The sequence below is a fragment of the Micromonospora aridisoli genome, assembly GCF_056150025.1.
This window is the reverse complement of the sequence record NZ_JAXCFK010000001.1, coordinates 461,372-518,357: the sequence shown is the minus strand read 5'-3', so window position 1 is coordinate 518,357 and position 56,986 is coordinate 461,372. Positions and strand designations below refer to the sequence as shown.

Sequence of the window (56,986 nt, the reverse complement as noted above, 5' to 3'; positions counted from 1 at the left end):
CGCAGGCAGTCGGCGAGTCGCTCGGCCAGCTCGAGTTCCGGACCGTGCAGCCCGGCGCGCAGGATGGCGACGTGACTGTCGACCTTGCGGATCAGGACGTCGGTGCCGGATCCCGAACTCCGCTCCTCGACGGCCATCCGACCCCCTCCACCGCTCGACACGACGCGGGTGAAGTTACTTTATGTTGCACCTCAAGAGCAAGCAGTTAAGTGAGACTTAACGGATTCTACGGTCAAGGGCCCTTAAACGCCTTAACAAGACAAACCTCGCCTGACTCACGTCGGCGAATGTCGGTGTCCGGGGGCAGGATGGGGTCGTGGCGGAATCCAGCACGACCCCCGGAGAGCAGGTGCTCTCCCGGTTCGGCCCGGCGACCCGGGAGTGGTTCGGCGCAGCGTTCGCCGCGCCGACGGCCGCGCAGGCCGGCGCCTGGGACGCCGTCGCCGCCGGCCGGCACGCCCTGGTCGTGGCGCCCACCGGCTCCGGCAAGACCCTCGCCGCGTTCCTGTGGTCGCTGGACCGGCTGACCCGCGAGGCGGCACCGGCCGACCCCCGGCGGCGCTGCCGGGTGCTCTACGTCAGCCCGCTCAAGGCGCTCGCGGTCGACGTCGAGCGCAACCTCCGCGCCCCCCTCACCGGCATCCGCCAGGCCGCCACCCGGCTCGCCCTACCCCCGCCGGACATCACCGTCGGGATGCGTACCGGCGACACGCCCGCCGATGAGCGGCGAGCCTTCGCCCGCACCCCGCCCGACATCCTGATCACCACGCCGGAGTCGCTCTTCCTGCTGCTCACCTCGGCCGCCCGTGACTCGCTGCGCGGCGTCGAGACGGTGATCGTCGACGAGGTACACGCGGTCGCCGGCACCAAGCGCGGCGCCCACCTGGCGCTCTCCCTGGAGCGCCTCGACGAGTTGCTGCCCGCCCCAGCACAGCGGATCGGCCTCTCCGCCACCGTCCGGCCGTTGGACGAGTGCGCCCGCTTCCTCGGCGGTGCCCGCCCGGTCGACGTGGTGGCCCCGCGCACCGCCAAGACGATCGAGGTCAGCGTCCAGGTGCCGGTGGAGGACATGACCCGTCTCGACGAACAGGCGGCACCCGAGGACGATCTCGACGGTCCACGGTCGGCGTCGATCTGGCCCGCCGTGGAGGAGCGGGTCTTCGCCCTGATCCGGGCGCACCGCTCGACCATCGTCTTCACCAACTCCCGCCGCAGCGCCGAACGGCTCTGCGCCCGGCTCAACGAGCTCGCCGCCGACGAGACGGCCGAGGCGGCGACGCCCACCGCCGCCCGGGCGCCCCGGACGCCGGCCGAGATGATGGCCCAGGCCGGCGCGGTCGCCGGCGCCCCACCGGTGATCGCCCGGGCCCATCACGGCAGCGTCTCGCGGGAGGAGCGTCGGCAGATCGAGGAGGCGCTCAAGGCCGGCCGCTTACCGGCCGTGGTGGCCACGTCGAGCCTCGAACTCGGCATCGACATGGGCGCGGTCGACCTGGTCGTACAGATCGAGGCGCCGCCGAGCGTGGCCGCCGGCCTCCAGCGTGTCGGCCGCGCCGGGCACCAGGTCGGCGCGGTGTCGCGGGGAGTGGTCCTGCCCAAGCACCGCGGCGACCTGCTCTCCTGCGCGGTGGTCGCCGAGCGGATGGGCGAGGCCGCCATCGAGGAGCTGCACCACCCCCGCAACCCGTTGGACGTCCTGGCCCAGCAGGTCGTCGCGATGGTCGCGCTCGACGAGTGGCGGGTCGGTGACCTGGCGACCGTGGTCCGTCGGGCCGCGCCCTTCGCCGAGCTGCCCGACTCCGCGCTGCACGCCGTCCTGGACATGCTCTCCGGCCGCTACCCGTCGACCGCCTTCGCCGAGCTGCGCCCTCGGCTGGTGTGGGACCGCGCCACCGACGTGCTGACCGGCCGTCCGGGTGCTCAGCGGTTGGCGGTGACCAGCGGCGGCACCATTCCCGACCGGGGCCTGTTCGGCGTCTTCCTGGCCGGTGCGGAGCGGGCCGCCCGGGTCGGTGAGCTGGACGAGGAGATGGTCTACGAGTCCCGCGTCGGCGACGTCTTCCTGCTCGGCTCCTCGTCCTGGCGGATCGAGGAGATCACCCCGGACCGGGTGCTGGTCTCTCCCGCGCCCGGGCAGGCGGCCAAGATGCCGTTCTGGAAGGGCGATCAGCCGGGCCGGCCGGTCGAACTGGGCCGGGCCATCGGCGCCCGGGTCCGGGCCCTGCTCCGGCAGGACGCCGAGGCAGCCCGTACCACGCTGCGGGCCACCGGCCTGGACGACTGGGCCGCCGGCAACCTCCTGGCCTACCTGCACGAGCAGCGGGCGGCGACCCGTGCGCTGCCGGACGACCGGACGGTGGTGGTCGAACGCTTCCGCGACGAGCTGGGTGACTGGCGTCTCGCCGTGCACAGCGTCCTCGGCGCCCGGGTCAACGCACCCTGGGCGCTGGCCATCGGCCGACGGCTCACCGAACGCTACGGGGTCGACGCGCAGGTGCTGCCCGCCGACGACGGGATCGTGGTACGCCTGCCGGACACCGCCGACACCCCACCGGGTGCCGACGTGGTGGCCTTCGATCCGGAGGAGATCACCCAGCTGGTGGAGGAGTCGGTCGGCACCTCGGCGCTGTTCGCCGCCCGGTTCCGGGAGTGCGCCGCCCGGTCACTGCTGCTGCCCCGCCGTGACCCGCGCCGCCGCCAGCCGCTCTGGCAACAACGGCAACGCGCCGCCCAACTGCTCGACGTGGCCCGCGAGTACGCCGACTTCCCGGTCACCCTGGAGGCGGCGCGGGAGTGCCTCCAGGACGTCTTCGACCTGCCCGCCCTGACCGAGGTGATGCGTGACCTGGCCGGCCGCCGGGTGCGACTGGTCGAGGTGGAGAGCGCCCGTCCGTCGCCGTTCGCCCGCTCGCTGCTCTTCGGCTACGTCGGCGCCTTCCTCTACGAGGGCGACGCTCCGCTGGCGGAGCGCCGCGCCGCGGCCCTCACGTTGGACTCGGCCCTGCTCGGCGAGCTGCTCGGCCGCGTCGACCTGCGGGAGCTGCTCGACCCGGCGGTGCTCGCCGAGACCGAACGGCAGCTACGCTGGCTCACCGCGCAGCGGCGTCCCCGCGACGCCGAGGACGTGGTCGAGCTGCTTCGGCAGCTCGGCGACCTCAGCACCGACGAGCTGGCCGAGCGCGGGGCACCCGAGGCATGGCTGACCGAGCTGGCCGCCGCCCGACGGGTGCTGCGGGTCCGCATCGCCGGGCAGGAACGCTGGGTCGGCGTCGAGGACGCCGGCCGGTTGCGGGACGCCCTCGGCGTGGCCCTGCCGGTCGGGGTCGCCGAGGCGTACCTCGAACCGGTCGCCGACCCGCTGGGTGACCTGGTCGCCCGGTACGCCCGCACCCACGCCCCGTTCGCCGCCGCCAGCTGCGCGGCACGGTTCGGGCTCGGGGTCTTCGTGGTCGAGCAGGCGCTGCGCCGGCTGGCCGCCACCGGGCGGGTGGTCTCCGGCGAGTTCACCCCGGACACGGCCGGCACCCAGTGGTGCGACGCCGAGGTGCTGCGCCTGCTGCGCCGCCGGTCCCTCGCCGCGCTTCGCCGGGAGATCGAACCGGTGCCACCACGGGCGCTGGCCACCTTCCTGCCGCGCTGGCAGCAGGTGGGCTCGTCGGCTCGCGGGGTCGAGGCGGTGGCCGCGACGGTCGAGCAGTTGCAGGGCGCCTCGGTGCCCGCCTCGGCGCTGGAACGGCTGGTCCTGCCCGCCCGGGTCGCCGACTACTCCCCCGCCCAGCTCGACGAGCTGTGCGCCAGCGGCGAGGTGGTGTGGGCCGGCGCCGGAGCGATCTCCGGCGGAGACGGCTGGGTCAGCCTGGCGTACGCCGACTCGGCTCCGCTGCTGCTTCCGGTGCCGGACGACACGCTCGCCCGTACCCCCCTGCACGACGCGGTGCTGGACGCCCTCGACGCCGGGCAGGCGCTGTTCTTCCGGTCCCTCGCGGACCGGGTCGCGGCCACCGACGACGCCGAGCTGACCGCCGTCATCTGGGACCTGGTCTGGGCCGGTCACCTCACCAACGACACCCTTGCGCCGCTGCGGGCGGTCCTCGGTGCCGGCGGCGCGCACCGCGCGCGGCCGGCCGCCGCGCGGGGCCGCTACCGGCGTCCCGGACGGGTGGCGTTGCCCGGTCGGGGTGGCCCGCCGACGGTGGCCGGACGCTGGTCCCGGCTGCCGGAGCGCGACACCGACCCGACCCGCCGCGCCGCCGCGCTCGCCGACGTCCTGCTGGAACGACATGGTGTGCTGACCCGGGGCGCGGTCATGGCCGAGCAGGTCGCCGGTGGTTTCGCCGCCGTCTACCCGGTGCTGTCCGCGTTGGAGGAGCGCGGCGCGGCCCGGCGGGGGTACTTCGTCGACGGGTTGGGGGCGGCGCAGTTCGCGGTGCCCGGTGCGGTGGACCGGATCCGTGCCGGTGCGGAGTCGCTCGACGATGGACGCTCCCGGGGCGGGACCGCCGTGGTGCTGGCTGCCACCGATCCCGCCAACCCGTTCGGCGCGGCCCTGCCCTGGCCGGAGCGGGCGGTCGACTCCGGCGACGCGACGACGCCACCGGCCACCGGCCACCGGGCGGGGCGCAAGGCAGGCGCCCTGGTCGTGCTGGTCGAGGGCGAACTGGCCATCTACGTGGAGCGGGGCGGTCGGACGCTGCTCTCCTTCACCGACGACGTCGAGGCGTTGGCCGCGGCCGGCAAGGCGCTGGCCGACGCCGTGCACTCCGGGGCGCTGGGCCCGATCTCGGTGGAACGCGCCGACGGGGAGTCCGTACGCTCGTCGCCCCTGCGCGACGCCCTGACCGCCGCCGGCTTCCGCACCACTCCGCGCGGCCTGCGCCTGCGCCCCTGACGCTGGTCAACGGAGGGATCTGAGGGCCTTCTCGTAACGGGGACGGTCTGCCACGGGAGTCGGTGCCTCGAGGTAGTTGAGCACCACGGTGCCGCTGCGGTAGGCGGCTCCGCTCCACAGTTCGGCCAGATCACCGGCGCTGCTCTCGTCGGGGAAGACGTAGACGGCGACGTTGTCGGTCACGACCAGCTCGGAGCAGCCCAGCCCGAGCCCGTCCGGTCCACAGTCGACCGAACGATCCCGGGCGTTGGCCGCCTTGAGCCCGGCCGCCCGGAACGCCGCCACGACCTCCCGCCCGGTCGGTGCGCCGGCCTGACGCGGGGGCAGCTGCACCGGCGGCGGGCTCGGCGGTCGCCGCTCGGTGGTGCCGTCGGCGTTCGGCCCGGCCGCCGGTCGGGACGCGGGCGGAGCCGCGGCGCTGCCCGAGGCGGCCGGCGCGGGGGCGCTCGGTGCCGGCGCGGGGCTCGCCTCGCTGGTCGGTGTCGTCGCCGCGTCCGCGCCGTCCGACGGGGCCGGATCCGCCGACGGGACGCCGACGGTCGGTGTCGGTGCGGCGGCGGGTGACCCGTCCCGGTCCGCGCCGCAGCCGGCCAGGGCGACGGTGACGACGAGCAGTGCGACGGCTGGCAGGATCCGGTGGCTCACCACCGCAGTCTGCCCAACCGGGAGCGGCCGCAGGCACTGGCCGGTCGGTCAGCCACGCTGTCGGCTATCCGGCATCAGCGCCCCCGGACACATCGGACCCACGGCAGCGCCGGGAGCCGACCCACCGGCTTCGCGCGTCCCGGCCCGGGGACGTCGCCCGCATGGCGGGGACCGCGGGCGTACGATCCAGTGCCGTGACCAGCAGTGCCGCCCGTCAGAACCGGACACCGGTCGAGGTCGTCTCGCTGACCACCGACTACGGCCTCGCCGACGGCTTCGTCGCGGCCTGCCACGGGGTGATCGCCCGCATCGCGCCCGCGCTACGGGTCATCGACGTGACTCACCTCGTGCCGCCGGGCGACGTCCGCCGGGGCGGCACCGTGCTCGCCCAGACCGTGCCGCACCTGCCACCGGGGGTGCACGTGGCCGTCGTCGATCCGGGTGTGGGTACGGCCCGCCGAGGTGTCGGGCTGAGCACTCCCGGGGGCCTGCTGGTGGGCCCGGACAATGGCCTGCTCCTCGACGCCGCCGACGCGCTCGGCGGCGTTACCGGGGCGGTGGAGCTGACCGATCCGGGTTGGCTGGCCCCACGGGTGTCCGCCACGTTCCACGGGCGGGACGTCTTCGCACCGGTCGCGGCCCGCCTGGCCCTGGGTGCGCCGCTGGCCGGGGCCGGCCCGGCGGTCGACCCGGCGACGCTGGTACGACTGCCCGAACCAGTGGTGCGCCGGTTGTCGGACGGGTTCGTCGCCGAGGTGCTGACGGTGGACCACTTCGGCAACATCCAGTTGGCCGCCCCGGCCGAGCTGCTGGACCCGATGCCGGCGCGGGTCCGGGTGAGTTCGGCGACCGGCGACCCGACGACCTCCGACGCGGCCGCCGACCGCGTCCCGACGGAGGGCGGCTGGGAGCGGGAGGCGACGCACGGGCGCACCTTCGGCGATGTCCCGGTCGGTTCCCTGGTGGCGCACGTCGACTCCGCCGGCCGCGTCGCGCTCTCCGTCAACGGTGGACACGCCGGCGCACTGCTCGCGGTCGTCCCGGGTACGCTGCTGCGGGTCCGGGGTTCCGGCGTCGTGGGGGACGCTCCCGGGCGACACGCCTGAAACGTCTACTGCGGAAAGTTGACAAGGTGGATGATCGCTGGGTTCCCGCCGCTTGTCCCTGCTGCGCGTACCGGACCGGTGGCGGCACCTGCCCGGTCTGTTTCTGGACAGATGACGGTCAGGGTGACGCCGACGCGGACGCGGTACGCGGTGGGGCCAACGGGGACCTGAGCCTGTCGCACGCCCGACTCAACTTCGCCGTCTACGGCGCCTGCCATCCGCGCTACCAGGAGCTGGTGCGTACGCCGAGGCCGGACGAACTGCCCTGAGCCGGCCGCGACGACGACCGGTCGACGGGGACTGACGCGGCGGACCGGGCCGGCCGGGGAGGAAACCGGCCCGGCTCGTGGTGCCGCCTCAGCAGAGGGGCACCGACCCACCCCAGACCGCCGAGATGTACGCGTGGCTGACGAACTGCCCGCTGGCGAGGCGGTTCCACCGGTTGGTGGTGCGGTACGGCCCGGCCACGGTCTGCCCGGTCACGTAGCACTGGATCGGCACGTTCGCGTACTGGGCGGCCAGGCCCCGGGACGCGTAGCCGGTGCCGGGTCCGGCCCGCACGTTCAGCGGGCCGTCGCCGACCACCCCCCGGGGACCGGTGCCGGTCCACAGGTACGCCACGTCGACCCAGGCGTTCGTGGTCAACTGCAACCCGTCCCAGAACGTCCCGTCGGCGAGGTCGATGCCGGCCGGGTTGAGCACCACCCGACCGAACTGGTCCCGCCCGCCGTTGTAGCCGTTCTGGTAGGCGGCCTGCGCCTGCGGCCTGCCCTGCGGCAGGTCCTTCCAGTTCTCCCGGACCGCACTCAGGTTCCAGTAGTCGTCGCGGGTGTTCCACGGGCCGACGTCCCAGACCGGGGCGTACTCGCAGCGGCTACCGGTGGTGGTGCAGACCCGCACGGTGTAGTCGCCGGTGTTGCGCGGGGAAAGTCCGCGCCGTGAGGGCAGCGCCACGAAGTGGTCCCGGGTGCGGACGGTGTGCCCGTTGGCGGTCAGCTCGCCGACCAGTCCGATCCGGGTCGCGTACACCCGGTAGGTGAGGCCGGGGGTGGCGGCGGTGGTGACGGCGACGGTGTCGGCGGTGAGCCGGACGGCGCGGACCTCGGCGCGGGCACCCGAGACGCTGCCGGTGAGCACCACCCGGGCCTGTACCCGGCGGACCGGCTGGTCGAAGACGGCCGCCGGCACGGCGTCCCGCCACTCGGTCCAGCCGGCCGCCCGCCAGCCTCGGACCTGGACGGTCGCGGTCGCGCCGGGTCCGGTGGTGACGGTGGCCTGGGCGCGGACCCGGGTCGCCGGGCGGCTGAGGGTACGCGGTGCGGCCACCAGCATGCCCTCGGCGACCGCACTGCGCCGGGCGGGCGCACCGGGTGGGCGGGCGTCGGCCAGCCGGAGGCCCGAACGGGCGTGCCGCACGTTGACGTCGTCGGCGTCGACGACCGACAGGTCGACGTTCCACCGTTCGGCCCGGGCGGCTGACGAGGCGGAGCCGGGATGTAGGGAGATGGCGAGGACGGTGGCCAGGACGAGGGCCAGGACGGAACTGCGGGGATGATTCATCTACATTCTCCTCAGAACTCCCCGATAGTGCCTATATCCGGAGATCGAACAGAAGTGCCATACAAATAGCGATACATGTGAATTGCGCTCGGGTGAGGGAGAATGGTGCCGTGCCCGAAGGTGACACCGTCTGGAACACCGCCCGCGTCCTGGAACGCGCGCTGGCCGGCGCCCGGCTGACCGGCAGTGACTTCCGGGTGCCGTCATTGGCCACCACCGACCTCACCGGCTGGGCGGTACGCGAGAGCGCGAGCCGGGGAAAGCACCTGCTGCTCCGGCTGGACGCCCCCGCCGACACCGGCGAGGCTCGGTGGACCCTGCACTCGCACCTCAGAATGGACGGCACCTGGCGGGCGTACGCCCCGGGCGAACGCTGGACCGCGCGGCCGGCTCACCTGATCCGGGTGGTGCTCCGGGCCGCCGTCGCCACCGCCGTCGGCTACCACCTGCACGAGGTGGCGCTGGTGCCCACCGCCGACGAAGAGCGCCTCGTCGGGCATCTCGGCCCCGACCTGCTCGGCGCCGACTGGGACCCGGCCGAGGCCGTACGCCGGCTCGCCGCCCACCCGGACATCCCGGTCGGGGTGGGCCTGCTCGACCAGCGCAACCTGGCCGGCGTCGGCAACCTCTACAAGTGCGAGGTGCTGTTCCTGCACGGCGTCCACCCCCGCACACCGGTGCGGGACGTCTCCGACCTCGCCGGGCTGGTGACCCTGGCCCAGAAGTTGCTGGCCGCCAACCGGGGTCGCTGGACGCAGAGCACCACCGGCTCGCTCGGGCGCGGCCGGACCAGCTACGTGTACGGGCGACGGGCGCAGCCGTGCCGCCGCTGCGGCACCGCGATCCGCAAGGAGGAGCTGGGCGAGCGGGTCACCTACTGGTGCCCCACCTGCCAGCCCGGCGACCCGGGCTGAACCAGCCCGCCCGCGCGTGACCGCCATGCCGCCAACCTGCATCTTCCACGCGATGGTCCGGGCAGCTCGGAGCCGGTGGACGGCCGGTCACGCGGCCGACCCGGAGTGGCGGCGGGCGACACGCCGGCAGCTTCTCAGATTGGCACGAAAGGGGACTTCCTAACCGGCCACTGCGAGTCGCATGCTGCCGTTGAGGGCTCACGGAACGTCACGTACGCGCGCCCGCGCCGCCACGTCGGGGTGGTGGCCGTCGCGCCCCGATCACCGGGAGAGCCATGGCCGTGTTCCGCAGACTCCGGTCGACCTGGCTGGACCGCGCCGCCCGCACCGACCAGCCGGACACGCCGAGCGCCGTCCCCACCGCCCGAACCGACCCGGACGCGGAAGACGCCACCCGCCCCCAACCCGACCCCGGCGTCCTGACCGCACCGGACGACACCGACCCGGCCCGCCCGACCCGGTCATCGGCACCGGCACCGGCACCGGCACCGGCACCGGCACCGGCACCGGCACCGGCACCGGCACCGGCACCGGCCAGGCTGCCGGACCCGGCGGCCGCACCGCCGGGGCCGGCGCATCCGACACCGGCGAGTCTTGATCCGGCCGCGGTGCCCCGCTGCTTCGGCCCGGTGCCGAACCACGCCTTCAGTCCACTGCCCGTCATCGACGACGACGGGCAGGTGGCGACCGGGACCGGGCTGCGCAAGTTCGTCGACCCGCTGCCCGGGCTCGGCCCGCTGGGGCGTACCCCGCTGGGGGCCTACCTGCCGGTCGCCGTGCCCGACACGATCAGCCATCCCGGCTGCGACTACTACGAGATCGGGCTCTCCGAGTACACCCAGCGGCTGCACCGGGACCTGCCGGCGACCCGGCTGCGCGGCTACCGCCAGCTGAACCTGGGCACCGACCCCGACGGGCACAACACCGTCGCCCCGCCGCGACAGCCCTGGCATCTCGGACCGGTCGTGCTGGCCCGACGCGGCCGGCCGGTACGGATCAAGTTCATCAACCAGCTGCCCGCCGGCCCAGCCGGCGACCTCTTCCTGCCGGCCGATCCCACGGTGCCCGGTGCCGGCCCGGGGCCCCTCGACGGGCCGGCCCCCTACCCGCAGAACCGGGCGGTGCTGCATCTCTCCGGCGCGTTCACCGGCTGGATCAGCGCCGGCAACCCGTGGCAGTGGATCACCCCGGCGGGCGAGATCACCCCCTACCCCACCGGCCCCGGACTGACCCACGTGCCCGACATGGCCCACCCGGGGCAGGGCGCCACCACCCTCTACCACCCCAACGACCAGAGCGGACGCATGCTCTGGTTCCACGACAACACCATCGGCCTGTCCCGGCTGACCGTCTACTCCGGTCAGGTCGCGCTCTACCTGCTCACCGACGACGCGCAGGACCGGCTGATCGCCGACGGGACCCTGCCCGGCGAGCAGCTGCCCCTGGTCTTCGAGGACAAGACGTTCGTACCGGACGACGCCCAACTCGCCGCGCAGGACCCGACCTGGGACCGGGACCGGTGGGGCGCCCGGGGATCCCTCTGGCACCCGCACGTCTACCAGCCCCGCCAGAACCCGTACCGGCGCGACGGGATCAACCCGACCGGCCGGTGGGACTACGGCCCCTGGTCGCGTACCGCCACCGCCGCCGGCCCCGACGCGACCGCCGCCGCCGCCGTACCCAACCCGCACCACGACCCGGTCGGCGACCCGGACGAGCCGCCGGAGACACCGGGCGTGCCGCACCCGAGCGCGGTACCCGCCGCGTACGGGGACACGGTCCTGGTCAACGGGGCCGCGTACCCGTACCTGGAGGTGGAGCCGAAGGTCTACCGGTGGCGCATCCTCAACGCCTGCACCGACCGCTGGCTCAACCTCCAGCTGTACCGGGCCGCCTCCGACGCGTCGATGTGGACACCGGATGGCCGGCTGGCCGACGCCGCCGCCGGTGAGGTGCCGATGGTCGCCGCGGTCCGCGCCCCGGGCCGGCCGGCGGACTGGCCAACCGACGGGCGTTCCGGTGGCGTCCCGGACCCGACGGCCGCCGGTCCGGAGATGATCCGGATCGGCAACGAGGGCGGTCTGCTGCCGGCACCCGTGGTCGTCCCGAACCGGCCGATCGGCTTCCGCTACGACCGGCGCGACCCGACCGTGCTCAACGTCGACCACCACGCCCTGCTGCTCGCCCCCGGCGAACGGGCCGACGTGCTGGTGGACTTCGCCGCCGTCGCCCCGGGCAGCACCCTGATCCTCTACAACGACTGTCCGGCCCCGCTGCCCTGCTTCGACCCCCGCTACGACCACCACACCGGCGGCCCCGACCGCAGCGCCGAGGGTGGCGCGCCACCGACCGTGCCCGGGTACGGCCCGAACACCCGCACCCTGATGCAGCTACGGGTGGCCGGCACCCCGACGCAGCCGTACGACCTCGACCGGCTGCGGGACCGCCTGCCCGGCGCGTACGCGGCCAGCCAGCGTCCCCCGGTCGTGCCGCAACCGGCCTACGACGCCTGCTTCGGCACCACGAGCGCCCCCACCCGGATCCCGGTCCACGCCGACACCGTCGAGTTCACCCCGCCCGGCGGCGCGCCGGTCAGCCTGCCGCTGACCGTCAAGGCGGTGCGGCAGGTCTTCGAGCCCGACCACGGCCGCCTCACCGGCCGGCTCGGGGTGGCCCATCCGCACGGCGGACCACTCGGCGAGGCCATCCTGCCGCTCGGTCCCACCGAGCCGGCGACCGAGGTGCTGCACGCCAGCGACCCGGCCCTGGCCGTCGGCACGCCGGGCGACGGCAGCCAGCTCTGGCGGGTACGCGGATCGGGCCGGCAGAGCCATCCGGTGCGGTTCGACGGCCTGGACGTGCAGGTGGTCGGCCGGGTCGGCCGCGACGGCGCGATCCGGCCACCACACCCCGGCGAACTCGGCTGGAAGCAGGTGGTCCGGGTCGATCCCGGCGAGGACGTGCTGCTCGCCCTGCGACCCGAGGCGCCGGCCCTACCGTTCAAGATCGGCGACAGCGTACGGCTGCTCGATCCGACCCGGCCGGCCGGAACGCGACTCGGCTCCGCCCCGGTCAGCCCCGTCGACGGGCGACCCGCGTCGGTGGTCAACCAGCTGGTCAACCTGGGCTGGGAGTACCGCTGGGGCAGCGCGGCGGCCGGCCACCGGGACCAGGGCATGAGCCGGTCCCTGGTGGTCCGGGTCTCGCCCCGGGCACCGACCGGGCTCACCGCCGCACCGGCCCCCGGCTCGGCGACCGCCCTGCCGGCGATCACCCTCACCTGGACCGGCAACGGCAGTCGCCCCCCGGCCACCAGCCATCTGCTGCAACGGGCCACCGACGCGACCTTCGTCAACGGGCTGACCACCATCACCGTGGCGGCCACCGCGACCCGCTACACCGACGCCACCGTCACCCCCGGCGTCACCTACCACTACCGCATCCGCGCCGAAACCGCCGTCAGCTGCTCCACCTGGTCGAACAGCGTCCCCGCGTCGGTGCAGCTCACCGCGCCCGCCAAGCTGACCGCGACCCTCCCGCCCGCCGCGCCGCTGCGGGTCGCGCTGCGCTGGGCCAACCGCTCCTTCGCCACCGGCATCGACGTGCAACGCGCCACCAACCCGACCTTCACCAGCGGACCGGGCACCACCGCGATCAGCGTCGGCGACCACCACCTCGACCCGGCGGTCGCCCCCGACACCACCTACTACTACCGGGTACGCACCACCTACCTGGGTGCCGCCTCCCCCTGGTCCACCGTTGCCACGGTGACCACCCCGCCCGCCCCCGGCACCCCCACCTCGGTCAGCGTGGCCACCACCGCCCCCGGCCCCGACACCGCGACCGTCGTGCTGGGCTGGGCCGCGAGCACACCCGCCGGCCAGGGCGCCGGCTTCACCGTGGAACGGGCGTTGGATCCGGCTTTCACCCGGGAGCTGGCCACCTTCACCGTCACCGGCCGCGGCTTCACCAACACCGGCCTGGCCCGGGGCGTCACCTACCACTACCGGGTCCGCTCGTTCAACGTCGTCGGGGTCTCCCCCTTCACCGGCCCCATCCCGGTCACCACGCCGCCCTGACCGGCGGAGAGCTGGCGGCAGTACGCCCGTCGCGGCGTAGGTAATGAGATGCGGCAGGTCGGTTCTTCCTGTCCGCGTGAGAGCCCGAGTTGCCGCAAACTGTGGCGGCCCACGCCGCCGAAGGCCGGCCGCTGCAAGGGCCTTCACCGAACAGGCGCGCAGCACCCGCGTGGCCAGTGCCGCGGATCCGCTTTCCTGTCTGTGCGGCCCGCCGCCGGATGTCGACCAAGAGGTTTGGGTCGGGATCCAGTCACGATCCCGACCCAAACCTCTTGATCAACCGGGCCAGACAGGGCCAGGCGGGGTGTTCAGGGGGTGGGGGCGGGGCGGCCTACGGCGCGTAGCTCCGACAGTGCGGAGGCGAAGCCGTGGAGGAGGTCCGTGGCCTCGGTGAGGCGGGCGGCGGCGGGGTGCTCGGTTTCGGGGCGGTACTCCTCGGCGAGGTAGCCGGCGGCGGCGACCACCAGGCGCTCGTACGCCTCCACACCCGTTTCGAGCTGCCCGGTAAGCGCGCGGTGCGCCTCGGCCAGTGGTGGCTTCGCGTCGGCGGGGGCGAGGCGGACCGCGCGTTCCACGCTGGCGACCCGGTTGGCCAGCTCGCGCAGGGAGTGTTCGGCGGCGGAGGCTTCGGCGACGGCCGGTTCGGCGAGACCGGTCAGCCGGCCCGCCATCGAGTTCATGGTGGCGGCGGCCCGGTCGAGGCGCTCCCACGGTTGGGCGGCGGCGGTGCCGCGCAGCGCGGTGCGGGAGCGCACCCGGCGTACCTCGGCCAGCACGCCGGCACCGGCGGGGAGTCGTTCCACGGCGGCGACCAGGCGAGCCCGGTTGCGGGCGGCGACCTGGGCCGGGTCCAGCGGTGGCGGGGCGGGTTGGGCGGCGAGGGCACGCAGATCGATCCAGCGCCACGCGGCCAGCGCGGTGGAAGCGCCCGCGGCGGCGGCCCAGGCCGCGTCGGCCAGCCCGATCCCCGCGTACGGGGTCAGCACGGCGGTGGCGCCGCCGAGGCCGCCGGCCAGGACGCTCCACCGGCGGGCGGAGCCGCGCAGGCGGCTCAGCCGGCGGAAGTACCGGGTGCGCTCGTCCGCTGCCACCGTCGCCTCCTCTGGTCTCCGCTTCAGCCGGCGGCCGTGGTGTCGCCGGTGCCGCGCTCACGGCTCATGTTGGCGCGGATCTCGTCGAGCCGGGCCACCGCCGGGTCGGCCGTGGCCGGCTGTTCGGCGGCGGCGCCCCGGTCGGTGCCCGCGCCGAGCTGCTCACCGGCCATGCTGGCCCGGATCTGGTCCAGCCGGGCCGAGCCGGCGCTGTCCAGGGTCGCCTGCTGGATCTCCAGCATCCGGCCCTCGGCCGAGTTGCCGGCCAGCTCGGCGCGGCCCATGGCGTTGGCGTAGCGACGCTCGATGCGCTCGCGCACCTCGTCGAGGGTGGGGGTGCTGCCGGGGGCGGTGAGCGCCGACATCGACTCCAGCGAGGCGGCGACGCTCTCCTGCATCTTGGCCTGCTCAAGCTGGCTGAGCAGCTTGGCGCGCTCGGCGAGCTTCTGCTGGAGGATCATGGAGTTGTTCTCCACCGCCCGGCGGGCCTGGCCGGCGGCGGCGAGCGCCTGGTCGTGCAGGGTCTTCAGGTCTTCGGCGGACTGCTCGGCGGAGACGAGCTGGGTGGCCAGGGTCTGCGCGGACTGCTCGTACCGACCCGCCTCGGCCTCGTCGCCCTTGGCCCGGGCCTGGTCGGCGAGGACCAGCGCCTGGCGGGCGTTGGCCTGCAACCGCTCGACGTCGGACATCTGCCGGGACAGCTTCATCTCCAGCTGGCGCTGGTTGCCGATCACCGCGGCGGCCTGCTGGACGAGCGCCTGGTGCTGCCGGTGCGCCTCGTCGATGGCCTGCTGGAGCTGCACCTTCGGGTCGGCGTGCTCGTCGATACGGGCGCCGAAGAGCGCCATCAGGTACTTCCACCCCTTGACGAACGGGTTCGCCATCTCCGCGGTATCCCCTCAATCACGTCGCTGTGCCTGCCCCACCCCGGGTGACCGGCTCGGCTACCGGCGATGGTGGGTCCATCGTCCCAGCCGGGCGCCAACACGGCATCCGTACCAGCGAGAGGGGACGTCCGCGATCAAGCCTACGCGGCGGGAGCTACCGCGACCATCGGCCGCGAGGCTCAGGCGGCGCAGACCACGTCCCGGTCGCTGCGGTCGGCGGGGGGCCGGACCCGGGCACTGCGCAGCGTGGCCTTGAGCGGGGAGTCCTGCCGTACGGACACCGCGACGTTGCCATCCGAGGTGACCTGGCGTACGCCCCGACCGGTGCTCTTGTGCACCGCTGCGGCGACCGGCGTCGACTCGGTCGGCTCGTCCTGCACCGGCACCAGCACCCCGGGCATCTGCTCGGCGAGCGCGACCGTGTCGCTGACCTCGCGCAGCAGCTCGGAGAGGCGGGCACCCAGCGCGTCGCAGATCGCCGCGAGCAGCTCGCTGGAGGGTTCCTTCTGGCCGCGTTCGATCTCCGACAGGTAGCCCAGGCTGACGTTGGCTGCGGACGAAACCTCGCGCAGCGTGCGGTGCTGCCCCTGCCGGCGCGCCCGTAGTGCGTCACCGATCACCCGGCGTAGCAGGACCATCGCACCTCCCCTGAGGGACATAGTTCACCCGGTCAACCGGCCCGGCGGTGGCGCCGGCTGTCGGAGCTTTCCCGCAACCGTACCCGCTGTGCGCCGCCACGACATCCCGCCCCGCCCGGTCGTCCCACGGCCGCCACCCACGCACCCCCGATCCGTGGCAGCGCAGCTGTCAGACACGCCGGGACGACAGCACCTCGGATGCCACCGATCGGCCGACGCGCGGGCCCACGGATCGGCTGGCGAACGGGCCGGCGGCACGGGACCCCGGTGGCTCAGGTCGGGTCGGGGGCCTGGATGTGCTCGGCGACCAGGCGTAGTGCCTCGGTCACCGCGGCGCCCCGGATGCGGTCGCGGCCGCCGTCCAGGTCGAGCTGCCGCACCTCGGTGCCGTCCGGGCCGGCGACGGCGACGAAGACCAGCCCGACCGGCTTGCCGTCCTGCGGTTCCGGCCCGGCCACCCCGGTGGTGGCCAGCCCCCAGTCGGCCCCGCAGCGTCGCCGTCCGCCCTCGGCGAGGGCCGCCGCGACGTCGGCGTCGACCGGGCCGCGCTCGGCCAGCAGTTCCTTCGGTACGTCGGCCAGTTGCTCCTTCAACTCGGTGGCGTAGACCACCAGCCCGCCCCGATAGACGGCGCTCGCCCCGGCGATCTCCACGATCGTGGCGGCCAGCAGACCCCCGGTCAGCGACTCGACGGTGGCGAGCGTCTCCTGCCGCTCGGCGAGGCGGTGCACCACACCGGCCGCCGCGGCACCCATCGAACCCTCGGCCTCTCGTACACCCATGATCTGCATCCTTCCCGGGCCGGGCGCGGTCTACGCGTCGCAACGCCGCCGGTCGTCGGCCGGGCCTCGCCTCAGGGTGGCCAGGGAACGTCGACGCGGGTCCGGTGGCGCTCTCACCCCTGGGGACGGCGCAGCCGTGCCGCCTGGGCGATGTAGTCCAGTCCGGTGACGAGGGTGACCGCGACCGCCGCGCCCATGATCCAGGGCCCGACCGGGGCGAGCACCGCCGGCATCGGCCACAGGTACCAGGTGATCGCCAGCACCTGGAGCGCGGTCTTGACCTTTCCGCCCCGACTCGCGGCGATCACGCCGCGGCGGATCACCCAGAACCGCAGCGCGGTGATCCCCAGCTCCCGGGCCAGGATGACCGCCGTCACCCACCAGGGCAACCGGTCGTACCAGGACAGCAGCAGCAGGGCGGCGCCGGTGAGCGCCTTGTCGGCGATCGGGTCGGCCACCTTGCCGACGGCGGTGACGAGCGCGAACCGGCGGGCGATCCACCCGTCGACCAGGTCCGTGACCGAGGCCACCGCGAAGATCACACAGGCGATGACCTGCCATCCGGCGTGCGTCATCCCGGACATCACCACCGAGGCGGCGAAGACCGGCACCAGCAGCAGCCGCAGCGCGGTCAGGGCGTTGGCGGCGTTGACCACGGGCACCCGGGCCACCACCGGCACCGGCGTCGACTCCGTCGCCCCGGTCACGTGAGCGTTCCGCTCGGGTGACGCACCCGGCACCGCACCTCGATCCTCCCTCGCCTCACCCTGGCCCACCGTCACCGTGCCGCGGCGGGCGCGGCGGAGATCATCTCATCCGGCACGGCGAGCAGGTCCACGCCCTCGGTGCCGGTCACCGTGGCCCGGACCAGGTCTCCCGGACGCAACGCGGCGAGGTCGACACCGCCGCCGTCCGGGGCGACCAGCGTGGTCGAACCGTCCACCTCCGGTGCCTGGTGCGCAGCCCGCCCCTCGACGACGCCGCCGTCGACCGAGTCGACGAGCACCTCCACCGTCGAGCCGAGGCGGTCCTCGGCGCGCTGCGAACACAGCTCGTCGGCGAGCGCGCTGAGCTTGTCGTAGCGCCGCTTGATGGTGGCGGCGGAAACCTTGCCCGGCAGTCCGGCGGCCTCCGTGCCGTCCTCGTCGCTGTAGTCGAAGACACCGATCGCGTCGAGCCGTGCCTCGGTGAGGAAACGCACCAGCTCATCGACGTCGCCGCGGGTCTCGCCGGGGAACCCGACGATGAAGTTGCTGCGCGCCCCGGCCTCCGGTGCCAGCTGCCGCGCGGCGGCCAGCAGCTCCAGGAAACGGTCAGTGGAGCCGAAACGCCGCATCCGGCGCAGTACCGGCTCGCTGGAGTGCTGGAACGACAGGTCGAAGTAGGGCGCCACCCCGGGCGTGGTGGCGATCGCCTCGACCAGCCCGGGCCGGGTCTCGGCCGGCTGGAGGTAGCTGGCTCGCACCCGGACGATGCCGTCGATGGCGGCGAGTTGCGGCAGCAGCTTCTCCAGCGCGCGCGGGTCGCCCAGGTCCTTGCCGTAGGAGGTCGAGTTCTCGCTGACCAGCACCAGCTCCCGGACCCCACTCTTCGCCAGCCACTCGGCCTCGGCGAGCAGCTCGTCCGGGGTACGGGAGACGAAGGCGCCACGGAAGGCGGGGATGGCGCAGAACGCGCACCGCCGGTCGCAGCCGCTGGCCAGCTTGAGCGAGGCCACCGGTCCGCTGTCCAACCGGCGGCGCAGCACCGTACGCAGGTGCGCGGGCGTGTGCTCGTCGACGTCGGTGCCACGGCCGTGCCCCGGCAGGGACACCGCGCTGTCGCGGCGGGCGACCGGGGTCAGCGGCAGCAGTTCGCGCCGGTCACGCGGGGTGTGCGCGGCGAACTGCCGGCCGGCGACGACCGCGTCCAGTCGTTCCGAGATGTCCGGGTAGTCGTCGAAGCTGAGCACCGCCTGGGCCTCGGGAAGGCTGTCGGCCAGCTCCCGGCCGTACCGTTCGGCCATGCAGCCGGCGGCGACCACCTTCGCCCCGGTGTCGGCGGCGGCCAGCAGCGTCTGGATGGAGTCCTGCTTGGCCTTCTCCACGAACCCGCAGGTGTTGACGACCACCACGTCGGCGCCCTCGCCGTCGGTCGTCACCTGCCAGCCGTCGGCATGCAGACGGGCGGCCAGCTCCTCCGAGTCGACCTCGTTGCGGGCACAGCCCAGGGTCAGCAGCGCGACCCGGCGACCGTCGGGTGAAGGCGAGGAGGTGGCAGACACCATCCGAGGGTACCGGGCGGCGATGCCCCGTCCGGCGACGGCGGGTCAGCCGGGTCGACTCAGACGGCGGCGGCGAGGATGCGGACCACGCGGTCGAGCAGGAAGACCTCGGTGCCGGCCAGGCCGACCGAGCAGAAGACCGAGATCTGGTCCGCGTGGGTGCGGCCGGGTGCCGCGCCGGCCAGCACCGCGCCCAGGTCGCGCAGCCGGGAGGCGTACGGCGGCTGCGCGGCGAGCATCGGCGGGGCGTACGACATCGCCTGGGCCACCGAGTCGCTGGTCAGCACGGCGGCGGCGTCGAGCAGGTCGGTGCCGAACTCCGCGCGGTCCAACTGCTTGAAGCCGACCGCGTTGACGTGGGTCCCGGGGCTCAGGTCCGCGGCGGACAGCACCGGTGTCGGGCTGGTGGTGGCCAGCACCACCACGTCCCGGTCGCGTACCGCCTCCCGGGCGGTGTCCACGGCGCGGGCCGGGAGGCCGAGTTCGGACCGGACCCGGGCGGCGAAGGCCTCCCGGCGCGCGGCCGAACGACTGTGCACGGTCACCTCGCGTAGGCGTCGCACCGCCGCGGCGGCCCAGACCTGGGTCCATGCCTGGCCACCGCAGCCGATCACGCCGAGGGTGGCCACGTCCGGGCGGGCCAGCACGTCCACCGCCACCCCACCCAACGCGCCGGTACGTCGCGAACCCAGCTCCTCCCCCACGGCCACCGCCCGCACCGCGCCGGTGTGCCCGTCGTGCAGCACCACCACCTGCTCGGTCTCCGGGTGCCCGAACGTGTCGTAGGCCCGGTATCCGTACCACTGCCCGACCAGGTGCCCGGCGGTGAGCACCATCCGGCCGCCACCCAGCGACGCGGCGGCGCGGGGCGGGGCCACGAGTCGTCCGTTGTACGCGGCGAGCAGAGCCTGACGCATCGTGTCCACCGAGGTCGGTGCGTCCAGCGCGGCGGCGACCTCCGGGTCGGAAATGAGCACGGTCACCGGTCCATGGTGCAGCTTGAAGCAAACTTGAGGTCTATCCGGGGTGATCCGTCTCACTCGCGGCCGCGCCACCGTCCGGGTGCTACGGTCGGTTCCGGCGGCCCGCGCGGCCGCCCCGGACGAGTCGTGGGCGTACCCGGTCAGGCCAAGACGCCCCGCGTGATGGACCCGACTCGTCCCGGCCCCGGTGGCCGGGCCCACGTCAAGAGGTGACCCGATGGCCTGGATCGTGCTGGTGCTCTCCGGACTGCTCGAGACCGCGTGGGCGATCGCCCTGGACCGCTCCGTCGGCTTCACCCGACTCGTCCCCTCAGTGATCTTCGTGATCACGCTGGTGCTGAGCATGGCGGGCCTGGCGTACGCACTACGGGAGATTCCCGTGGGCACCGGGTACGCGGTGTGGGTCGGCATCGGCGCGGTCGGTACCGCCGTCGTCGGCATGGTGGCGCTCGGTGAGCCGGCCAACCTGCCCCGACTGCTCAGCCTGCTGCTGGTGGTCGCAGGCGTGGTCGGGCTCAAGCTCTTCCACTGAGGCGCGGCGCGGGAGTCGCGCGGGAGTGTCCCTGGCGTGGCCCTGGCGTGGCAAACGTCCGTAGTGGGTAGAGAGCGGACGGCAGACATGAGACTCACCCATTGGAGGAAGACATGGCCACCAGCACCGTCCGCTCGACCAGCGCCGCCCGCATCTGCACCATCGTGGGTTTCGTGTGCGCGGTACTCGCGCTGTTGCTCAACCCGATCCTCTTCGGAGTCATCGGCCTGGTCCTCGGCGTCGTCGGCGCGGTGCTCGGTGACAAGCCGCTCGGCTGGTACGCCGCCGCGGCCAACGTGGTCGCCATGGTGCTGAGCATGCTGATCCTCAGCGCGCTCTGACCCCTCCCCGAACCTGGAGACGGCCCACTACCCACAGGGCGGTGGGCCGTCTCCGCGTCTGCCTCTACCACCCCGATGGATTCCAGTTACGGACAGCAACCTTCCGCCAGTCGTCACGCTGCGTGACACTGGCGGCCACGCTGCCCATACCTCTTTCGCCGCTTTGCTCTGCTTCAACCCACGCAATAGTCTGCGAGCTGCGGTTATGGAGCGTCTCCCCGCTGCCTTTAGAAGATCGCCCGACACCCTCAGTGACCGTTGCGTATATTGAAGCAGAGCAAAGGGGGTGGGTGGGAGGGACGGCCCGGGGGCGGGTTTGACTGTGTGTAACGGGGGTCAGCCTCGGTCGGCGACCAAGATGCGGTTGCCGTCCGGGTCGCGGACGATCGCCATCCGCTCGCCCCACGGCTGCGTCTGTGGCTCGGCGAGCACCTCCACGCCCGCATCGGCCAGCCGGGCGACCGCGGCCGCGCAGTCCGCGACGTACACCCAGAGGGTGGTCGGCCCGGCCGGCGGCTCACCGTCCTCCTGGCGTCCGATGCCCAGCTGTCCGCCGCCGAAGCGCAGGGACACGTAGGCGGCCTCGCCGGTCTCCGGGAAGCGGTAGTCGACCACCCCGCCGAGCAGCCCCTCGTAGAAGCGCAGCGCGGCGTCGAGATCGGCGGCCGTGATGATCGGGAACAGTTCGCTGGCCAGCGCCGTCCGCTCAGCCATCGCCGCCCCGCAACCCTTCCAGGACCTCCTCCAGCTCGTCCGGCTTGACGAGCACGTCACGCGCCTTGGAGCCCTCCGACGGGCCGACCACGCCCCGGGTCTCCATCAGATCCATCAGCCGGCCGGCCTTGGCGAAGCCGACCCGGAGCTTGCGCTGCAGCATCGAGGTGGAGCCGAACTGCGAGGTGACCACCAGCTCGACCGCCTGCACCAGCAGGTCCAGGTCGTCGCCGATGTCCTCGTCGATCTTCTTCTTGCTCTCCTGCGCCACGGTCAGCACGTCGGAGCGGAACTCCGGCTCGCGCTGCTCCTTGCAGAACTTGACCACGTCGGCGATCTCGCGCTCGGTGACCCACGCACCCTGGATCCGCACCGGCTTCGAGGCGCCCATCGGCAGGAAGAGGCCGTCGCCGCGACCGAGCAGCTTCTCCGCGCCCGGCTGATCGAGGATGACCCGGGAGTCGGCCAGCGACGAGGTCGCGAACGCCAGCCGGGACGGCACGTTGGCCTTGATCAGGCCGGTCACCACGTCGACCGAGGGCCGTTGGGTGGCGAGGACCAGGTGGATGCCGGCGGCCCGCGCGAGCTGGGTGATCCGCACGATCGAGTCCTCGACGTCACGCGGGGCGACCATCATCAGGTCGGCCAACTCGTCCACGATCACCAGCAGGTACGGGTACGGATGCATCTCCCGCTCGCTGCCCGGCGGCGCCTTGATCTCGCCGTTGCGCACCTTGCGGTTGAAGTCGTCGATGTGCCGGACCCCGTTGGCCGCGAGGTCGTCGTAGCGCATGTCCATCTCGCGGACGACCCACTCCAGCGAGTCGGCCGCCTTCTTGGCGTTGGTCACGATCGGCGTGACCAGATGCGGGATGCCCTCGTAGCCGGTCAGCTCGACCCGCTTCGGGTCGATCAGCAGCAGCCGCACCTCGTCCGGTGTCGCCCGCGTCAGAATGGACATGAGCAGGGAGTTCAGGCAGCTCGACTTGCCGGCGCCGGTGGCACCCGCGATCAGGATGTGCGGCATCTTGGCGAGGTTGGCCACCACGTAGCCACCCTCGATGTCCTTGCCGAGGGCGACGACCATCGGGTGGTGGTCGCTGGTGGCGGCACGCGAGCGCAGCACGTCACCGAGCGCCACGTTCTCCGGGTCGGTGTTCGGGATCTCCACGCCGACCGCGCTCTTGCCCGGGATCGGGCTGAGGATGCGGACGTCCGGCGACTTCACCGCGTAGGCGATGTTGCGCGACAGCTGGGTGATCCGCTCGACCTTCACCCCGTGGCCCAGCTCGACCTCGTAGCGGGTCACCGTCGGCCCCCGGGTGAACCCGGTCACCGCCGCGTCCACGTCGAACTGATCGAAGACGCCGGTGAGCGCGGCGATCACCTCGTCGTTGGCCTTGCTACGGGTCTTCGGCGCGGCGCCGCTGCCGAGCATGTTCGCCGGCGGCAGGGTGTAGTCGCCGGCCAGCCCGGTCAGCGCGAGCTGCTCGGCCCGCGTCGGCGCGGGCGAGTGCTCCGGAGGCTCGGCCGGCTTGCGGCTGGCCGGCACCCGGGACGGCGCCTTGCGGGGCAGGACCATGGTCTCCTGGAGGTCCACGTCGTCCAGGTCGTCGAAGTCGTCCGGGTCGACCGGCGGCGCCGCCCGCTTGGTCGGGCGTCGGCGGGTCGGCGTCGCAGACGCCTGCTCCGCCGTCTCCGGCCCGGTCTGCCCGACCACGCTGCCGGCCAGCAGCCCGAGCCGCTCGGGGATCTTGTTGATCGGGGTGGCGGTGACCACCAGCAACCCGAACACCAGCAGCAGGATCAGCAGCGGCACCGCGACCCAGGCGGTGACCGCGCGTTCCAGCACGCTGCCCACGCCGGCACCGATCAGACCACCCGCGAAGTCCCGCTCTCCCGGGCCGGCCGGCTGCTGGCCGATGTGCAGCAACGCGGCGGTGGACACCAGCATGGACCCCCAGCCGACCAGCCCTCGCCCCCGGTGCTCGGGGTCGCCGGGCTGGCGCATCAGCCGCCACGCGCCGATGCCGAGCAGCACCGGCACCACGATGGAGATCGCGCCGAGGAAGAGCCGGACCGTGTCGGCCAGCCGGGCACCGACCGGGCCGGCCGCGGAGAACCAGATCGCGCCCGCACCCAGCAGGGCGAGACCGATGAGCAGCAGGCCGGCACCGTCGCGGCGGTGCTCCGGGTCGAGGTCGCGGGCCGAGGCGGCCTGCCGTCCGGCGGCGCGTACCGCCCAGCCGACGCCGTGGGCCAGGCCCATCCACAGTGCCTGGATCGCCCGGCCGACGTACGCGGCGGGGCCCGGTCCCCTCGCCGACGTGCGGCGCCGCGCCGGCGCACGGGTCTTCTTGGCCGGCTGACGGGCACGACTGTTCGTGCCGCCACGCGGCGACGCGCCGCGCCGCCGACTCGCCTGAGGGGTACGGCCCGCCATAGCATCACCGTAACGGCGGGCCGGGTGATTGGCCGGTCTTCCTGGTCGCTCCGCGTGTCGCAGCGGGGTACCCGCCGCCTGCCGTGATATCTGCTGGCGAGGGAGTGTCCGATGGGGTCGTCGGAGTTCGAGGACCGTGCCGGCGACCCGTTGGCGGGCCACCCGGCCACGTTGCGTCCACTGACCCGTGACCTCGTCGCCGCGGTCCTCGCCCACCGGGGTCACACGGTCGGCGGAGACACCGACGGCCCGCTGGTGGGCAGGTGGGCAGACGGACACATCTGGTTCCTCCGCGCCGGGGACGCCGGGGAACTGCTCCAGGTCCGCACCGTCGCCGCCCGAGTCTTCGCGGTCGGCGACGTGCCACGGCTGCACGAATTCTGCAACACCTGGAACCGCGACCGGTTCTGGCCCAAGGCCTTCGTGCACGTCGACGACGGGGGGCAGGCCCGCGTCTGCGGCGAGGTCATCACCGACCTGGAGCGGGGCGTCACTCCGCACCAGTTGGCTCAGTTGCTCGACCGGGGCATCTCGGCCGGATGTCGACTGGCCGACGAGGTCAGCCGGCTCGTGGGCTCGGGGCGTCCGTGACCGGGCCGGCCTTCGGCGGCGGCCGGAGTCGCGGCCGGGCACGCACCAACGGCCGGGCCGCCGAGCAGGTCCGGACCGACCGGCGGCCCGCCGCCGCCCTCGCCGACGCCCGCGACCTGCCCGACGGCGAGGTGCGGGTCGGTGAACTGGAGCGGGTCGCCGCCCTCGCCGAGGCGGGCGGCGATCGACGGACCGCACTGGAGGCGTGGTCCGAGCTGGTCGAGACGCATCTACGGGGCGAACGGTGGCGGCTGTTCGAGCCCGTCCGGCGCTGCCTGGCTGCGGCAGGACCCGACGACGACACGCTGCGGCGCTACCGGCGGTACGCCGTTGAGGCGCTGCTCGGCACCCCGCGCATCGGCCTGGACCAGACGCACGGGCTACTGGACGGGCTCACCGAACGGGCCGACCACACCGACAGTGCGCTGGTGGCACAACTGCGCTGCCGGATCGCCGATCACACCGGCGACGAACGGACCGCCCGGCGCTGGTTGGCGCAGTGGCGGACCAGCCCACCCGACCCGGCCGCGGGATGCGCCGACTGCCTGTCCGTACGCCAGGCGGAGCTGCTGGCCGGCTGGGGCGACTGGGGCACGGCGCTCGACGTGCTCGATCCCCTGCTCGACGCTCCGGCGGGCTGCACCGCCCAGCCGGAGGCCGCCCTGACCGCGGCGCTGCTGCCGTGGCTGCGGGCGGGCGACGCGCAGCGGGCGGCCCAGGCGCACGTGCGGGCGTACCGCCGGCACCGGGTGGAGCCCGACGGGTTCGGTCACCTCGCCGCTCATCTGCGCTTCTGCGCGCTCGGCGGATATACCGAACGCGGCCTGGAGATCGTCGTCGAGCAGCTGCCCCGGCTCGACCAACCACACGAGGATCTGTCCGTGATGGAGTTCGCCGCGGCGGCGGCGCTGGTCTGCGCGCTGGCCGGCGAGCCGGCCGCCGACCGGGCGGTACGCCGACCGGCCTACCGTGGGCGGCCGCCGGCCGAGGTCACGGTGCGCCAGCTCGGCAGTGAGCTGCTTGCCGTCGCGACCGCGCTGGCCGGCAGCTTCGACGCCCGCAACGGCACCGGGCACCAGTCCGGCCGGATGGCCGCCTGGCTGGCCGAGCGCCCGCTGGCCCCACCCGTGCCACTGCCCGCCGACGACATCCCCGAGCCGGACGGCGACCCCGGGCGTGACGAGTCATCGGGGTGGGAAGACGGGACCGCCGAACTGACCGGCGACGAGATCGGCGCGCTGACCGTGATGATGATCACCGAGGCGCTGGATCGACGGGGTGACGACTACACCGTCGACGCCGCCGGCACGGTGCTGGGACGCTGGGGCGACGCGGTGATCCAGTTCCGAAGGGCCGGGGAACGCCACGACATCCTGCACGCCCGGGTGGTGGCCGGGCGCAGGCTGGCGGCGACCCGGCGGGCCGAGGCGTACGCCTTCTGCAACGGATGGAACCGCGACCGGCTGCTACCCAAGGCGTACGTGCACGATCCGGGCGACGGTGAGCTGGTGCTGGCCGGCGAGGTGACCACCGACCTGGCGTACGGGGTCGCGCCGGATCAGGTCACGGTCCTGGTCGACGCGGCGGTACGCACCGGTGTCGCGTACGCGGAGGCGGTCGCCGCCCTGCCCTGACACCGCGTTCCCGGCCGGGCCGCAAGACCCACCCGGCCGGGAACGGCGGGATCAGCGCCGGGTGCTCAGCGCGCGGAAGTTCTGCGTGGTGATCAGGGTCAGGTTGTTGCGCTGGAGGATCTCGTTGACCGGCTGGTAGAACGTCGTGCCACCGCGCACACAGTCACCGGAACCACCGGAGGTGACGCCCTGTGCCTGGTTGCCCGAGATCCACGAGCCGCCGGAGTCACCGGGCTCGGCGCAGACATTGGTCCGCACCAGGCCACCCACCAGCCCTTCCGGATAGCGGACGGTGACGTTGCGGGCCTGGACCGTGCCGCAACGCACTCCGGTGGTGGAGCCGGAGCGGCAGATCGACGAGCCGACCGGCACCTCCTGCGAGCCGGCCACCCGGGCCACACCGCCCCGGAAGTCGGTCACCTCCGGCAGCACCGTGGTGTTGCTGTTGACCCGTACGAAGGCCCAGTCGTCGCCGGGGAAGGACGAGGCCCGGAAGACGCCCTGCGGCGCGCGGTCGGCACCGGTGGTGCGGTCACCGACCCGCCCGCAGTGGCCTGCGGTGACGAAGCCACCGACCACCGCGAAACCGACCGAGCAGCGGCCGTTACCGATGAAGAACGGCTCGCCGCCACGCACGTCGGCGAAGAGCCGCGGCTGCGCCTCGGTGGCCATCCGCACCGCCTGCCGGGGTACCCCGGCGCGGGCCACGAACCGCCACCCGGCCGCTTCCGCACCCGGCTCGGCGAGCACCACGACGGTGTTCGAGGCGACGTCGACGTACCAGCCGGAGACCTGCTGGGCACGGGCCGCGGTGCGGTCCATCCGGCTCTTCAGGGTGTCGAGCTGGCCGACCCCGCGCTCGACCACCTTCGGCACCGCCCCGGCGGCCCGGACCCGCTCCGCCTGCGCCGGGTTGGCGACCGCCACGTTGAGTTCGCTGCCGTCGGCGCTGAGCCAACTACCGCCGTAGGCCGCGCCGAGGTCCGCCCGGAGCTGGTCGACCACTCCGGACGCCCAGCGTTCGGTCTTCAGTCGAGCGGCCACCTGCGACTGGTCCAGCCCCAGATCCCGCTGCATCGCCTCGACCACTTCCGGGTCGGCACCCTCCACCGCCCCGCTGGGCGGCGCGGCGACGGGCGCGCCGCCGTCACCGGCGAACGACGGCAGCGCGACCGCCGCCGCCGCGCCCAGGGCCGCCACCACGACACCGATGGCTGTCAATCGTCTGCGGTCCATCCACCAAGCTCCTCCCGGCTGGCGTGGGTACGCCTGCCGGCTCGGAGTACGGGCAAAACGCTCGAACGGTTTAACCGGAACGCCGACAAATCGATTTGCTGACGCCGATGGGCCACCGCGCGCCGGGTGCGGTGGCCCATCGGCGTCGGTCCGGTGAGCTCGAGGCTCAGACCTCGACGACGGTGGGAACGATCATCGGACGGCGACGGTAGGCGTCGTTGACCCAGCGGCCCACGGTGCGCCGGACGATCTGCTGAAGCTGGTGCGGGTCGGTGATCCCGTCCGCGGCGGCCCGGTTGAGCGCCTCGGTGACCAGCGGGATCACCGCGTTGAACGCCTCCGGGTCCTCCGAGAAGCCCTTGGCCGAGACGGTCGGGCCCGCGACCACCTTGCCGGTGACCGAGTCCACCACGACCGTCGCGGCGATGAAGCCGCCGTCGCCGAGGATGCGCCGTTCGGTCAGCAGCGACTCGCTGACGTCGCCGACGGCCAGGCCGTCGACGTAGACGTATCGGCTCTTCACGTGGCCCACCAGGCTGGCCCGTCCCTCCACCAGGTCGACCACGTCGCCGTCCTCGCAGAGCACCACCCGGTCCGCCGCCACCCCGGACTCGATGCCGAGTCGGGCGTGGGCGCGCAGGTGCCGCCACTCACCGTGCACCGGCATCAGGTTGCTGGGCCGGACCACGTTGAGCAGGTAGAGCAGTTCGCCGGCCGGGGCGTGACCGGAGACGTGCACCTTTGCCACGTCCTTGTGCACGACCACGGCGCCGGCCCGGGCCAGCCGGTTGATCACCCGGTAGACGGAGGTCTCGTTTCCGGGCACCAGCGAGGAGGCGAGCACCACGGTGTCGCCGGGTGCGATGGTGATGTGCCGGTGATCGCCGCTGGCCATCCGGCCCAGGGCGCTCATCGGCTCGCCCTGCGAGCCGGTCGACATCAGCACGATCTGCTCGGGCGGCATCGACGTCGCCTCGTCGAGACCGACGACCAGGCCGGGCGGAATGTTCAGCAGTCCCAGATCCCGCGCGATGCCCATGTTGCGGACCATCGAACGGCCGATCAGGGCGACCTTGCGACCGTGCTCGATCGCCGAGTCGAAGACCTGCTGCACCCGGTGCACGTGGGAGGCGAACGAGGCGACGATGATCCGGCCACGGGCCTTCGCGAAGATCGAGTCGAGCACCGGGCCGATCTCCCGCTCGGGCGTGACGAAGCCGGGGATCTCCGCGTTGGTGGAGTCCGACAGCAGCAGGTCCACGCCCTCGGCGCCCAGCCGGGCGAACCCGGCCAGGTCGGTGATGCGGCCGTCCAGCGGCAACTGGTCCATCTTGAAATCGCCCGTGTGCAGCACCAGCCCGGCCGGGGTCCGGATGGCCACCGCGAGCGCGTCCGGGATCGAGTGGTTCACGGCGAAGAACTCGCACTCGAACGGACCGAGCCGCTCCCGGCCGCCCTCCCGCACGGTCAGCGTGTACGGCTGGATCCGCCGCTCGGCCAGCTTCGCCTCCACCAACGCGAGGGTGAACTGCGAGCCGACCAGCGGGATGTCCGGCTTGTGCGCGAGCAGGTACGGCACCGCGCCGATGTGATCCTCGTGACCGTGCGTCAGCACGATCGCCTGGATGTCATCGAGCCGGTCGAGGATCGGCCCGAAGTCCGGCAGGATCAGGTCGACACCGGGCTGCTCCACGTCGGGGAAGAGCACACCGCAGTCGACGACCAGCAGCTTGCCGTCGTACTCGAAGACGGTCATGTTCCGGCCGATGGCGCCGAGCCCGCCGAGCGGTATGATCCGCAGTCCGCCCTCCGGCAGCGGCGGTGGAAATTGGGCCTCCTCGTTGTGCGCCTCGGTCACGCGTTCACCTCATTCTGCGACGCCGTCACCCGGCGTCCGTCGTGTCGTTTGATCATTCAGGGAGCGGCAGGCCCGCTGCCGCGCAGTCGGCGCGCAGCTGGGCGATCTCACCGTCGGTGGCGTCAACCAGCGGCGGACGGACCGGCCCGCCCGGCAGACCCCGCACCGTCAGGCCCGCCTTGACCAGGATCACGCCCTGGGTGCGGAAGATCCCCGTGAACAGCGGCAGCAGGCGACGGTGCAGCGCCAGCGCGGTCGCCGTGTCCCCCGTGTCGTACGCCTCGATCATCCGCTTGGTCTCGACGCCGGTGAAATGCGTCGAGGTGCCCACCACGCCGACGCAGCCGACGGCCAGCGCGGGCAGGGTGAGCGAATCCTCGCCGCTGTAGTACGCCAGCTCGGCCCGGCTGGTCACCCAGCTCGTCGCCGTCAGGTCGCCCTTGGCGTCCTTCACCGCGACGATCCGGCCGTGCTCGGCGAGCTGGACCAGGGTCTCGGTCTCGATCGCCACACCGGAACGGTGCGGGATGTCGTAGAGCATGATCGGTAGCCCGGTGGCGTCGGCAACCGCGGTGAAGTGGCGCAGCAGACCGGTCTGCGGCGGCTTGTTGTAGTACGGGGTGACCACCAGCAGTCCGTGCGCACCGGCCTTCTCCGCCGAGGTCGCCAGCTCGATGGTGTGCCGGGTGTCGTTGGTGCCGACCCCCGCCACCACCCGGGCCCGGTCACCGACGGCCTCCACCACAGCCCGGATCAGACGTTCCTTCTCGGCGTCGGTGGTGGTCGGCGACTCGCCGGTGGTGCCGTTGACCACCAGCGCGTCGTTACCCTGCTCCGCGACCAGATGATCCGCCAGCCGCGCCGCGCCGTCGAGGTCGAGCGCCCCCTCCGCGGTGAACGGGGTCACCATGGCCGTGAGCACCCGTCCGAACGGACGGGAGACCGGTCGGACCGGAGCGTCGAGGTGGTCGTGCGTCATGGTGACAACCTATCGGACGGCCGACGACCGGCCACCGGGGAAGGGCTCACCACCCCCGGCCGTGCGGTCGACGCCGTTCAGGACACCTGGGCGTGCGGGCTCTCCGCCACCTCGGTGCCGTCGGGCAGCGTGGAGATGGTGAAGTCGGCGAAGACGTTCGGCGCGACCCGCTGCAGCTGCCGCAGGCACTCCACCGCCAGCTCACGGATCTCCACGTCGGCATGCTCGGTGGCGCGCATGCCGATGAAGTGCCGCCAGGCCCGGTAGTTGCCGGTGACCACGATGCGGGTCTCCGTGGCGTTCGGCAGCACCGCCCTGGCGGCCTGGCGCGCCTGCTTACGGCGCAACGTCGGATTCGCCACGTCGGCGAAGCGCCGCTCCAGCCCCTCCAGCAGGTCGTTGTAGGCCCGAACGCTCGCCTCGGCGGCCTCGACGAACCGCTTGTGCAACTCCGGATCCTCGGCGATCGCCGTCGGCTCCACCATCGCCGCGTCCCGCTCCGGCACGTACCGCTGGGACAGTTGGGAGTACGAGAAGTGCCGGTGCCGGATCAGCTCGTGGGTGAACGAGCGGGACACCCCGGTGAAGTAGAAGCTCACCGATCCGTGCTCAAGCACCGACAGGTGGCCGACCTCCAAGATGTGCGCCAGGTAACCCGCGTTCGTGGCGGTCGCCGGGTTCGGCTTCTTCCAGCTCTGGTAGCAGGCCCGCCCGGCGAACTCCGCCAGCGCCTGCCCCCCGTCGGCGTCGGTCGACCAGGGCACGTCCTCCGGCGGGTCGAAGTGGGTCCACGCGATCAACCTGACCTGGGGCTGCACCATCTCCGGCATTCCTGGGACTGTAGCGGACCGTGGGCCACCGACCGCCCTTGGGCCGCTACACGTAGAGGGCGGTGAAGGGGGCCCAGGGGAGATTCCGGATCACCGAGAAGGCCAGCCAGGCGGCGAGGAACCCGCCGATCAGCTTCGGGCCGACGCGTAGCTCGGGCAGCCGCCAACCGAACGCCTGCCGGCCGGCCCAGGCGACGAAGAGGTACGCCAGGAAGGGCAGCGCGAAGACGAAGAGGAAGTGGTGCCTGGCGGCGGCGGGCAGGTCGGCGTGCAGCACGTACCAGAGGGCGCGGGTGCCGCCACAGCCCGGGCAGTCCAACCCGGTGGTCAGTTTGAGCAGGCAGGTCGGCAGGGCGTCCGGCGCGGAGCGGGTGGGGTCGCTGAGCAGCGTGTAACCGATGCCGGCGGCGACACAGCCGACGGCGGCCAACGGCACCACCCAGCGCGGTGTACGGGCGTGGAGCCGGGTCACGAACCGGGTGAGGCGGTCGGACTCGACCACCGGATAACCGGCGGGATATCCGGCCGGCCAGTCGCCGTGTGGTGCGCCGCCCACCGGTCCGCCCTGCGGATGGGCACCGTCCGCCGGGACTCCGTGCGGCGGGGCGCCGGGGACGTCAGCGTGCGGGTGCGGCTGGGCGGCGCCCGACTGGTCAACGCTCGTCACGAGCCTCACCGTACACCGGCCACGCCCACCAGCGCGGCCGTCAGCGGGGCGGCGAGGTCACCGGCGGCGGGTGGCGCCACGGTGTCCAGGCCGAGCCAGCCGGCCAGGCGGTACAGCTCCGCGGCGAGAGCGACCGCCGTCTCCCCCGGGTCGACGCCCGGCTCGGCCCAGGCCGCCGGCACCAGCAGCACCCCGGCCTTGCGGTCCGCCTTGAGGTCGACCCGGGCGGTGAAGCGTTCGCCCTGACGGAACGGCAGCACGTAGTAGCCGTACACGCGTTGCGGTGCGGGCACGTAGATCTCGATCCGATAGCTGAAGCCGAACAGCCGCTCGGTGCGGGCTCGTTCCCAGACCAGCGGGTCGAAGGGACTCACCAGGCCGTTGCCGCGTACCCAGCGGGGTAGCCGGGCCTGGGCGTGCAACCACGCCGGCTGCCGCCAACCCTGCACCGTGACCGGTCGCAACTCCCCCGCCTCGACCAGGTCGGCGATCGCCTCCCTGGCACCGGCCACCGGCAGCCGGAAGTAGTCGCGCAACTCCGGCTCCGCGGCCACCCCGAGCGACCGGGCGGCGATGCTCACCAGGGTGCGGTACGCCTCCGCGTCGGTCGGCGTCGGCGCGTCCAGCACCTCCGCCGGCAGCACCCGTTCCGGCAGGTCGTACCGACGGGCGAAGGAACCGGTGCGTTGTGCCGCGCACACCTCGCCGGCCCAGAAGAGGTATTCCAGCGCCTGCTTCACCGCCGACCAGTTCCACCCCCAGTTGCCGGTCTGGCGGGGGCCGTCGTGCTCGATCTCGGCCACGGTCAGCGGCCCCCGCGCGGCCACCTCGTCGCGGACCCAGCTGACCAGGGCGGGCTGCTCGACGGCGATGCGACGCATCCCGCCCCAGGCGTCGGTGTGTGCCCGGGCCATCCGCCAGCGCAGAGCGGGATGCAGGGCGACCGGCACCAGCGACGCCTCGTGGCCCCAGTATTCGAAGAGGTCGCGCGGGCGGCGGTAGGCGGCGGAGTCGAGCAGGGTGGTCGGATACGGCCCGAGTCGGCTGTAGAGCGGCAGGTAGTGCGCCCGTTGCAGCACGTTGACCGAATCCATCTGGATTAACCCGACCCGGTCGAGCACCCGACGCAGGTGGCGACGGGTGGGCGCCCCGGTGGGCGCCGGGTCGGCGAAGCCCTGCGCGGTCAACGCGACGCGTCGGGCCTGGGCGAGCGAGAGCGATTCCGGTACGGCCATCGCAGGCAGGCTACGACAGGCGTACGACATCGGTGCGGCCGCTGGACCTGCTGCCCCCGGCAGCCTAGAACTACTTCCATGCCCAGCATCCGCCGCGAGGAGCCCGACGACGCCGAGGCGATCGCCCGGGTGCACGTACGCGGCTGGCAGGCCGGCTACGCCGGGATCATGCCGGAGGAGGTGTTGAACCGGCTCAACCCCGTCGCCTGGGCCCAACGCCGACGGCTGCTGGGCACCGCCGATCCGGACCACCCGTTCACCACGCTGCTGGCCGAGGCCGACGGCTCGCTCACCGGCTTCATCACCTTCGGGCCGTACCGCAACAACCAGGACCGCGGCGACCTCGACCCGGCGTACGGCGAGGTGGTGGGGCTCTACGTGATGCCGGATCACTGGGGTGACGGCACCGCGCGGGCCCTGTTCGCGGCGGCCCGGGCGGGCCTGCGGGAGCGCGGCTGGACGGAGTACCGACTCTGGGTGCTGGCCGACAACGACCGGGCCCGCCGGTTCTACCAGCGGGCCGGGTTGTCACCGGACGGTGAGCGGTCGACCTATCCGGTGCCGCTCTCCGGCGGGCGTCCGCCGATCGGGCTGATCGAGCTGCGGTACACCGGCCGCCTCGACGGCTGAGGTCGACGGCGAGCCCGGTGTCACCGGGTGGCGCACCGGCAGGAAGGCCAGCAACGCCAGGCTGATCCAGACGTAGGTGTTGCCGAACAGGAAACCGTCCAGACCGGTGAAGTCCTTCTCCCACGCCCACACGATCCGGCTGATCAGGAAGGCGTACCCGACGGTCGCGGAGGCCAGCAGGACGCGGCGTCGGCGGCTACCGGGCGGTGCGGCCATGCCGTTGTCCACCAGCAGCAGCAGGCCCGGCAGCAACCAGACCAGATGGTGGACCCAGGTGACCGGGCTGACCAGGCACATCACCGCGCCGGTCAGCGCCAGGCCGGTGGCCTCGTCGCCCACGGACGCGGCGGCGCGCGAGCGCCACGCCCAGAGCACCAGCGTCGCGGCCACCAGCAGCAGCCAGGCCAGTGTGCTGGGGCTCTGCGGATCGAGCCGGGCCACCACGCCCCGCAGCGACTGGTTGGAGACGAAGGCCAACTCACCGACCCGGCTGGTGTTCCACAGCGCGCTGGTCCAGAACTCCCGGGAGGCGTCCGGGAACAGCGCGGCGGCGAGCACGGTCGCGACCGTCGCGGTGCCCGACGCGGTCAGCGCGGCTCGCCAGCGTCGGGTCACCAGCAGGTAGACGATGAAGATGCCCGGGGTGAGCTTGATCGCGGTGGCCAGGCCGATGCCGACCCCGGCCCACCGGCTGCCGCCCGGCAGCAGCCGAAGCAGGTCCACCGCGACCAGGAAGAGCAGCAGCGTGTTCACCTGGCCGAAGTTGATGGTCTCGCGCATCGGTTCGAAGGCGGCGGCCAGGCACAGCGCCACCGCGAAGGCGAACCAGCGGGTCCAGCCGGCGCGGCGGGAAACCGGATCCAGCAGCCACCAGATCAGCACCGCGCTGGTCACCACGCCCGCGGCGACGCTCACCGCGATCGCGGCGTGCCAGGACAGGTACGCCATCGGCAGCATCACCAGGGCGGCGAAGGGCGGATAGGTGAAGCCGTACTGGGTGCCGGGCTTGAGGTAGTCGTAGATCTCCCCGCCGTCGTGCACCCACCAGACCAGGGCGCCCCGGTAGACGTGCAGGTCGAAGAAGCCGTGCCGGACGGCCGCGACGGAGAGGAACGCGGTCACCGCGACGGCGAGCACGATCACGGCGGCGACCTGTCCGACCGTCCGCCTGGCACCCTGCGCCACCGTCGCCTCCCTCGCCCTGCGTAGGCTGTCGTGCCATGAGTCTCGGGTACGTCCGCCCGGCGCGTCCGGAGGACGCCGCCGAGATCGCCCGCATCCAGCTCGCGACCTGGCGGGTCGCCTACCGGCGGCTGCTGCCCCGGGACGTGCTGGACGGCCTCGACGAGGCGTCGCTGGCCGAGCGCTGGGACGCCGCGGTGCGCCAGCCGCCCGGCGACACCCACCGGGTGCTGGTCGCCGTCGAACAGGCCGAGCAATCGTATCTGGTGGGGTTCGCCGCCTCCGGGCCGGCCGATGCCGAGGCGCTGGCCCCGAACGAGCCGGCCGACGCGCTCGGCGCGGACGTGGTGGCGGTGACCGACCTGCTGGTCGAGCCGCGCTGGGGCCGGCGCGGGCACGGTTCCCGGCTGCTCGCCGCCAGCGTCGACCTGTGGCGGGAGTCCGGCTTCGACCGGGCGGTGGCCTGGGTGTTCGAGGGTGACCAGGCGTCCCGGAAGTTCCTCACCACCGCCGGCTGGGAGCCCGACGGCGCGGGACGCGCCCTGGACGTCGACGACATGCTGGTGCCCCAGCTGCGCCTGCACGTCGCGGTACCCACCGAACCACCCCAGGCCGGCTGAGCGCGCCGTCAACTCCGCCGAACGGTCAGCTCCGCGACCAGCTCGTCGTCCTCCCAGGCACCGGTGGGCGCGAAGCCGAGGCTGGGGTACAGCCGCGCCGCCGAGGTGTTCTCCGGGTGGTACGACAGGCGCACCGGGTGTCCCTGCCCGCCCAGCCAGTCGCAGAGGGTCCGGACGACCGCCCGGCCCACGCCGCCGCCCTGCTCCGCGGCGTCGACGAGCATGCCACCGATCCAGCGTGAGTCGTCCTCGTCCACGCCCCACATGACGTGCCCGACCACCGTGTCGTCGGCGTAGACGGCCAGGGAGTTCCACACCTCGGAACGCTCGGTCAGCAGCAGGTACCGGGCCGCCAGCGCGGGCACCCAGGCGCGCTGGTCGTCGTGCGGGGCGACATCGGCGACCGACCGCCAGTTGTCGTCGTCCACCGGACGCAGGGAGATCCGGCGTCCACGCCGGTCGGTCAGGCCAGAGTCGATCACCGGGGCAGCCTACGGACGCCCCGGTGTCAGGTCGACGCGATTTCGGGTGTTCGCGGGTGGTGTGGTCAGTCGAGCAGGGCGTCCAGGCCGAGGGTCAGGCCCGGGCGGTTACCCACCGCGCGTACCGCGAGCAGCACGCCGGGCATGAACGAGGCCCGGTCGTACGAGTCGTGCCGGATGGTCAGGGTCTCGCCGCTGGTGCCGAAGAGCACCTCCTGGTGGGCGAGCAGGCCGGTGGCCCGCACCGCGTGCACGCGTACCCCGTCGACGTCGGCACCGCGGGCGCCGGCGATCTCGTCCTTCGTGGCGTCCGGCGCCGGGCCGAGCCCGCCCTCGGCGCGGGCCGCCGCGATCAGGCGCGCGGTGTGCGTGGCGGTGCCGCTGGGTGCGTCGAGCTTGCGCGGATGGTGCTGCTCGATGATCTCGACCGACTCGAAGTAACGGGCGGCGCGCGCGGCGAACTGCATCATCAGCACCGCGCCGAGGCCGAAGTTGGGCGCGATCACCACACCCACGTCGGGCCGGTCGGCCAGCCAGCGGCGCACCTTCTCGATCCGTTGCTCGGTGAAGCCGCTGGTGCCGACCACCGCGTGGATGCCCTGGTCGATGCACCAGTGCAGGTTGTCCATCACGACGTCCGGGGTGGTGAAGTCGACGAGCACCTCCGCCCCGGCATCGGCGGCGGTGGCCAGCCAGTCGTCCTGGTCGACGGTCGCCACCAGTGTCATGTCGGCGGCCGCCTCGACGGCGCGGCACACCTCGGCACCCATCCGGCCACCGGCCCCCAGCACGCCGACCCGGACGGACCCGGGCGTGCCCTTCTCCTGCGCGTCAGTCACGCGGCACAACCTATCCCAACGAGGAGGAGCCGCGCCGCTTGATCGACTCCGTTCCCGGGGTGTGGCGACTCAGGCGGTGAAGTCCCGGTCGCCGAAGGGACCGACCACCGCGAGGGACATCGGCCGGCCCAACAGCTCGGCGGCGAGGGAGTTGACGTCGTCGAGGGTGACCGCGTCGACCCGGTCGAGCAGCTCGTTGACCGGTACCAGGTCGCCGTAGAGCAGCTCGCCCTTGGCCAGGCGGCTCATCCGTGAACCGGTGTCCTCCAGGCCGAGCACGAACGAGCCCTTGCTCATCCCCTTGCCCCGGGCCAGCTCCGCCTCGGTGATGCCGTCCGCGGCGGTACGCGCCAGCTCGGCGCGGGTCAGCTCCAGCACCTCGTCGACGCGGCTCGGCGCGCAGCCGGCGTAGACGCCGAACAGCCCGCTGTCGGCGTACTGGCTGGCGTAGGAGTAGACGGAGTAGGCGAGACCACGACGCTCGCGGATCTCCTGGAACAACCGGCTGGACATGCCGCCGCCGAGCACGTTGTTGAGCACGCCGAGGGCGAAGCGGCGCTCGTCGAGCCGGTCGATGCCCGGGCAGCCCAACATGACGTGCGCCTGCTCGGTCTCCTTCTCCTGCACCACGGTGGTGGCGGCCCGGGTGCGTACCCGGGGGGTGGCCGGGCGGTGCGGGGCGGGCACCGCCGGGTCGGTGTCCAGCGGGGTGCCCCGCAGCGCCTGGCGGACCAGCCGCACCACGACGGTGTGGTCGAGGTTGCCGGCGGCGGCGATGACGATCTGTGGCGCGACGTAGCGTCGCCGGTAGAAACTCTGAATCTGCCGCCGGGTCATCGGAGTGACCGTCTCCGTGGTGCCGGAGATCAGGCGGCCCAGCGGGTGGTCACCGTAGACGGCCCGGGCGAACAGGTCGTGCACCTCGTCGCCGGGCTCGTCGTCGTGCATGGCGATCTCCTCGAGGATCACGCCGCGCTCGGTCTCCACGTCGGCCGGCTCCAGCACCGAGTCGGCGACCAGGTCGCACATGACGTCGATGGCCAGCGGCAGGTCCTCGTCGAGCACCCGGGCGTAGTAGCAGGTGTACTCCTTCGTGGTGAAGGCGTTGGTCTCCCCGCCGACCGCCTCGATCGCCGAGGAGATCTCCAGCGCGTTCCGCTTGTGGGTGCCCTTGAACAGCAGGTGCTCCAGGAAGTGGGCGGCACCGGCCTGGGGGCCGGTCTCGTCCCGCGAGCCGACCGCCACCCAGACGCCGAACGAGACGCTGCGCATGGCCGGGATCGCCTCGGTCAGTACGCGCAGCCCGTTCGGCAGCACCGTGCGGCGCACCGTGCCGCCCAGCGGGTCGTCGCTCAGGGTCCGGGTCACCGCCCGGGTCGTCCCACCGGCCACCCGAGGGGTCGCGGTGACCTGCCGGCCGGTGCGCGGCGTCAGCCCCGGCCGTGCCGCACGGAGAGACGAATGCCGGGTCCGGCTCACGGCCACCTGCTTCCAGTACGACGAGGAGTGTTCGGTCACGAACCGGCCGGGCGACAGGGTCGCCCGGCCGGTCAGCGGATCAGTACGGCTGCGCTGGGATCAGCTGTGCCGGGTGCGGCGCCGCGGACGGGAGTCGCCGCCGCCCTCGCCGCCGTCGCCGCGCTCCGGTCCCCGGCCGCCCCGGTCGCCACCGCGCTCACGGTCGCCCCGGTCACGCGGACCCCGGTCGCCCCGGTCACGGCCGGCGGGCCGCTCGTCGGACGCCTCACCGGCGGCCGGCGCCTCGGCACCCTCCGGACGGACCTTGTCCAGGTAGATCTTGCCGCGCTGGTCGATGTCCGCGATCTCGACCTCGACCCGGTCACCGACGTTGAGGAAGTCCTCGACCTTCTCGACCCGCTTGCCGTCGCCCACCTTGGAGATGTGCAGCAGGCCGTCCCGGCCGGGCAGCAGCGAGACGAACGCACCGAACGGAGCGGTCTTGACCACGGTGCCGAGGAAGCGGTCCCCGACCTTGGGCAGGGTCGGGTTGGCGATCGCGTTGATCCGCTCGACCGCGGCCTGCGCCGACGGGCCGTTGGTCGCGCCGACGTAGATGGTGCCGTCGTCCTCGATGGAGATCTCGGCGCCGGTCTCGTCCTGGATGGCGTTGATGGTCTGGCCCTTCGGGCCGATCACCATGCCGATCTTGTCGACCGGGATCTTCACGGTGGTGACCCGCGGCGCGTAGTCGGACATCTCGGCCGGAGCCTCGATGGCCCGCTGCATCACGTCGAGGATGGTCTGCCGGGCCTCGTGGGCCTGCTGGAGCGCGGCGGCCAGCACGTCGGACGGGATGCCGTCGAGCTTGGTGTCGAGCTGCAGGGCGGTGACGAAGTCCCGGGTGCCGGCCACCTTGAAGTCCATGTCGCCGAAGGCGTCCTCGGCACCGAGGATGTCGGTCAGCGTCACGTACTGGGTCTTGCCGTCGACCTCGTCGGAGATGAGGCCCATGGCGATGCCGGCCACCGGCGCCTTCAGCGGCACACCGGCGCTGAGCAGACCCAGCGTCGAGGCGCAGACCGAACCCATCGAGGTGGAGCCGTTGGAGCCCAGCGCCTCGGAGACCTGCCGGATGGCGTACGGGAACTCCTCCCGCGAGGGCAGCACCGGGATCAGCGCCCGCTCGGCGAGGGCGCCGTGCCCGATCTCGCGGCGCTTCGGCGAGCCGACCCGGCCGGTCTCACCGGTGGAGTACGGCGGGAAGTTGTAGTTGTGCATGTAGCGCTTGGACTTCTCCGGGGAGAGGGTGTCCAGCGCCTGCTCCATGCGCAGCATGTTGAGCGTGGTGACGCCGAGGATCTGGGTCTCGCCGCGCTCGAACAGCGCCGACCCGTGCACCCGGGGCAGCACGCCCACCTCGGCGGTCAGCGGGCGGATGTCGCGCGGGCCGCGGCCGTCGATGCGGACCTGCTCACGCAGCACCCGGCTACGCACCTCGGACTTGGTCAGCGAGCGGAAGGCGGCGGAGAGTTCCTTCTCCCGGCCCTCGAAGCGCGGGCCGAGCTCCTCCAGCACGCGGGCCTTCACCGCGTCCAGGGCCTCCTCACGGACCGCCTTGCCGGCGATCTGCAGAGCCTCGGCGACGTCGGCGCGGGCCAGCTCGGCGACCGCGTCGTACGCGTCGTCCTGGTAGTCGAGGAAGACCGGGAACTCGGCGACCGGCTTGGCGGCCACCTCGGCCAGCTCGCTCTGGGCGCGGCACAGCTCACGGATGGCGGGCTTGGCGGCCTCCAGCCCGCTGGCCACGACCTCCTCGGTCGGAGCCGGGGCACCGCCGGCGACCAGCTTGACGGTGTGCTCGGTGGCCTCGGCCTCGACCATCATGATCGCGACGTCGCCGTCGGGCAGGGCCCGGCCGGCCACCACCATGTCGAAGGTGGCGCGCTCCAGTTCCTCGTGGGTCGGGAAGGCGACCCACTGGCCGTCGACGTGCGCCATCCGGGTGGCACCGATCGGGCCGGAGAACGGCAGGCCGGACAGCTTGGTCGACATCGACGCGGCGTTGATCGCCACGACGTCGTACGGGTGCTGCGGGTCGAGCGCGAGGATCGTCTCGACCACCTGGACCTCGTTGCGCAGGCCCTTGACGAACGAGGGGCGCAGCGGCCGGTCGATCAGGCGGCAGGTGAGGATGGCGTCCTCGCTGGGCCGGCCCTCACGGCGGAAGAACGAGCCGGGGATGCGACCCGCGGCGTACATCCGCTCCTCCACGTCGACGGTCAGCGGGAAGAAGTCGAACTGCTCCTTCGGCTGCCTGCCGGCGGTGGTGGCGGAGAGGACGACCGTCTCGCCGAGCTGGGCCGTGACGGACCCGGCGGCCTGTCGGGCCAGCCGGCCGGTGGAGAAGGTGATCTCACGGGTGCCGAACGACCCGTTGTCGATCACGGCGGTGCGGGTTTCGGTGCCGAGTTTGGTCTCGGTCATGCTGCTTCAATGCTCCTTCGCATCGGGGGCCACGAGGCGGGAGCTGTGCGGACGGCCGGTCTTCGATCGAAGCGCCCGGGACCACCGGCAGGATGCCGAGGTACCCGGAGGCCACTACCGGAGACCGGTACGCCGACACTCCCTTGTCTGGGTGTCGTGGCCCGTTTTCTCTGGTGGGACGCTGACGGGGGAGTGGCCTGGTTGGCCACTCCCCCGTCACGTCACCGGCGCAGGCCGAGCCGCTCGATGAGCGACCGGTAGCGGTTGATGTCCTTCTTCTGGACGTAGTTGAGCAACCGACGGCGACGGCCGACCAGCAGCAGCAGCCCACGGCGGCTGTGGTGGTCGTGCTTGTGCACCTTCAGGTGCTCGGTGAGATCGGCGATCCGCTTGGTGAGGACCGCGACCTGCACCTCGGGCGAACCGGTGTCGCCCTCGACGGTCGCGTACTCCTCGCGGATCTTGGCCTTGGTCTGCTGGTCGAGCGCCATGTTCTCCCTGTTCCGATGGGTTGTCTCGAGGCTGTCCGTCGGGCCGGGCTACGGCACCGGTGACGGACGGCCCTCGCACCCGCGGCGTCGAGCAGGCAGGCGAGGACCCACGTCGGTCAGCCGACGTCTTCGTCAGCCTACCAGCCCTCGCCGGAAGCGGCCGGTCAAGGGCCGTGCGGCGGGTCGGTGACCGGTCAGTCCAGCGCCCGGCGGGTCCGCTCGACGTCCTGGGCGATCTGGGCGATCAACGGCTCGATCGAGTCGAAGCGGACCTGCCCGCGCAGATGCGCCACGAAGTCCAGGGCCAGCCGCTCGCCGTAGAGGTCGCCGTCGAAGTCCAGTGCGTACGCCTCGACGCGGCGCTCCCGGCCGGAGAAGGTCGGGTTCGTGCCGATCGACACGGCGGCGGCGAGCGGCTGCCGCTGGCCGCGACGGACCATCCGGGCGGCGTAGACGCCGTCTGCCGGGACCGCGGCGTACCGGTGGCAGAGCAGATTGGCGGTCGGAAAGCCGAGTTCTCGCCCGCGTTGGTCGCCGCGGACGACCACGCCCTCCAGTCGGTGCGGGCGGCCCAGCGCCGCGGCGGCCGCGGTCACGTCACCGGCGTCGACGCAGGACCGGATGTACGTCGAGGAGAAGACGGTGCCGGAGTCCGCGACCAGCGGAGCGCCCTCGACGCTGAAGCCGAAGGTGCGGCCGAGCCGCTCCAGCAGCGCCACGTCCCCGGCGGCCCGGTGACCGAACCGGAAGTTGTCGCCCACCACCACCAGCGCGGCGTGCAGGTGCTCGACCAGCACGTCGTGCGCGAAAGCCTCGGCCGGCAGCCGGGAGAACTCGGGCGTGAACGGCACCACGCAGAGCACGTCCACCCCGAGAGCCTCGATCAGCTCCGCCTTGCGGGCCGGCTCGGTGAGCACCGCCGGGTGGGAGCCCGGCCGCACGACCTCGGCCGGATGCGGGTCGAAGGTGACCACCACCGACTGCACGCCGAGTTCCCGGGCCCGGGCCACGGCGTGCCCGATCGTCGCCTGGTGCCCCTTGTGCACGCCGTCGAAGACACCGATGGTGACGACCGACCGTCCCCAGCCACCGGGCGCCGCGTCGTACCCCCGCCACCGCTGCATGCTGCTCCTCCGCTGTCGTTCGCTCCGACCGTCGGCGGTCGGTCGTCCGGCCCCCGGTGTCAGGCCGGGGCGAGCACGATCTCGGCGCGGGCCCGGCCGGCCCGCTCGCTGACGATAGCGATCAACCCGCCGGCCGGATCGAAGACCGCGTACGGCCCGGTGTGCCCGATCGGGTCGAGCGGGCCACCGTGGGAGAGCACCCGCGCCTCCTCGGCGGTGGCGTCCCGACGGGGGAAGAAGCGGTCGGCGGCGACCGTCAGCGGCAGCCCCACCACGTCGGGCGCACGGCGCTCCAACTCGTCGAGGGTGGCGGCCTCCGCCAGGGTGAAGCCGCCCACGGCGGTGCGGCGCAGCGCGGTCAGGTGGCCGCCGACCGCCAGCGCCAGGCCCGCGTCCCGGGCGATGGCCCGGATGTACGTCCCGGTCGAGCAGGCCACCTCGATGTCGACGTCGACCACGTCGGGCCGGTCGCGCCGGATCGCCAGCACGTCGAGCCGGGACACGGTCACCCGCCGGGCCGGCAGGTCGACGCTCTCCCCCTCACGGACCCGCTTGTACGCCCGCTGACCGTTGATCTTGATAGCGCTCACCGCGCTCGGCACCTGGTCGATCTCCCCGGTCAACCCGGCCAGCACGTCCCGTACCGCCTCGTCGGTGAGCATGCCGGCGGGCGTGGTGGCGATCACGTCGCCCTCCGCGTCGTCGGTGACGGTGGCCTGGCCGAGCCGGATCGTCGCGGTGTAGCTCTTGTCCGCACCGATCACGTACGTCAGCAGCCGGGTGGCCCGGCCGATCCCGATCACCAGGACCCCGGTGGCCATCGGATCGAGCGTGCCGCCGTGACCGACGCGCCGGGTCTTCGCCAGCCGGCGGATCCGCGCTACGACGTCGTGCGAGGTCATACCGCCGGGCTTGTCCACCACGATCAGGCCGTCTGTGCTCACGACGTGCAAGCCTGCCAGACCGGCCCGCCGGGGCGAGCACCGGACGGGCCGCCGAAAACCGGATGTAGCCGGTGGTTCCCCCCTGACAGGATGGATATCGGCGACGGTGAACGCCATGCCTGACCACGGGGAGAACGAGATGACCACCGACGGCAACCCAAGCCGTGCGACCGGGTCGGACGAGTCGGTCCGCCTGCGTACGCCCGATCAGCCCAGCGCGCTGCCGGACTGGATGCTCGACCCACCACCGCCCCGGCGCACGCTGGGCGTCCGGATCGCCGAGGGCGTGGCCGCCCTGCCCGGTATCGCGGCGATCCGGCGCCGTTGGTGGGCCTGGCAGGGACGACAGCGGCTCTACCAGCGTTACCCCAACACCGTGAAGATCGTCGCCATGGCGACCTCGTTCGTGGTGAGCCTCGCCCTGGTGCTCTTCTTCTACGCGCTCTACGGCAAGGCCTGATCAGGCGGGTACGCGCCGCTCACCGCGAACCGCGCCGGTCACCGCCCAGGCACCGCTGCGCAGCCGCAGCAACAGCCCCACCAGGCGGACCACGGTGAACAGCATCAGCCCGGCCCAGATGCCACCGAGGCCCAGATCAAGGGCGTACGCGAGCCAGATCGCCGGCAGGAAGCCGCCGAGCGCGCCGGCCACGGTGAGGTTCCGCAGGTAGCGGATGTCTCCCGCGCCGATCAGCACCCCGTCGAGGGCGAACACCACCCCGGCCAGGGGCAGCATCGCGGCGAACCAGGGCCAGGCCAACAGCGCCTGCCCGTGTACCGCCGGATCGGAGCTGAACCAGGTGGGCACCACGCCGGCACCGGCCGCCGCGAGCACGGCGAACGCGGTGCCGCAGATCGCGCCGAGCCGGGAGATCCGCCGGGCCAGCGCCCGGGCCGTCGCGTCGTCTCCCCCACCGAGCGCCGCTCCGACCAGCGCCTGTGCGGCGATGGCCAGCGCGTCGAGCACCAGCGCCGCGAAGAACCAGAGCTGCACGGCGATCTGGTGGGCGCCGACCGTGGCGGCGCCGAAGCGGGCCGCCACCGCCGTGGCGGACAGGAAGCTGGCCTGGAAGGCCACTCCGCGGATGAGCAGGTCCCGGCTGAGCACCAGTTGCTGGCCGATGACCCGGGGGCGCGGGCGCAGCGACACCCGCTCGGCCACCAGGGCGGCGGCGAAGAGCACGCCGGAGAGGGTCTGCGCGATGACGTTCGCAACCGCCGAACCGATCAGCCCCATCCCCACCGGGTAGACCAGCACCGGGCAGAGCACCGCGGAGAGCAGGTTGGGGCCGACCACGAAGAGAAGCGGGCGGCGGGTGTCCTGCACACCGCGCAGCCAGCCGTTGCCGGCGGCGGCGAGCAGCAGCCCGGGAGCGCCGAACGCGGCGATCCGTAGCCACTCGGCGGCGGCGACGGCGACCTCACCGCCGCCGGCCAGGGCACCGGCGAGAGCACCACCGCCGAACTGCATGGCGACGACGACCGCGAGCCCCACGCCAAGGGCCGACCAGGACGCCTGCACGCCTTCGGCCACGGCGGCGGCGCGGTCCCCGGCACCGAAGCGGCGGGCCGCGCGGCCGGTCGTGCCGTAGGCGACCACGGTCCCCAGCCAGGCGGTGAGGGTCATCACGGTCCCGCCGACGGCCACCGCAGCCAGCGGCACCCGGCCCAGGTGGCCGACGACCGCGGTGTCGACAAGCACGTAGAGGGGTTCCGCGGCGAGCACCACGAGGGCAGGCAGGGCGAGCGCGGCGATCCGACGCGGCGAGGCGACCCGGTCGGTGGCGATGGTGGGCTGGCTCATCGCCGCCGATGGTGGCACGCGGCAGGTAAGGGGAGCAAGCTCATGCGCCACTTACCCCGGCGGGCGCTCCCGTGGCGGCGCGGACGGTGCCGGGTGGCGACCCCGGTCACCTGGGCGAACGAGCGGACCGGCGGCGACGCCGTACGCGAGGGCGGCGCGGCGTCACCGCCGGTCGAGCACGGTCACTGACGGGTGTCCATGGAGGTCTGCAGGGCGCGGCGGGCCTGCTCGCGGGCCTCGTCGGTGGTTTCGGGCTTGGGCTTGGCGGCCATGGCGGATTCCTTCCAGGGCGCGCGTCACCGGGCGCGGCGGCGCGTCACGGGCGGTACTACGACTGTCGCCCGCGGCCGGCTCCGGGGTCGCCGGAGCGGCGGATGGGCGGCTTGGCGGCCCGGGTCGGTCGACCCTGGAGCGAGGCGGCACCGGGTATGGCTCCGCCCCTTGACCTGCGCCGAAGCGGCGCCGACCGTTTCCCAAGTTATCGTTCAGGTCCACATGGTGCCCGCTGTTCCCGCCATCTGGACGAATCAGCTCGCCGTCACCGGGCCAGGAAGTGCCAGCCGATCCACCACCAGAACCCGAACAGACCGATCCGGCCCACCGGTACCGGACCCACCTCGTACCGCATGATGTAGCCGCAGAGTTCGCCGAGCGTCGGAATTCGCGAGCCCTCCCGCCGGGCCAACCACTCGACGAGCCCGAACAGCGCCAGCCCGACCAGGAACCCGCCGATCGCCAGTGCCCGCATCATCGCCGCACCAGCCCCCAGAACGCCGACAACCACACCAACCAGGCCGCCGAGCGGACCAGACGCTCCTCCAGCAGCGGGTCGGCCAACCGGGAGAACGTGGGGAAGTCGTCACCGGCGGCAGCGAAGAAGGTGGCGCCCTCGAATATCCCGAAGACCACCACTGGGATCGCCCACCAGACCACACCGGGTCTCAACCGCTCCGGCGCCGGGCGCGCCTGCACCCGCTTGGTCAGACCGAGCCAGATCAGCACCCCGCCGGCACCGAACACGTAGACGTTGGCCTCGGTCGAGAAGGACGGGAAGCGACCACCGACCAGCGAGAGGGCGACCAGCACCGGTACGCAGACAACCGGTCGCTCCCAGGTGCGAGGGGTGTCGATGGTGAGATCGTGGGGCTGCTCCATCATCCGATTCTCCCCGCCCTGTCCAGCGGCCGAAACGTCGACTCCCCCGGAGCTGACCCCGAAATTACCCCTGCTGGTTGGCGTCGCCGTCCGGGGCGCACGCCCGCAACTGCGTCCGGATCCGCTCGACGACCTCGTCCACGGTGCCGTGGCTGGTGAAACCGGCGGCCAGCCGGTGGCCACCGCCACCCAGCTCGACCGCCACCCGGCTGACGTCCGTCGCACCCTTGCTGCGCATGGAGACCGCCCACACGCCGGGGGCGGTCTGCTTGACCACGCAGCTCACGTCAGCCTCGGCGGTGCAGCGCACCGGGTCTATCAGGGCCTCCAGCACGTACGGCCGCTGCTCGTGGCGAGCCAGGTCGTCCAGGGTCGCGTACGTCCAGACCAGGCCCTTCCCGCCGGCCGCCTCGGGCTCCAGCCGGGCCCGCCCGAGCACCTCACCGAAGAGCCGCACCGCGCCGAACGGCCGGCTGTCGAAGACCCGCCGCGAGATGTCGCCCGGCCGGATCCCGGTGGCCAGCAGGCGGGCCGCCATCTCGTGCACGGCAGGTGTGGTCGCCTCGAACCGGAACGAGCCGGTGTCGGTGCTCAACGCCACGTACAGGCACTCGGCGATACCGGCGTCCAGCACCACGCCCAACCGGTCCAGCAGTTGCAGGGCGACCACCGAGGTCGCCGCCGCCGCCGGGTCGACCAGGTGCACGTCACCGAAGCCGCTGTTGGAGGCGTGGTGGTCGAGCACCATCGCGGTGCCCGTCCCGGTCAACCGGTCAACCAGCTCGCCGAGCCGCGACTCACTCGCCGCGTCGAAGCAGATGACCAGATCGGGCTCGGGCTCGGCCTCCGTCGCCGGCACCAGCAGCTCCTGACCGGGCAGACCGCGCAGCGGCTCGGGCACCTCCGGCGGGCCGGGGAAGGTGGCCTGCAACCGGCCCACGCCGAGCTGCCGCAACCCGAGAGCGAAGCCGAGCATGCTGCCCAGTGCGTCGCCGTCCGGGTTCACGTGACAGATCAGCAGTACCCGACCGTCGACGGGCAGCTGTCGCACGGCCGCCACCGCGGCGGCCCAGTCGGCCTCGGTGGGACCGGCGGGCCCCGGCGCGCTCGCACCGGTGGAATCCGTCGCGACGGGCCGGCCGCCAGCGCCCGCACCGCCCCGACCGGGACCGGGCTGCCGGGTCACGGCGAGGTCCGGCCCGGTCAGGGCACCACCGGAGGGAGCGGTCACCGCCGTTCCCCGCCCCGGGCATCGTCGGTGTTCTCGTCGTTGTCGGCCTCGTCGGGTTCGTCCTCGTCGAGGCGGTACGGCTGCGCCTCGCCCGCGTAGTCCGCCTTGGCGGCCAGGCGCTGCACCTCGGCGTCGGCGTTGCGGGCCGCGGCGAGGAGGTCGTCGATGTGCTTGACCTGATCCTGCACGTCGTCGAGCACGAAGGTCAGCGTCGGCGAGTGGCGCAGACCGAGAGCCTTGCCGACCGTGCTGCGCAGCATGCCCTTGGCGCTGTCCAACGCGGCGGCGGTGCTCGCCTGGGCCGCCGCGTCGCCGAGCACGGTGTAGAAGACCGTGGCGTCGCGCAGGTCCGCGGTGATCCGCGCGTCGGTGATCGTGATCATCCCGAGCCGGGGGTCCTTGATCTGACTCCGCACCACCGACGCGACCAGTTCACGCACCCGTTCCGCGTGCCGGCGTACCTTGGCCGGATCCGTCATCTCCGCCACCTCCACGGCGTCCCGCTACCGGCCGGAACCGGCGACGCCGGCGTCACCGGAGCCCGAACCGACCCCAACACTCGAACCCTACCCGCGCCGTCCGTTCGCGGCGTGCGGGGCGGCGGCGGTCAGTCGTCGTCCCCGTGCAACCGGCGACGAACCGAGAGCAGTTCGACCTCCGGACGGCCCACCACCAGACGCTCGCACGAATCGAGCACCTCCCGGGCGTGCGCCGCCTCGGCGGCCACGACCGCCACTCCTATCTCCGCTCGACCGTGCAGGTCGAGCGCCCCCACCTCGGCGGCCGAGACGTCGAAACGGCGAAGCGCCGCGACGATCGGCCGCACGTACGACCTCTTGGCCTTCAGCGACCGGGAGTCCCCGGGCAGCAGCAGGTCGAACACTGCGGTTGCGGTATACATCGGCTACCGACACTACCCGTACCTCACCCCACATGATCAAGGGGTTTACGCCGGTCGGCGTAAACCCCTTGATCAGTGCGTCACCGCAGGATCAGGCGCGAACCTTCTCCCGCATCTCGAAGGTCTCGATCACGTCACCGACCTGGACGTTGTTGTAACCACCCAGAGTCAGACCGCACTCGAAGCCCTCGCGGACCTCCGTCGCGTCGTCCTTGAACCGCTTGAGCGAGCTGATCGTGAGGTTGTCCGCCACGACCGTGCCGTCGCGCAGCAGGCGCGCCTTCGCGTTGCGTCGGATGACACCCGACCGGACGATGCAACCGGAGATGTTGCCGATCTTGGACGAGCGGAACACGTCGCGGATCTCCGCGGTGCCGAGCTCGACCTCCTCGTACTCCGGCTTGAGCAGGCCCTTGAGCGCCGCCTCGATCTCCTCGATGGCCTGGTAGATCACGGTGTAGTACCGGATCTCCACACCCTCGCGGTCGGCCATCTCGCGGACCTTGTTGGAGGCCCGCACGTTGAAGCCGATGATCGTGACCGGCTCCGACGAGGCACTCGCGAGCATGACGTTGCTCTCGGTGATCGCGCCGACGCCCCGGTCGAGGACCTTGAGCTGGACCTCCTCGGGGATGTCGAGGTTGAACAGCGCGTCCTCCAGGGCCTCCACCGAACCGGAGACGTCACCCTTGAGGATGAGGTTGAGCGACGTCTTCTCGCCCTCCTTGAGCTGCTCCATGAGCGTCTCAAGGGTGGCCCGACCACGGGAGTTGGCGAATGCCGCCGCCCGCCGGCGAGCCTGCCGCTGCTCGGCGATCTGCCGCACCGTGCGGTCGTCCGCCGCGGCGAGGAAGGTGTCGCCCGCTCCCGGCACCGCGGTCAGACCGAGGACCATGACCGGACGCGCCGGACCCGCCTCGGAGACCTGGTTGCCGTTCTCGTCGAGCATCGCCCGGACCCGGCCGTGCGCCCCACCGGCGACGATCGAGTCGCCCGCCCGCAGGGTGCCCTTCTGCACCAGCACCGTCGCCACCGCACCACGGCCCTTGTCCAGGTGCGCCTCGATGGCCACACCCTGCGCCGGCCCGTCGATCGGAGCGGTCAGCTCCAGCGACGCGTCGGCGGTGAGCAGCACCGCTTCGAGGAGATCCTCGATGCCGATGCCCGGCTTCGCGGCCACGTTGACGAACATGGTCTCGCCGCCGTACTCCTCGGCGACCAGGCCGTACTCGGTCAGCTGCTGGCGGACCTTGTCCGGGTTCGCCTCCGGCTTGTCGACCTTGTTGACCGCGACCACGATCGGCACCTCGGCCGCCTTGGCGTGGTTCAACGCCTCGATCGTCTGCGGCATGACGCCGTCGTCGGCCGCGACCACCAGGATCACGATGTCCGTCACCTGCGCACCACGGGCACGCATGGCGGTGAACGCCTCGTGACCCGGGGTGTCGATGAAGGTCACCGCGCGGTCCTCGCCCTCGTGCGGCACGTGGACCTGGTAGGCACCGATGTGCTGGGTGATGCCTCCGGCCTCACCGGCGACGACGTTCGCCTTGCGGATCGCGTCGAGCAGCTTGGTCTTACCGTGGTCGACGTGACCCATGACGGTCACCACCGGCGCCCGGCTGACCAGGCGGTCCTCCGCGACCTCGGCGTCGAGATCGATGTTGAACTGCGCGAGCAGCTCGCGATCCTCGTCCTCCGGGCTGACGATCTGCACGTTGAAGCCGAGGTGCTCACCCAGCAGCAGCAGGGTGTCGTCGGAGCACGACTGGGTCGCGGTGACCATCTCGCCCAGGTTGAACATCTCCTGGACCAGCGAACCCGGGTTGGCGTTGATCTTGTCGGCGAAGTCCGACAGCGAGGCGCCACGGGAGAGACGTACCGTCTGCCCCTGACCCCGGGGAGCACCCGAGCTCATGGTCGGGGCCGACAGGTTGTCGAACTCCTGTCTGCGCTGCTTCTTGGACTTACGGCCACGGGTGGGCTTGCCACCCGGACGGCCGAAGGCACCCGCGGCGCCACCGCCACGGCCACGGCCGCCGCCACCCGGGCGACCGCCGCCACCGGCCGGCGCACCCGGACGGAATCCACCGCCACCGGCACCTCCGCCGGGGCCGCCACGGTAGCCACCGCCACCGCCGCCACCACCGGGGCCGCCACGGTAGCCACCGCCACCGCCGCCACCACCGGGGCCGCCACGGTAGCCACCGCCACCGCCGCCACCACCCGGACGACCGGCGCCCCCACCGGGACGACCGGCGCCGGGACCGCCCGGACGACCCGGGCGCTGGCTCGGCATCGACGCCGGGCTCGGCCGCGGCGGCATCGACGCCGGGCTGGGCCGCGGCGGCATCGACGCCGGGCTGGGTCGGGGACCACCGGCACCGGCGGCCGGCGGCCGCTGCTGCTGGCTGCCCTGGATACCGAAGGGGTTGTTACCGGCGCCACGCGCCGGCGGGCGACCCTGCCGGCCACCCGGACCGGGGCTGGGCGCACCGGGGCGACCCGCGGCCGGAGAACCCGGTCGGGGCGGCATCGTGCCAGGACCGGGTCGCGGACCCGGACGGGCACCACCGTCGGCCGGGGGCTCCCGGCGGACGTTCTCCCGCTGCTGCTGGCGGGCGGCCTGCGCGGCCTTGACCGCGGCCTCCTGCTCAGCCTTCAGCGCGGCGGCACGCGCCTCGGCGGCGGCCACCTCGATGTCGTGAGCACTCGCCGGCTTGGCGACCGGGGCCGCCGCGGGCGGCGGACCGGGCACCGGGCCCTTCGGCTTCGGCCCGGGCACCGCCGGACGCCGTGGCGGCGTCGGCTTGGCGGTGACCCGAGGCTCGCCGGAGGTCGGCGACGGGGTCGGAGCCGCGGTCGGAGCCGGTGCTGCCGACGGCGCGGCCGACGGAGCACCGGAGCCACCCGAGGCGACGAACGCGCTGCGCAGCCGTCGGGCGACAGGCGCCTCGACGGTGCTGGACGCGGACTTGACGAACTCGCCCATCTCCTTCAGCTTGGCGAGTACGGTCTTGCTTTCGACCCCGAGCTCTTTTGCAAGCTCGTGTACGCGGGCCTTACCTGCCACTGCACTCCTCACTCCGAGGTCGTGCGGGCAGCACCCGCAGCGACCTCACTCGTGCACTTGAAGCCTGATCATTTCTGGGACTTCATCGTGTGCTCATGTCGGTCGTCCTACCTTGCTAGCGGCCCTCGTCCGGTCGGGTGACCGAACGTGGTGGTTGACGCGTCAGGTACTCCGCGAGGGCCCCGTCATCCGGGACCCCGGCGACGCGCAGCGCGCGCCCGAAGGCACGACGCCGCACTGCCTGCGCGAAGCAGGCCGGATCCGGGTGCATGTTCGCTCCCCGACCCGGCAGCCTGCGGGTCGGATCGGGTCGGAGGCTGAAACCAGCCTCGTCGCCGACCGCGACGATCCGCAGCAGTTCACTGGCCGGTGCACGCCGTCGGCAGCCCACACAGGTGCGCTCCGGCAGCGCGCGTCGTGCCACTGGTGGAAGTCTACCCCTAGCTGCCCGACACCGCTCCGCCCGGTTCCCGGACGTGATCAGCTCCGGCCCCGCCGGCGGGGCCCGCCTGCTCGGCGTCGGAGCGGATGTCGATCCGCCAACCGGTCAGTCGGGCGGCAAGCCGGGCATTCTGCCCCTCCCGCCCGATCGCCAGCGACAGCTGGAAGTCCGGAACCGTCACCCGAGCTGCCCGGTTGGCCAGGTCGACCACCTCGACGCGCAGCGCCTTGGCCGGGGAGAGGGCGTTGCCGACGAAGGTCGCCGGGTCGTCCGACCAGTCGATGATGTCGATCTTCTCACCGTGCAGTTCGCTCATCACGGCCCGGACCCGCTGCCCCATCGGGCCGATGCAGGCGCCCTTGGCGTTGACGCCGGGCGCGGTTGACCGCACCGCGATCTTCGTACGGTGACCCGCCTCACGGGCGATCGCGCCGATCTCGACCGTGCCGTCGGCGATCTCCGGCACCTCCAGGGCGAAGAGCTTCTTCACCAGGTTCGGATGCGTACGGGACAACGTGATCTGCGGGCCACGCATTCCCTTGGCCACGTGCACCACCACGCAGCGGATCCGCTCGCCGTGGGTGTACCGCTCGCCGGGCACCTGCTCCGACTGCGGTAGCACGCCCTCCAACTTGCCCAGGTCGACGGTGACGATGCCCTTCTCGGCCCGCGCCTCGTGGGCCTGCACCACCCCGGTCACCAGGTCGCCGTCGCGACCCACGTACTCACCGAAGTGCGCCTCGTCGGTGGCCTCCCGCAGCCGCTGGAGGATCACCTGCTTGGCGGTCATGGCGGCGATCCGGCCGAAGTCGTGCGGGGTGTCGTCCCACTCCCGCGTCACGGCACCCTCGGGGCCCAGCTCCTGGGCGTAGACCAGGGCCGCGCCGGTCTTCCGGTCGATTTCCACCCGGGCGTGCGGCTCGGCGCCCTCGGTGTGCCGGTACGCGGTCAGCAGCGCGGTCTCGATCGCCGCGAGGATCGTGTCGAACGGGATCTCCCGCTCGCGCTCCAGTGCGCGCAGCGCCGCGAGGTCGATGTTCACCTCTCCTCGTCCTCCACATCATCGTCATCGTCGTCGACGTCTTCTGATTCGGCCAGCTCGTCGAGGCGGGTGAACTCGACCTGCACCCGTCCCGGACCGAGGTCGGCGTAGGTCCACTCCGTGCGGTCCGCGTCGGTCTCCAGCACCACCCGCTCGTCGTCGGCCTCGACCACCCGCCCGGTGACCTGCCGGTCACCACCGGGCTGCCCGGACGACGCGGCGCCCCGCACGGTCACCCGGACCAGCCGGCCCACGTTGCGGCGCCAGTGCCGGGGCAGCGTCAACGGACGATCCACGCCCGGCGAGCTGACCTCGAGCTGGTACTCCCCGGCGACGATGTCGCCGCCGCTCTCCTCCGCCGCGTCCAGGGCGGTGGAGACGGCGCGCGACACGTCGGCGACCGCGTCCAGGTTGATCCCGCCGTCGGCGTCGACGATCACGCGTACCACATGTCGGCGACCGGCTCGGGAGACGGTGAGGTCCTCCAGGTCGTAGCCGGCGGCCTGCACCACCGGCGCGATCACCGAGCGCAGCCGATCGCGGCGGGCGGCAAGGTCACCACGGGCGGCCTGCCCGGCGCGTGCTGCCTGGCCACCGCGGGGTCGCCCCGTCGTCCTGGTGGCACGGCCACGCTGCGTCATCCGAAGAACCCTTCCGCTGCTCGCCGGCCGCCATGCCGGCACGCCACCGGTGCGGACGCGCCGGTGGCTGCGCAGAGCGTAACGCGCCACCGGGGCGACGGCCCGGGCGGCGCACCGACGCCACCGCCGGACACGGGTCGCGGCGATGGTGTTGACTTGTCCGGTGGCGATGGGCAGAACGACTCGGCAGGACGTATCGTCCGAGCTTTCCCGGCGCGCGGTCCTGCGGGTCGGCACGTTCCTGGCGCTCGGCGGGGCCGTGGCGCCGCTGACCGGCTGTGGTCTGCTCGACCGCGAGGAACCGCCGCCGCAGCCGGATCCGCTCGCCCCGCTGCTCGATGAGTCGCTGCGGCTCGCGGCGGGGCTGCGGGCGGCCGCCTCCGCCCACCCCGACCTGGCCGCCCGGCTCGTCCCACTCGCCGAGTCGCACGAGGCGCACGCCGCGGAACTGGCCCGGCTCACCGGCACCGCCATCGCCTCCGGCACGCCCGCGCCCTCCCCGTCCGATTCGCCGCCGGCCGACCCTTCGGCCGCGCTGGCCGCCCTGCGCAAGGCCGAGCGCGCTGGCCGGGAATCGGCGATCCGGGCCTGCGCCGTGGCCCCGGCCGAACGCACCGCGCTGCTCGGGTCCGTCGCCGCCGCGCGGGCCACCCACCTGGAGGCGCTGCGATGAGGAACGAGCGCGGCGAGCGGATCATCCGGTTCAGTGCGGCGCCTCGTCACGGCGCCGGGCGGAGCGAGGTGGGGCGATGAGCGAGTCGGCCGAAGCGCTCGCCGGTGCCCTGACCGCCGAATACGCCGCGATCTGGGCGTACGGGCCCATCGGGGTACGACTCAGCGGCACCGAACGCAAGGCCGCGGTGGAGGCGGAAGCCGCCCACCGGGCCCGCCGGGACGCCCTGGTGATGCAGTTGAGCACCGGTGGCGGCAGCGTCCCACCGGATCGGGCCGGATACGCCCTGCCCTTCCCGGTGACCGACCGGGCCAGCGCGTTGCGCCTCGCGGTGCAGGTCGAGGAGCGCACCGCGGCCTTCTGGCGGGCGGCGCTGCCGGCCAGCACCGGCACCGAGCGTGACCGGGCCCTGGCGGCCCTGGTCGAGTACGCGGTGCGGGCGACGCGGTGGCGGCGCAGCGCCGGGATCACCCCGTTGACCGTGCCGTTCCCGGGCCGCCCGGCCTGAACCGGCGCCCGGTGACGGGCGAGGTCACACCCGTTCCGGTTGCGGTCGGCATACCAGGTATGCATACTCCGGTTCCATGTCCATCCGCCACGGCCTGCTCGCCCTGCTCGAACGCGGGCAGATGTACGGCTACCAGTTGCGAGCCGCCTTCGAGGAGTCGACCGGCTCGACCTGGCCGCTGAACATCGGGCAGGTCTACACCACGCTGTCCCGGCTGGAGCGGGACGGTCTGGTGAGGTCCCTGCCGGAGAGCGAGGCCGGCCAGCGGCCGTACGAGATCACCGACGCCGGGCGGGCGGACCTGGCCCTGTGGTTCGCCACCCCGATCAGCCGGAACGACCGGCCCCGCGACGAGTTGGCGATCAAGCTGGCGCTGGCGTTGACCACCCCCGGCGTGGACGTCCGCGCGGTGGTGCAGACGCAACGGACCGCCACCATGCGCACCCTTCAGGAGTTGACCCGGCTGAAATACTCCAGTGACAGTCCGGAGGACCTGCCGTGGCGGCTGGTGCTGGACGCCATGGTCTTCCAGGCCGAGGCCGAGGTGCGCTGGCTCGACCACTGCGAGACCAGCCTGGTACGGCACCGCCCCCCGGCCCCCGGCCCAGCGCCCCTCTCCGAGGCGGTGGGCCATAGTGGTGAGGAGGCACGACGGTGACCACCGCGGGTGGGCGGGTGCCTGCCGCTCCCGATCCCCGGGCCGCGTCCGGCTCCACCGCGCCCTCCGACAATGCCGTCCCCGACTCGGCCGGGGAGGCCGTGCTCGACCTGCGTGACGTGCATCGCACACACGGCAGCGGCCCGGCCGCGGTGCACGCCCTGCGCGGGGTGAGCCTGGCCGTGCACCCCGGCGAGCTGGTCGCCGTGATGGGCCCCTCCGGCTCCGGCAAGTCCACCCTGCTCACCCTGGCCGGCGGCCTGGACAGCCCGACCGCCGGAGAGGTGCACGTGGAGGGGCAGCCGCTGCACGCCCTGGACCGTCGCGGGCTGGCGCGGCTGCGACGGCGTCGCATCGGGTACATCTTCCAGAACCTGAACCTCATCGGCAGCCTGACCGCCGCGGAGAACGTCGCCCTCCCCCTCGAACTGGACGGCACCGGCGTACGCGCGGCTCGTCGGCTGGCGCTCGACGCCCTGACCGAGGTGGGCCTGTCGGAGCTGGGCGACCGGTTTCCGGACCAGCTCTCCGGTGGCCAGCAGCAGCGCGTCGCCATCGCCCGGGCACTGGTCGGGCAGCGGCGTCTCGTGCTGGCCGACGAGCCGACCGGCGCGCTGGACTCGCAGACCGGGGAGGCGGTGCTGCGGCTGCTGCGCCGCCGGGTCGACGCCGGAGCCGCAGGGGTGCTGGTCACCCACGAGGCCCGCCACGCCGCCTGGGCAGACCGGGTGGTCTTCCTGCGCGACGGCGTGACGGTCGACTCGACCGCCCCGTTGGCCGGCGTCGAGGCCCTGCTCAGCGGCAGCGGCCGGTGAGCGGCCGACCACCCGGGCTGAGCAGCGGCGCACGGCTGGCGGAGACGCTCGGATCGTGGCGGGCGGCGCTGCGCATCGCCCGGCGCGAGGCGAAGCGGGCCCGCGGGCGGACCGCACTGGTACTGGCGATGATCATTCTGCCGGTACTGGCACTGAGCTTCATCGCGGTCAGTGTGGACATGTCCCGGTTGACCCCGAGCGAGCAGATGGAACGGCGGCTCGGCGACGCCGACGCGGAGCTGCAGGTGGTCAGCCGCGCCCCGGTCGAGCAAAATGCCGACGGCACCGGCTGGTCCTCCGTCGAGGACGACGGAAAGGCACTGGGACCGGTCACCCCGGAGCAGGTCACCGCGCTGCTTCCGGCCGGCAGCCGGGTGCTGCCGGTACGCCGCTGGGTGCCGTTCACCGTCTGGCACGGCGAGCGGGTCCGTGACGACATCACCGCCAACGCGATCGACCTGACCGATCCCCTCGGGCGCGGGCTCGCCCGGATCCACCGGGGCCGGGCGCCGGCCACCGCCGAGGAGATCGCGGTGAACCTGGCCGCCCGCCGCAGCCTCGGCGTCGACATCGGCGATCGTGTCGCCGCCGGGGACGGCACGCGCAGCTGGACGGTCGTCGGGGTGGCCGAACTCCCTGAGCACCTGTCCCCGATGGTCATCATTCACCCGGCGGGGGCACCGCCGGAGACCGAGGCGGGAGGTCTGTTCCTGGCCGATCTGCCCGGCCCGGTCACCGAGGAACTGTTCCGGCATCTCAACCAGAACGGCGTCGTGGTGGCAGCCCGGGCAGCCGCGCCACCGGCGACGCTCGACCCGGCGACCGACTCGCCGTTCTCCGGAATGAGCGTGGAGGACGTCAGCGCCGGGGTGTTGATCGGCGGGCTGGGC

54 protein-coding genes and 1 riboswitch (2 of these 55 cut by a window edge) are annotated in these 56,986 nt (G+C 73.1%); of the genes, 18 read left to right on the top strand and 36 right to left on the bottom strand.

Annotated features, from left to right (window positions below; all coding sequences use genetic code 11):
• Positions 1–137 carry the start of a hypothetical protein gene (locus tag SM447_RS02345; RefSeq protein WP_474571025.1) on the bottom strand. 241 nt of this gene lie to the left of the window's left edge, so only the first 137 of its 378 coding nucleotides appear in the window; it begins with the start codon at positions 135–137; its stop codon lies off the left edge, out of view.
• Between the two features lie 179 nt (positions 138–316).
• On the opposite strand from SM447_RS02345, the gene SM447_RS02340 reads away from it, so the two are divergent.
• Complete coding sequence (locus SM447_RS02340) at positions 317–4,888, top strand: ATP-dependent helicase (protein WP_474571024.1); 4,572 nt, start codon at positions 317–319, stop codon at positions 4,886–4,888.
• 6 nt (positions 4,889–4,894) lie between these two features.
• Here the strand turns inward: SM447_RS02340 and SM447_RS02335 are convergent, their stop codons facing one another.
• A complete protein-coding gene (locus SM447_RS02335; RefSeq protein WP_474571023.1) occupies positions 4,895–5,533 on the bottom strand; it encodes a hypothetical protein in 639 nt (212 codons plus the stop codon).
• Positions 5,534–5,727: 194 nt separating this feature from the next.
• Here SM447_RS02335 and SM447_RS02330 point away from each other — a divergent pair, with 194 nt between their 5' ends.
• Positions 5,728–6,639, top strand: a complete 912-nt coding sequence (locus tag SM447_RS02330) for an SAM hydrolase/SAM-dependent halogenase family protein (protein ID WP_474571022.1) — start codon at positions 5,728–5,730, stop codon at positions 6,637–6,639.
• A gap of 26 nt (positions 6,640–6,665) precedes the next feature.
• Positions 6,666–6,908, top strand: coding sequence for a CPCC family cysteine-rich protein (locus SM447_RS02325; RefSeq protein ID WP_474571021.1), 243 nt, complete (start codon positions 6,666–6,668; stop codon positions 6,906–6,908).
• Between the two features lie 88 nt (positions 6,909–6,996).
• Here SM447_RS02325 and SM447_RS02320 read toward each other — a convergent pair whose 3' ends face one another.
• Positions 6,997–8,199, bottom strand: coding sequence for a hypothetical protein (locus SM447_RS02320; protein WP_474571020.1), 1,203 nt, complete (start codon positions 8,197–8,199; stop codon positions 6,997–6,999).
• A 110-nt stretch (positions 8,200–8,309) separates the two neighbouring features.
• Between SM447_RS02320 and SM447_RS02315 the strand changes: the two genes are divergently transcribed.
• Positions 8,310–9,113, top strand: a complete 804-nt coding sequence (locus SM447_RS02315) for a DNA-formamidopyrimidine glycosylase family protein (protein ID WP_474571019.1) — start codon at positions 8,310–8,312, stop codon at positions 9,111–9,113.
• Between the two features lie 275 nt (positions 9,114–9,388).
• On the top strand, positions 9,389–13,192 hold the full coding sequence (locus tag SM447_RS02310; RefSeq protein ID WP_474571018.1) for a hypothetical protein: 3,804 nt from the start codon (positions 9,389–9,391) through the stop codon (positions 13,190–13,192).
• Between the two features lie 308 nt (positions 13,193–13,500).
• Here SM447_RS02310 and pspM read toward each other — a convergent pair whose 3' ends face one another.
• From pspM to SM447_RS02275, 7 genes are all read right to left on the bottom strand, one after another.
• Positions 13,501–14,283: a phage shock envelope stress response protein PspM gene (gene pspM / locus SM447_RS02305; protein ID WP_474571017.1), complete on the bottom strand. Its 783-nt coding sequence runs from the start codon at positions 14,281–14,283 to the stop codon at positions 13,501–13,503.
• A 23-nt stretch (positions 14,284–14,306) separates the two neighbouring features.
• On the bottom strand, positions 14,307–15,167 hold the full coding sequence (locus SM447_RS02300) for a PspA/IM30 family protein (RefSeq protein WP_474571016.1): 861 nt from the start codon (positions 15,165–15,167) through the stop codon (positions 14,307–14,309).
• A gap of 182 nt (positions 15,168–15,349) precedes the next feature.
• Positions 15,350–15,808 (bottom strand): helix-turn-helix domain-containing protein, encoded by a 459-nt coding sequence (locus SM447_RS02295; RefSeq protein ID WP_474571015.1) that lies wholly within the window; start codon positions 15,806–15,808, stop codon positions 15,350–15,352.
• Between the two features lie 272 nt (positions 15,809–16,080).
• Positions 16,081–16,590 carry a CinA family protein gene (locus SM447_RS02290; protein ID WP_474571014.1) on the bottom strand — a complete coding sequence of 170 codons (510 nt, stop codon included), beginning with the start codon at positions 16,588–16,590 and terminating at the stop codon, positions 16,081–16,083.
• A 113-nt stretch (positions 16,591–16,703) separates the two neighbouring features.
• Entirely contained in the window at positions 16,704–17,297 is a 594-nt protein-coding gene (gene pgsA / locus SM447_RS02285; protein WP_474571013.1) for a CDP-diacylglycerol--glycerol-3-phosphate 3-phosphatidyltransferase, read from the bottom strand.
• Positions 17,298–17,368: 71 nt separating this feature from the next.
• Entirely contained in the window at positions 17,369–18,856 is a 1,488-nt protein-coding gene (gene rimO / locus SM447_RS02280) for a 30S ribosomal protein S12 methylthiotransferase RimO (protein ID WP_474571012.1), read from the bottom strand.
• 56 nt (positions 18,857–18,912) lie between these two features.
• Positions 18,913–19,836 carry an ornithine cyclodeaminase family protein gene (locus SM447_RS02275; protein WP_474571011.1) on the bottom strand — a complete coding sequence of 308 codons (924 nt, stop codon included), beginning with the start codon at positions 19,834–19,836 and terminating at the stop codon, positions 18,913–18,915.
• 93 nt (positions 19,837–19,929) lie between these two features.
• A riboswitch (guanidine-III (ykkC-III) riboswitch) is annotated at positions 19,930–19,996 on the top strand.
• A 57-nt stretch (positions 19,997–20,053) separates the two neighbouring features.
• Here SM447_RS02275 and sugE point away from each other — a divergent pair.
• The gene (sugE, locus tag SM447_RS02270) at positions 20,054–20,368 is read left to right on the top strand and encodes a quaternary ammonium compound efflux SMR transporter SugE (RefSeq protein ID WP_474571010.1); all 315 of its coding nucleotides are present in this window, start codon (positions 20,054–20,056) and stop codon (positions 20,366–20,368) included.
• Positions 20,369–20,481: 113 nt separating this feature from the next.
• Positions 20,482–20,709, top strand: a complete 228-nt coding sequence (locus SM447_RS02265) for a hypothetical protein (RefSeq protein WP_092373759.1) — start codon at positions 20,482–20,484, stop codon at positions 20,707–20,709.
• Between the two features lie 336 nt (positions 20,710–21,045).
• On the opposite strand, the gene SM447_RS02260 is transcribed toward SM447_RS02265, so the two are convergent.
• The gene (locus SM447_RS02260) at positions 21,046–21,423 is read right to left on the bottom strand and encodes a VOC family protein (RefSeq protein WP_474571009.1); all 378 of its coding nucleotides are present in this window, start codon (positions 21,421–21,423) and stop codon (positions 21,046–21,048) included.
• Entirely contained in the window at positions 21,416–23,866 is a 2,451-nt protein-coding gene (locus tag SM447_RS02255) for an FtsK/SpoIIIE family DNA translocase (RefSeq protein ID WP_474571008.1), read from the bottom strand. Before SM447_RS02255 ends, SM447_RS02260 begins: the two co-directional genes overlap by 8 nt.
• 111 nt (positions 23,867–23,977) lie before the next feature.
• Here SM447_RS02255 and SM447_RS02250 point away from each other — a divergent pair, with 111 nt between their 5' ends.
• Both SM447_RS02250 and SM447_RS02245 read left to right on the top strand, forming a co-directional pair.
• On the top strand, positions 23,978–24,457 hold the full coding sequence (locus tag SM447_RS02250) for a YbjN domain-containing protein (RefSeq protein WP_474571007.1): 480 nt from the start codon (positions 23,978–23,980) through the stop codon (positions 24,455–24,457).
• A gap of 116 nt (positions 24,458–24,573) precedes the next feature.
• Positions 24,574–26,091: a type III secretion system chaperone family protein gene (locus SM447_RS02245; RefSeq protein ID WP_474571245.1), complete on the top strand. Its 1,518-nt coding sequence runs from the start codon at positions 24,574–24,576 to the stop codon at positions 26,089–26,091.
• 51 nt (positions 26,092–26,142) lie between these two features.
• Here SM447_RS02245 and SM447_RS02240 read toward each other — a convergent pair whose 3' ends face one another.
• From SM447_RS02240 to SM447_RS02215, 6 genes are all read right to left on the bottom strand, one after another.
• Positions 26,143–27,327 carry a S1 family peptidase gene (locus SM447_RS02240; protein WP_474571006.1) on the bottom strand — a complete coding sequence of 395 codons (1,185 nt, stop codon included), beginning with the start codon at positions 27,325–27,327 and terminating at the stop codon, positions 26,143–26,145.
• A gap of 166 nt (positions 27,328–27,493) precedes the next feature.
• Complete coding sequence (locus SM447_RS02235) at positions 27,494–29,185, bottom strand: ribonuclease J (RefSeq protein ID WP_474571005.1); 1,692 nt, start codon at positions 29,183–29,185, stop codon at positions 27,494–27,496.
• A 52-nt stretch (positions 29,186–29,237) separates the two neighbouring features.
• Positions 29,238–30,164, bottom strand: a complete 927-nt coding sequence (dapA, locus tag SM447_RS02230) for a 4-hydroxy-tetrahydrodipicolinate synthase (protein WP_474571004.1) — start codon at positions 30,162–30,164, stop codon at positions 29,238–29,240.
• 77 nt (positions 30,165–30,241) lie between these two features.
• Positions 30,242–30,985: an FAD-dependent thymidylate synthase gene (thyX, locus tag SM447_RS02225; protein WP_474571244.1), complete on the bottom strand. Its 744-nt coding sequence runs from the start codon at positions 30,983–30,985 to the stop codon at positions 30,242–30,244.
• A gap of 55 nt (positions 30,986–31,040) precedes the next feature.
• Positions 31,041–31,670: a DUF2752 domain-containing protein gene (locus tag SM447_RS02220; RefSeq protein ID WP_474571003.1), complete on the bottom strand. Its 630-nt coding sequence runs from the start codon at positions 31,668–31,670 to the stop codon at positions 31,041–31,043.
• Positions 31,667–32,896, bottom strand: coding sequence for a winged helix-turn-helix domain-containing protein (locus SM447_RS02215; protein ID WP_474571002.1), 1,230 nt, complete (start codon positions 32,894–32,896; stop codon positions 31,667–31,669). Before SM447_RS02215 ends, SM447_RS02220 begins: the two co-directional genes overlap by 4 nt.
• Positions 32,897–32,974: 78 nt before the next feature.
• On the opposite strand from SM447_RS02215, the gene SM447_RS02210 reads away from it, so the two are divergent.
• Positions 32,975–33,526 (top strand): N-acetyltransferase family protein, encoded by a 552-nt coding sequence (locus tag SM447_RS02210; RefSeq protein WP_474571001.1) that lies wholly within the window; start codon positions 32,975–32,977, stop codon positions 33,524–33,526.
• Here SM447_RS02210 and SM447_RS02205 read toward each other — a convergent pair.
• Complete coding sequence (locus tag SM447_RS02205; RefSeq protein ID WP_474571000.1) at positions 33,425–34,711, bottom strand: glycosyltransferase family 87 protein; 1,287 nt, start codon at positions 34,709–34,711, stop codon at positions 33,425–33,427. The two genes, SM447_RS02210 and SM447_RS02205, sit on opposite strands and share 102 nt — an antisense overlap.
• Positions 34,712–34,746: 35 nt before the next feature.
• Here SM447_RS02205 and SM447_RS02200 point away from each other — a divergent pair, with 35 nt between their 5' ends.
• Positions 34,747–35,328, top strand: a complete 582-nt coding sequence (locus tag SM447_RS02200) for an N-acetyltransferase family protein (RefSeq protein ID WP_474570999.1) — start codon at positions 34,747–34,749, stop codon at positions 35,326–35,328.
• A gap of 8 nt (positions 35,329–35,336) precedes the next feature.
• Here the strand turns inward: SM447_RS02200 and SM447_RS02195 are convergent, their stop codons facing one another.
• The 7 genes from SM447_RS02195 to truB all read right to left on the bottom strand — a co-directional run bounded on the left by SM447_RS02195 (position 35,337) and on the right by truB (position 43,153).
• A complete protein-coding gene (locus tag SM447_RS02195) occupies positions 35,337–35,810 on the bottom strand; it encodes a GNAT family N-acetyltransferase (RefSeq protein WP_474570998.1) in 474 nt (157 codons plus the stop codon).
• Between the two features lie 65 nt (positions 35,811–35,875).
• Positions 35,876–36,649 carry a 4-hydroxy-tetrahydrodipicolinate reductase gene (gene dapB / locus SM447_RS02190; protein ID WP_474570997.1) on the bottom strand — a complete coding sequence of 258 codons (774 nt, stop codon included), beginning with the start codon at positions 36,647–36,649 and terminating at the stop codon, positions 35,876–35,878.
• 69 nt (positions 36,650–36,718) lie between these two features.
• Complete coding sequence (locus SM447_RS02185; RefSeq protein ID WP_474571243.1) at positions 36,719–38,083, bottom strand: M16 family metallopeptidase; 1,365 nt, start codon at positions 38,081–38,083, stop codon at positions 36,719–36,721.
• Between the two features lie 144 nt (positions 38,084–38,227).
• Complete coding sequence (locus tag SM447_RS02180; RefSeq protein WP_474570996.1) at positions 38,228–40,594, bottom strand: polyribonucleotide nucleotidyltransferase; 2,367 nt, start codon at positions 40,592–40,594, stop codon at positions 38,228–38,230.
• 221 nt (positions 40,595–40,815) lie between these two features.
• The gene (rpsO, locus tag SM447_RS02175) at positions 40,816–41,085 is read right to left on the bottom strand and encodes a 30S ribosomal protein S15 (RefSeq protein WP_474570995.1); all 270 of its coding nucleotides are present in this window, start codon (positions 41,083–41,085) and stop codon (positions 40,816–40,818) included.
• Positions 41,086–41,279: 194 nt separating this feature from the next.
• A complete protein-coding gene (locus tag SM447_RS02170; RefSeq protein WP_474570994.1) occupies positions 41,280–42,209 on the bottom strand; it encodes a bifunctional riboflavin kinase/FAD synthetase in 930 nt (309 codons plus the stop codon).
• Positions 42,210–42,268: 59 nt separating this feature from the next.
• Positions 42,269–43,153 carry a tRNA pseudouridine(55) synthase TruB gene (gene truB / locus SM447_RS02165; RefSeq protein ID WP_474570993.1) on the bottom strand — a complete coding sequence of 295 codons (885 nt, stop codon included), beginning with the start codon at positions 43,151–43,153 and terminating at the stop codon, positions 42,269–42,271.
• A 115-nt stretch (positions 43,154–43,268) separates the two neighbouring features.
• Between truB and SM447_RS02160 the strand changes: the two genes are divergently transcribed.
• Positions 43,269–43,613 (top strand): hypothetical protein, encoded by a 345-nt coding sequence (locus tag SM447_RS02160; protein ID WP_474570992.1) that lies wholly within the window; start codon positions 43,269–43,271, stop codon positions 43,611–43,613.
• On the opposite strand, the gene SM447_RS02155 is transcribed toward SM447_RS02160, so the two are convergent.
• On the bottom strand, positions 43,614–44,957 hold the full coding sequence (locus SM447_RS02155) for an MATE family efflux transporter (protein WP_474570991.1): 1,344 nt from the start codon (positions 44,955–44,957) through the stop codon (positions 43,614–43,616).
• A 42-nt stretch (positions 44,958–44,999) separates the two neighbouring features.
• Between SM447_RS02155 and SM447_RS02150 the strand changes: the two genes are divergently transcribed.
• Positions 45,000–45,146, top strand: coding sequence for a hypothetical protein (locus tag SM447_RS02150; protein ID WP_474570990.1), 147 nt, complete (start codon positions 45,000–45,002; stop codon positions 45,144–45,146).
• Positions 45,147–45,495: 349 nt separating this feature from the next.
• Here SM447_RS02150 and SM447_RS02145 read toward each other — a convergent pair whose 3' ends face one another.
• From SM447_RS02145 to rimP, 9 genes are all read right to left on the bottom strand, one after another.
• Positions 45,496–45,705 carry a DUF6186 family protein gene (locus SM447_RS02145; RefSeq protein ID WP_474571242.1) on the bottom strand — a complete coding sequence of 70 codons (210 nt, stop codon included), beginning with the start codon at positions 45,703–45,705 and terminating at the stop codon, positions 45,496–45,498.
• A complete protein-coding gene (locus SM447_RS02140; RefSeq protein WP_474571241.1) occupies positions 45,705–46,112 on the bottom strand; it encodes a hypothetical protein in 408 nt (135 codons plus the stop codon). The genes SM447_RS02145 and SM447_RS02140 overlap by 1 nt, the downstream gene beginning before the upstream one ends.
• A gap of 64 nt (positions 46,113–46,176) precedes the next feature.
• A complete protein-coding gene (locus SM447_RS02135; protein ID WP_474571240.1) occupies positions 46,177–47,172 on the bottom strand; it encodes a DHH family phosphoesterase in 996 nt (331 codons plus the stop codon).
• A gap of 167 nt (positions 47,173–47,339) precedes the next feature.
• Positions 47,340–47,822: a 30S ribosome-binding factor RbfA gene (gene rbfA, locus SM447_RS02130; protein WP_474570989.1), complete on the bottom strand. Its 483-nt coding sequence runs from the start codon at positions 47,820–47,822 to the stop codon at positions 47,340–47,342.
• 128 nt (positions 47,823–47,950) lie between these two features.
• Complete coding sequence (locus tag SM447_RS02125; RefSeq protein WP_474570988.1) at positions 47,951–48,244, bottom strand: DUF503 domain-containing protein; 294 nt, start codon at positions 48,242–48,244, stop codon at positions 47,951–47,953.
• A 91-nt stretch (positions 48,245–48,335) separates the two neighbouring features.
• Positions 48,336–51,317: a translation initiation factor IF-2 gene (infB, locus tag SM447_RS02120; protein WP_474570987.1), complete on the bottom strand. Its 2,982-nt coding sequence runs from the start codon at positions 51,315–51,317 to the stop codon at positions 48,336–48,338.
• A 115-nt stretch (positions 51,318–51,432) separates the two neighbouring features.
• Positions 51,433–51,741: a YlxR family protein gene (locus SM447_RS02115; protein WP_474570986.1), complete on the bottom strand. Its 309-nt coding sequence runs from the start codon at positions 51,739–51,741 to the stop codon at positions 51,433–51,435.
• 16 nt (positions 51,742–51,757) lie between these two features.
• Entirely contained in the window at positions 51,758–52,801 is a 1,044-nt protein-coding gene (nusA, locus tag SM447_RS02110; RefSeq protein ID WP_474570985.1) for a transcription termination factor NusA, read from the bottom strand.
• On the bottom strand, positions 52,798–53,442 hold the full coding sequence (rimP, locus tag SM447_RS02105; RefSeq protein WP_474570984.1) for a ribosome maturation factor RimP: 645 nt from the start codon (positions 53,440–53,442) through the stop codon (positions 52,798–52,800). The genes nusA and rimP overlap by 4 nt, the downstream gene beginning before the upstream one ends.
• Before the next feature lie 169 nt (positions 53,443–53,611).
• Between rimP and SM447_RS02100 the strand changes: the two genes are divergently transcribed.
• From SM447_RS02100 to SM447_RS02080, 5 genes are all read left to right on the top strand, one after another.
• Positions 53,612–54,115 carry a hypothetical protein gene (locus SM447_RS02100; protein ID WP_474570983.1) on the top strand — a complete coding sequence of 168 codons (504 nt, stop codon included), beginning with the start codon at positions 53,612–53,614 and terminating at the stop codon, positions 54,113–54,115.
• A gap of 76 nt (positions 54,116–54,191) precedes the next feature.
• A complete protein-coding gene (locus SM447_RS02095) occupies positions 54,192–54,623 on the top strand; it encodes a ferritin-like domain-containing protein (RefSeq protein WP_474570982.1) in 432 nt (143 codons plus the stop codon).
• A gap of 76 nt (positions 54,624–54,699) precedes the next feature.
• Positions 54,700–55,281 carry a PadR family transcriptional regulator gene (locus tag SM447_RS02090; RefSeq protein WP_474570981.1) on the top strand — a complete coding sequence of 194 codons (582 nt, stop codon included), beginning with the start codon at positions 54,700–54,702 and terminating at the stop codon, positions 55,279–55,281.
• A gap of 101 nt (positions 55,282–55,382) precedes the next feature.
• Positions 55,383–56,096, top strand: coding sequence for an ABC transporter ATP-binding protein (locus tag SM447_RS02085; protein ID WP_474571239.1), 714 nt, complete (start codon positions 55,383–55,385; stop codon positions 56,094–56,096).
• A protein-coding gene (locus SM447_RS02080; protein WP_474570980.1) for an FtsX-like permease family protein crosses the window boundary here: on the top strand, positions 56,093–56,986 show its start. It continues 1,833 nt past the right edge of the window; only the first 894 of its 2,727 coding nucleotides appear in the window; its start codon is at positions 56,093–56,095; its stop codon lies beyond the right edge, outside the window. Before SM447_RS02085 ends, SM447_RS02080 begins: the two co-directional genes overlap by 4 nt.

What these genes read in the sequence shown, in the direction of transcription:
- SM447_RS02320 (WP_474571020.1), bottom strand. Translation starts at nt 8,199, where the DNA reads ATGAATCATCCCCGCAGTTCCGTCCTGGCCCTCGTCCTGGCCACCGTC.
- SM447_RS02310 (WP_474571018.1), top strand. Translation starts at nt 9,389, where the DNA reads ATGGCCGTGTTCCGCAGACTCCGGTCGACCTGGCTGGACCGCGCCGCC.
- SM447_RS02300 (WP_474571016.1), bottom strand. Translation starts at nt 15,167, where the DNA reads ATGGCGAACCCGTTCGTCAAGGGGTGGAAGTACCTGATGGCGCTCTTC.
- SM447_RS02295 (WP_474571015.1), bottom strand. Translation starts at nt 15,808, where the DNA reads ATGGTCCTGCTACGCCGGGTGATCGGTGACGCACTACGGGCGCGCCGG.
- SM447_RS02290 (WP_474571014.1), bottom strand. Translation starts at nt 16,590, where the DNA reads ATGGGTGTACGAGAGGCCGAGGGTTCGATGGGTGCCGCGGCGGCCGGT.
- rimO (WP_474571012.1), bottom strand. Translation starts at nt 18,856, where the DNA reads ATGGTGTCTGCCACCTCCTCGCCTTCACCCGACGGTCGCCGGGTCGCG.
- sugE (WP_474571010.1), top strand. Translation starts at nt 20,054, where the DNA reads ATGGCCTGGATCGTGCTGGTGCTCTCCGGACTGCTCGAGACCGCGTGG.
- SM447_RS02265 (WP_092373759.1), top strand. Translation starts at nt 20,482, where the DNA reads ATGGCCACCAGCACCGTCCGCTCGACCAGCGCCGCCCGCATCTGCACC.
- SM447_RS02260 (WP_474571009.1), bottom strand. Translation starts at nt 21,423, where the DNA reads ATGGCTGAGCGGACGGCGCTGGCCAGCGAACTGTTCCCGATCATCACG.
- SM447_RS02255 (WP_474571008.1), bottom strand. Translation starts at nt 23,866, where the DNA reads ATGGCGGGCCGTACCCCTCAGGCGAGTCGGCGGCGCGGCGCGTCGCCG.
- SM447_RS02250 (WP_474571007.1), top strand. Translation starts at nt 23,978, where the DNA reads ATGGGGTCGTCGGAGTTCGAGGACCGTGCCGGCGACCCGTTGGCGGGC.
- SM447_RS02240 (WP_474571006.1), bottom strand. Translation starts at nt 27,327, where the DNA reads ATGGACCGCAGACGATTGACAGCCATCGGTGTCGTGGTGGCGGCCCTG.
- dapA (WP_474571004.1), bottom strand. Translation starts at nt 30,164, where the DNA reads ATGACGCACGACCACCTCGACGCTCCGGTCCGACCGGTCTCCCGTCCG.
- thyX (WP_474571244.1), bottom strand. Translation starts at nt 30,985, where the DNA reads ATGGTGCAGCCCCAGGTCAGGTTGATCGCGTGGACCCACTTCGACCCG.
- SM447_RS02215 (WP_474571002.1), bottom strand. Translation starts at nt 32,896, where the DNA reads ATGGCCGTACCGGAATCGCTCTCGCTCGCCCAGGCCCGACGCGTCGCG.
- SM447_RS02210 (WP_474571001.1), top strand. Translation starts at nt 32,975, where the DNA reads ATGCCCAGCATCCGCCGCGAGGAGCCCGACGACGCCGAGGCGATCGCC.
- SM447_RS02200 (WP_474570999.1), top strand. Translation starts at nt 34,747, where the DNA reads ATGAGTCTCGGGTACGTCCGCCCGGCGCGTCCGGAGGACGCCGCCGAG.
- SM447_RS02180 (WP_474570996.1), bottom strand. Translation starts at nt 40,594, where the DNA reads ATGACCGAGACCAAACTCGGCACCGAAACCCGCACCGCCGTGATCGAC.
- rpsO (WP_474570995.1), bottom strand. Translation starts at nt 41,085, where the DNA reads ATGGCGCTCGACCAGCAGACCAAGGCCAAGATCCGCGAGGAGTACGCG.
- SM447_RS02170 (WP_474570994.1), bottom strand. Translation starts at nt 42,209, where the DNA reads ATGCAGCGGTGGCGGGGGTACGACGCGGCGCCCGGTGGCTGGGGACGG.
- SM447_RS02160 (WP_474570992.1), top strand. Translation starts at nt 43,269, where the DNA reads ATGCCTGACCACGGGGAGAACGAGATGACCACCGACGGCAACCCAAGC.
- SM447_RS02155 (WP_474570991.1), bottom strand. Translation starts at nt 44,957, where the DNA reads ATGAGCCAGCCCACCATCGCCACCGACCGGGTCGCCTCGCCGCGTCGG.
- SM447_RS02150 (WP_474570990.1), top strand. Translation starts at nt 45,000, where the DNA reads ATGCGCCACTTACCCCGGCGGGCGCTCCCGTGGCGGCGCGGACGGTGC.
- SM447_RS02145 (WP_474571242.1), bottom strand. Translation starts at nt 45,705, where the DNA reads ATGCGGGCACTGGCGATCGGCGGGTTCCTGGTCGGGCTGGCGCTGTTC.
- SM447_RS02140 (WP_474571241.1), bottom strand. Translation starts at nt 46,112, where the DNA reads ATGGAGCAGCCCCACGATCTCACCATCGACACCCCTCGCACCTGGGAG.
- rbfA (WP_474570989.1), bottom strand. Translation starts at nt 47,822, where the DNA reads ATGACGGATCCGGCCAAGGTACGCCGGCACGCGGAACGGGTGCGTGAA.
- SM447_RS02125 (WP_474570988.1), bottom strand. Translation starts at nt 48,244, where the DNA reads ATGTATACCGCAACCGCAGTGTTCGACCTGCTGCTGCCCGGGGACTCC.
- rimP (WP_474570984.1), bottom strand. Translation starts at nt 53,442, where the DNA reads ATGACGCAGCGTGGCCGTGCCACCAGGACGACGGGGCGACCCCGCGGT.
- SM447_RS02100 (WP_474570983.1), top strand. Translation starts at nt 53,612, where the DNA reads ATGGGCAGAACGACTCGGCAGGACGTATCGTCCGAGCTTTCCCGGCGC.
- SM447_RS02095 (WP_474570982.1), top strand. Translation starts at nt 54,192, where the DNA reads ATGAGCGAGTCGGCCGAAGCGCTCGCCGGTGCCCTGACCGCCGAATAC.
- SM447_RS02090 (WP_474570981.1), top strand. Translation starts at nt 54,700, where the DNA reads ATGTCCATCCGCCACGGCCTGCTCGCCCTGCTCGAACGCGGGCAGATG.